This is a genomic window from Cellulomonas sp. P4_H4 (genome assembly GCF_056400865.1).
On record NZ_JBFUKL010000003.1, the window covers coordinates 621338 to 666192 of the forward strand.

At 71.9% G+C, this 44855-nt stretch carries 37 protein-coding genes and 1 pseudogene (1 of these 38 cut by a window edge); 7 read left to right on the forward strand and 31 right to left on the reverse strand.

The window, feature by feature from the left end:
- A protein-coding gene (locus AC1DPN_RS12985) for an alpha-amylase (protein ID WP_477085151.1) crosses the window boundary here: on the reverse strand, positions 1 to 487 show its beginning. 956 nt of this gene lie to the left of the window's left edge; the window shows 487 of its 1443 coding nt (coding positions 1-487); it begins with the start codon at positions 485 to 487; the stop codon falls past the left edge of the window.
- Between the two features lie 186 nt (positions 488 to 673).
- Between AC1DPN_RS12985 and AC1DPN_RS12990 the strand changes: the two genes are divergently transcribed.
- Complete coding sequence (locus tag AC1DPN_RS12990) at positions 674 to 1549, forward strand: carbohydrate kinase family protein (protein WP_477085152.1); 876 nt, start codon at positions 674 to 676, stop codon at positions 1547 to 1549.
- Between the two features lie 7 nt (positions 1550 to 1556).
- Here the strand turns inward: AC1DPN_RS12990 and dusB are convergent, their stop codons facing one another.
- The 6 genes from dusB to AC1DPN_RS13020 all read right to left on the reverse strand — a co-directional run bounded on the left by dusB (position 1557) and on the right by AC1DPN_RS13020 (position 7954).
- A complete protein-coding gene (gene dusB / locus AC1DPN_RS12995) occupies positions 1557 to 2741 on the reverse strand; it encodes a tRNA dihydrouridine synthase DusB (RefSeq protein ID WP_477085153.1) in 1185 nt (394 codons plus the stop codon).
- Between the two features lie 14 nt (positions 2742 to 2755).
- Positions 2756 to 3367 carry a response regulator transcription factor gene (locus tag AC1DPN_RS13000; protein WP_477085154.1) on the reverse strand — a complete coding sequence of 204 codons (612 nt, stop codon included), beginning with the start codon at positions 3365 to 3367 and terminating at the stop codon, positions 2756 to 2758.
- Positions 3364 to 4617: a sensor histidine kinase gene (locus tag AC1DPN_RS13005; protein WP_477085155.1), complete on the reverse strand. Its 1254-nt coding sequence runs from the start codon at positions 4615 to 4617 to the stop codon at positions 3364 to 3366. Before AC1DPN_RS13005 ends, AC1DPN_RS13000 begins: the two co-directional genes overlap by 4 nt.
- A gap of 50 nt (positions 4618 to 4667) precedes the next feature.
- Entirely contained in the window at positions 4668 to 5459 is a 792-nt protein-coding gene (locus tag AC1DPN_RS13010) for an ABC transporter permease (protein ID WP_477085156.1), read from the reverse strand.
- Complete coding sequence (locus AC1DPN_RS13015) at positions 5456 to 6409, reverse strand: ABC transporter ATP-binding protein (RefSeq protein WP_477085157.1); 954 nt, start codon at positions 6407 to 6409, stop codon at positions 5456 to 5458. The genes AC1DPN_RS13010 and AC1DPN_RS13015 overlap by 4 nt, the downstream gene beginning before the upstream one ends.
- A 162-nt stretch (positions 6410 to 6571) precedes the next feature.
- Positions 6572 to 7954 (reverse strand): glycine--tRNA ligase, encoded by a 1383-nt coding sequence (locus tag AC1DPN_RS13020; RefSeq protein ID WP_477085158.1) that lies wholly within the window; start codon positions 7952 to 7954, stop codon positions 6572 to 6574.
- Positions 7955 to 8124: 170 nt separating this feature from the next.
- Between AC1DPN_RS13020 and AC1DPN_RS13025 the strand changes: the two genes are divergently transcribed.
- Genes AC1DPN_RS13025 through AC1DPN_RS13040 form a run of 4 tightly spaced genes read left to right on the forward strand, consistent with a single transcriptional unit; the run spans position 8125 to position 11355 of the window.
- A complete protein-coding gene (locus AC1DPN_RS13025; protein WP_477085159.1) occupies positions 8125 to 9078 on the forward strand; it encodes a metal ABC transporter substrate-binding protein in 954 nt (317 codons plus the stop codon).
- Entirely contained in the window at positions 9075 to 9863 is a 789-nt protein-coding gene (locus AC1DPN_RS13030; protein ID WP_477085160.1) for a metal ABC transporter ATP-binding protein, read from the forward strand. Before AC1DPN_RS13025 ends, AC1DPN_RS13030 begins: the two co-directional genes overlap by 4 nt.
- On the forward strand, positions 9860 to 10789 hold the full coding sequence (locus AC1DPN_RS13035; RefSeq protein ID WP_477085161.1) for a metal ABC transporter permease: 930 nt from the start codon (positions 9860 to 9862) through the stop codon (positions 10787 to 10789). The genes AC1DPN_RS13030 and AC1DPN_RS13035 overlap by 4 nt, the downstream gene beginning before the upstream one ends.
- On the forward strand, positions 10786 to 11355 hold the full coding sequence (locus AC1DPN_RS13040; protein WP_477085162.1) for a DedA family protein: 570 nt from the start codon (positions 10786 to 10788) through the stop codon (positions 11353 to 11355). Before AC1DPN_RS13035 ends, AC1DPN_RS13040 begins: the two co-directional genes overlap by 4 nt.
- Before the next feature lie 23 nt (positions 11356 to 11378).
- Here the strand turns inward: AC1DPN_RS13040 and AC1DPN_RS13045 are convergent, their stop codons facing one another.
- Positions 11379 to 11723, reverse strand: a complete 345-nt coding sequence (locus AC1DPN_RS13045) for a VOC family protein (protein ID WP_477085163.1) — start codon at positions 11721 to 11723, stop codon at positions 11379 to 11381.
- Between the two features lie 40 nt (positions 11724 to 11763).
- Positions 11764 to 12549 (reverse strand): isoprenyl transferase, encoded by a 786-nt coding sequence (locus AC1DPN_RS13050; protein ID WP_477085164.1) that lies wholly within the window; start codon positions 12547 to 12549, stop codon positions 11764 to 11766.
- Positions 12550 to 12661: 112 nt separating this feature from the next.
- Here AC1DPN_RS13050 and AC1DPN_RS13055 point away from each other — a divergent pair, with 112 nt between their 5' ends.
- Complete coding sequence (locus tag AC1DPN_RS13055; RefSeq protein ID WP_477085165.1) at positions 12662 to 13156, forward strand: SRPBCC family protein; 495 nt, start codon at positions 12662 to 12664, stop codon at positions 13154 to 13156.
- A 22-nt stretch (positions 13157 to 13178) separates the two neighbouring features.
- Here AC1DPN_RS13055 and recO read toward each other — a convergent pair whose 3' ends face one another.
- From recO to hrcA, 21 genes are all read right to left on the reverse strand, one after another.
- Entirely contained in the window at positions 13179 to 13910 is a 732-nt protein-coding gene (gene recO / locus AC1DPN_RS13060; RefSeq protein WP_477085166.1) for a DNA repair protein RecO, read from the reverse strand.
- 70 nt (positions 13911 to 13980) lie between these two features.
- On the reverse strand, positions 13981 to 14805 hold the full coding sequence (locus tag AC1DPN_RS13065; RefSeq protein WP_477085167.1) for an LLM class flavin-dependent oxidoreductase: 825 nt from the start codon (positions 14803 to 14805) through the stop codon (positions 13981 to 13983).
- 55 nt (positions 14806 to 14860) lie between these two features.
- Positions 14861 to 15319 carry an NUDIX hydrolase gene (locus AC1DPN_RS13070; RefSeq protein WP_477085168.1) on the reverse strand — a complete coding sequence of 153 codons (459 nt, stop codon included), beginning with the start codon at positions 15317 to 15319 and terminating at the stop codon, positions 14861 to 14863.
- A gap of 216 nt (positions 15320 to 15535) precedes the next feature.
- Positions 15536 to 17281 (reverse strand): 2-isopropylmalate synthase, encoded by a 1746-nt coding sequence (gene leuA, locus AC1DPN_RS13075; RefSeq protein ID WP_477085169.1) that lies wholly within the window; start codon positions 17279 to 17281, stop codon positions 15536 to 15538.
- 207 nt (positions 17282 to 17488) lie between these two features.
- On the reverse strand, positions 17489 to 18970 hold the full coding sequence (locus AC1DPN_RS13080; protein WP_477085170.1) for an outer membrane protein assembly factor BamB family protein: 1482 nt from the start codon (positions 18968 to 18970) through the stop codon (positions 17489 to 17491).
- 9 nt (positions 18971 to 18979) lie between these two features.
- Positions 18980 to 20128: an RDD family protein gene (locus tag AC1DPN_RS13085; protein ID WP_477085171.1), complete on the reverse strand. Its 1149-nt coding sequence runs from the start codon at positions 20126 to 20128 to the stop codon at positions 18980 to 18982.
- 33 nt (positions 20129 to 20161) lie between these two features.
- Positions 20162 to 22474 carry a transglutaminase-like domain-containing protein gene (locus AC1DPN_RS13090; protein WP_477085172.1) on the reverse strand — a complete coding sequence of 771 codons (2313 nt, stop codon included), beginning with the start codon at positions 22472 to 22474 and terminating at the stop codon, positions 20162 to 20164.
- The gene (locus AC1DPN_RS13095; protein WP_477085173.1) at positions 22471 to 23619 is read right to left on the reverse strand and encodes a DUF58 domain-containing protein; all 1149 of its coding nucleotides are present in this window, start codon (positions 23617 to 23619) and stop codon (positions 22471 to 22473) included. Before AC1DPN_RS13095 ends, AC1DPN_RS13090 begins: the two co-directional genes overlap by 4 nt.
- 5 nt (positions 23620 to 23624) lie before the next feature.
- A complete protein-coding gene (locus AC1DPN_RS13100; protein WP_477085215.1) occupies positions 23625 to 24581 on the reverse strand; it encodes an AAA family ATPase in 957 nt (318 codons plus the stop codon).
- Positions 24582 to 24637: 56 nt separating this feature from the next.
- Positions 24638 to 30670, reverse strand: coding sequence for an Ig-like domain-containing protein (locus tag AC1DPN_RS13105; protein WP_477085174.1), 6033 nt, complete (start codon positions 30668 to 30670; stop codon positions 24638 to 24640).
- Positions 30667 to 32274, reverse strand: a complete 1608-nt coding sequence (locus tag AC1DPN_RS13110; RefSeq protein ID WP_477085175.1) for a serine/threonine-protein kinase — start codon at positions 32272 to 32274, stop codon at positions 30667 to 30669. The genes AC1DPN_RS13105 and AC1DPN_RS13110 overlap by 4 nt, the downstream gene beginning before the upstream one ends.
- Complete coding sequence (locus AC1DPN_RS13115; RefSeq protein ID WP_477085176.1) at positions 32271 to 33497, reverse strand: FHA domain-containing protein; 1227 nt, start codon at positions 33495 to 33497, stop codon at positions 32271 to 32273. The genes AC1DPN_RS13110 and AC1DPN_RS13115 overlap by 4 nt, the downstream gene beginning before the upstream one ends.
- Positions 33494 to 34369 (reverse strand): PP2C family protein-serine/threonine phosphatase, encoded by an 876-nt coding sequence (locus tag AC1DPN_RS13120; RefSeq protein WP_477085177.1) that lies wholly within the window; start codon positions 34367 to 34369, stop codon positions 33494 to 33496. The genes AC1DPN_RS13115 and AC1DPN_RS13120 overlap by 4 nt, the downstream gene beginning before the upstream one ends.
- A 141-nt stretch (positions 34370 to 34510) precedes the next feature.
- Positions 34511 to 36076 carry an alpha/beta hydrolase family protein gene (locus AC1DPN_RS13125; protein WP_477085178.1) on the reverse strand — a complete coding sequence of 522 codons (1566 nt, stop codon included), beginning with the start codon at positions 36074 to 36076 and terminating at the stop codon, positions 34511 to 34513.
- 2 nt (positions 36077 to 36078) lie between these two features.
- Positions 36079 to 36993, reverse strand: coding sequence for a GTPase Era (era, locus tag AC1DPN_RS13130; RefSeq protein WP_477085179.1), 915 nt, complete (start codon positions 36991 to 36993; stop codon positions 36079 to 36081).
- On the reverse strand, positions 36990 to 38336 hold the full coding sequence (locus tag AC1DPN_RS13135; protein ID WP_477085180.1) for a hemolysin family protein: 1347 nt from the start codon (positions 38334 to 38336) through the stop codon (positions 36990 to 36992). The genes era and AC1DPN_RS13135 overlap by 4 nt, the downstream gene beginning before the upstream one ends.
- Positions 38333 to 38785: an rRNA maturation RNase YbeY gene (gene ybeY / locus AC1DPN_RS13140; RefSeq protein WP_477085181.1), complete on the reverse strand. Its 453-nt coding sequence runs from the start codon at positions 38783 to 38785 to the stop codon at positions 38333 to 38335. The genes AC1DPN_RS13135 and ybeY overlap by 4 nt, the downstream gene beginning before the upstream one ends.
- A gap of 7 nt (positions 38786 to 38792) precedes the next feature.
- Positions 38793 to 39803, reverse strand: coding sequence for a PhoH family protein (locus AC1DPN_RS13145; RefSeq protein ID WP_477085182.1), 1011 nt, complete (start codon positions 39801 to 39803; stop codon positions 38793 to 38795).
- 121 nt (positions 39804 to 39924) lie between these two features.
- Positions 39925 to 40683 carry a 16S rRNA (uracil(1498)-N(3))-methyltransferase gene (locus AC1DPN_RS13150; RefSeq protein WP_477085183.1) on the reverse strand — a complete coding sequence of 253 codons (759 nt, stop codon included), beginning with the start codon at positions 40681 to 40683 and terminating at the stop codon, positions 39925 to 39927.
- Between the two features lie 13 nt (positions 40684 to 40696).
- Positions 40697 to 41824 (reverse strand): molecular chaperone DnaJ, encoded by a 1128-nt coding sequence (dnaJ, locus tag AC1DPN_RS13155; protein ID WP_477085184.1) that lies wholly within the window; start codon positions 41822 to 41824, stop codon positions 40697 to 40699.
- Between the two features lie 52 nt (positions 41825 to 41876).
- Positions 41877 to 42899 carry a heat-inducible transcriptional repressor HrcA gene (gene hrcA, locus AC1DPN_RS13160; protein WP_477085185.1) on the reverse strand — a complete coding sequence of 341 codons (1023 nt, stop codon included), beginning with the start codon at positions 42897 to 42899 and terminating at the stop codon, positions 41877 to 41879.
- Between the two features lie 177 nt (positions 42900 to 43076).
- On the opposite strand from hrcA, the gene AC1DPN_RS13165 reads away from it, so the two are divergent.
- Positions 43077 to 43934 carry a DUF3097 domain-containing protein gene (locus tag AC1DPN_RS13165; RefSeq protein ID WP_477085186.1) on the forward strand — a complete coding sequence of 286 codons (858 nt, stop codon included), beginning with the start codon at positions 43077 to 43079 and terminating at the stop codon, positions 43932 to 43934.
- Between the two features lie 46 nt (positions 43935 to 43980).
- Here AC1DPN_RS13165 and AC1DPN_RS13170 read toward each other — a convergent pair.
- Positions 43981 to 44855: pseudogene (locus AC1DPN_RS13170) on the reverse strand (hypothetical protein); the annotation flags it as partial.

Consider the following 44855-nt stretch of genomic DNA (forward strand, 5'->3'; position numbering starts at 1 on the left):
CGTTCAGCGAGAGCCCGCAGTGGTGGAAGTCGACGTCGGTGTAGAGCCCCGGGTAGTCGTAGTGCGAGTAGGAAGAGCCGGCCCAACCAGTGCCCGGGTCGTCCTGGCCGGTCATGTGGTTGACCACGGCGTCCGCCCACACGTCGACGCCCGCCCCGTGGCAGGTCTCGACCATGGCCGCGTACTGCTCGCGCGTGCCGAGCCGCGACTCGACCTGGTAGCTCACCGGCTGGTACGCGGTCCACCACTGCTCACCGACGATGTGCTCCTGCGGCGGGCTCGTGAGCACCCACGCGTAGCCCGCCGGGCCGAGGAAGTCGGTGCACTCCGTCGCGATGGCGTCCCACGTCCACTGGAACATCTCGATCCCGACGTCCTGACCTCCACCGTCGGGCGGCGAGGCGGACGGCTCGGGCGTGCCGCTGCACGCGGCGAGGACGCCGAGGGCCAGCGCGCCGACGAGGGAGCGGGCGGTCAGGTGCGTCATCGTCACCACCGGTGTGAGCTGCAAGTCCTTGCAGCAAGTTTCAGGACCGGCTCACCCTAGATCGTCGTCGCCGTTCCCACCAGCAGGTCCCGATCGTCGCGCCGCGCGAGCTGAGCCCACGACCGTGGACGGCGTGGCGCCGTGGCGCTCGGTCCGGGCCAGAGGGCGAGTCCCTAAGGTGGGCGCGTGCCTCACGTCCTCGTCAACGGTGCCGCATCCTGGAACACCCTCGTCCAGGTCCCTGCGCTGCCCGAACCACGCTCGCAGACGATCTTCGCGAGCGGCCACCACGACGGCCTCGGCGGCACCTCCGCGGGCAAGGCGGTGACCCTGGCCGCGCTCGGGCTCGACGTCACGCTGCGCACGGCCCTGGGCGACGACCGAGAAGGATCGTTGGTCCGCGCCGCTCTGGACCACCCGGCGATCACCCTCGTCGTGCAGGACGTCCCGCGCACCGAACGACACCTCAACCTCATGGCGGACGACGGGTCGCGCGTCTCGGTCTACCTGGAGCTCCCCGAGCCTGCCCCGGGGCCAGTCCCCTCGTTCGCGGGCATCGACGCTGCCGTCCTCGACCTCGCCGACCACAGCCGTCCCCTGCTTGCGGCAGCACGCGCCGCCGGTGTCCCTGTCTGGTGCGACGTGCACGACGACGACGGCACTGCCGACTACCCTCGCGCGTTCGTGGCGGCGGCGGACGTCCTGCTGGTGAGTGCCGCGCGCCTCCACGACCGACGCTCGTACCTGTCGGACGCGGTGGCCCGCGGATGCCGGCTCGCGGTCTGCACCGACGGTGGTTCGGGGGCGCTCGCGCTCGACGCGGACGGCTGGATCTCGGTCGGCACCGCACCCGCGACCGTGGTCGACACCAACGGCGCGGGCGACGCGTTCCTGGCCGGACTGCTGGCGGGGGTCCTCGACGGCCTGCCGACGACCGCGGCCCTGGCACGCGCCTCGGCGGTCGGCGCTCTCGCCGTCGGCACCCGCGAGCTGGGCGCACCGCACGCGACCCACGACAAGGTCGAGCGCCTGGCCGCCCAGGTCGAGGTCCGCCGGCTCTGACCGGAGGTCAGCCGCCCGAGACGCTCAGCTCGGCCTCGTGCAGCGCCGCCGCGAACTCCGGCGACAGGTCACGCGAGTCGAGCCAGCCGTACGGGAGCAGGGGGCGCTTGGGCGAGCCGGCGCGACCACGCTGGCCCTCCGCACCCGCGCCCGGGTACCCCTGGTCGAGGTCGAGCCCGGCGAGCCGGTCGTCCAGCTCGGCCATCGTCGAGACCAGCCCGAGCGCCGCCCGGGTCTCCCCGCCGACGATGTACCCCTTGAAGTACCAGGCCATGTGCTTGCGCATCTCGCGCAGCGCCTTGCCCTCGTCACCGAAGTGCTCGACCATCAGCTCGGCGTGCCGGCGCACGATGGTCGCGACGTAGCCGAGACCAGGCTTCACGCGCTCGTCGGACCCCGCGAATGCGGCCGCGAGGTCGGCGAACAGCCACGGGCGGCCCTGGCAGCCGCGGCCCACGACGACCCCGTCGCAGCCGGTCTGCGCGACCATCTCGAGCGCGTCCTCGGCAGACCAGATGTCACCGTTTCCGAGCACCGGGATGTCGGTCACCGTGGCCTTGAGCTGCGCGATCGCATCCCAGTCGGCCGTGCCGGAGTAGTAGTCGGCGGCGGTCCGGGCGTGCAGCGCGACCGCCGCGACACCGACCTCCTGCGCCACGAGCCCGGCCTCGAGGTAGGTCAGGTGGTCGTCGTCGATGCCCTTGCGCATCTTCACGGTGACCGGCACGCCGTACGGCGAGGCGGCGTCGACCGCGGCCGTGATGATCGCGCGGAACAGGTCACGCTTCCACGGCAGGACCGCTCCCCCGCCGCGGCGGGTGACCTTGGGCACCGGGCAGCCGAAGTTGAGGTCGACGTGGTCGGCGCGGTCCTCGGAGGCGATGAGCCGCACCGCGGCGGCGACCGTCGCGGGGTCGACGCCGTAGACCTGCACGGACCGCGGACGCTCGTCGGGCTCGTGCGAGATGATCCGCATCGACTCCTCGCCGCGCTCGACCAGCGCGCGCGACGTGACCATCTCGGCGACGTACAGACCAGCCCCGGACTCGCGGCAGAGTCGGCGGAAGGCAGCGTTGGTGACGCCGGCCATGGGCGCGAGGACCACGGGCGTGTCGATGGTGAGCGGGCCGATCTGCAACGGTGGCAGCACGGCACCAGGGCGCGCGGATGCCACAGGAGTCGTCACGGTCATGGCTCCATTGTCGCTCAGCCGAGCAACCAGCCGTACTCCTGGGCCAGACGGACGGCCTCGGCGCGCGTCCGGGCACCCGTCTTGCCCATCGCCGCGGACAGGTAGTTGCGGACGGTCCCCTCGGACAGGTACGTCTCGCGGGCGATGTCGGCGACGGTCCCGCCGGTCGCCGCGACCACCAGGACGTCACGCTCCCGGTCGGTCAACGGGCTGTGCCCGACCGCGAGCGACTCGACCGCGAGGTCCGGGTCGATGACGCGAAGCCCCTGGTGGACGCGTCGCACGGCGTCGGCGAGCTGGTCGGCAGGAGTGTCCTTGACGACGAAGCCGCTCGCACCGGCGTCGAGCGCGTGCCGGACGTAGCCGGGGCGCCCGAAGGTCGTGACGATGAGCGAACGGCACGCGGGGTACTGCGCCTTGAGCGCGGCAGCAGCGGCGATGCCGTCGAGGCCCGGCATCTCGACGTCGAGCAGCGCGACGTCGACCTCGCACGCTCGGGCAGCGTCGACGACCTCGTCGCCGCGGCCCACCTGCGCGACGACCGCGAGGTCGGGCTCGAGGTCGAGCAGGGCCGCGAGCGCACCTCGGACCAGGGCCTGGTCGTCGGCGAGCAGCAGGCGGATCATCGGGGACCTTTCGTGGTGACGAGCAGGCGGTAGCCGCCGAGCGGGCTGGCGGTCACGGTGACGTGCGCACGGGCGGCGCGGGCGCGTTCGGTGAGCCCGTTCAGCCCGTTTCCCGGGACGGCGTCGACGACCGCCGGGCCGTAGCCGTCGTCGTCGACCGTCAAGGTGTCGCAGGACATGGTGACGCGGACGCGGGTCGCGGCCGAGTGCCGCAGCACGTTCGTGGTGCCCTCCCGCAGCGCCCACGCGAACAGCTCGCGCAGGTTGTCCGGGACCTCGTCGATGGTGCCGGGGACGTCGGCCTCGATCCCGGCCGCGTCGAACGCCTGCCGTGCACCGGCGAGCTCGCCGGCGAGAGTCACCGCGCGCGTGGCGGTGACCATCCCCCGCACGTCCGCCAGCGCGGCCCGGGCCAGTGCCTGCACCTCGGCGATCTCGACGCGTGACCGGTCGGCGTCGACGTCGAACAGCTTGCCCGCGAGCTCCGCCTTCACGGCGATCACGGTCAACGAGTGGCCGAGGATGTCGTGCATGTCGCGGGCGATCCGCTCCCGCTCCCGCTCGACCGCGAGGACGGCGACCTCGTCCTGGGCGAGCTGGAGCTGCCGGTTACGCAGCACGAGCTGCGTGAATCCGTAGACCGCGAAAGACGCCAGGACGATCGAGATGATCAGATCGTCGATCGGCTCCCACCCAGGGATCACGCGTGGCACGACGATGACGACGACGACCGCCAGGCCCGCGACGAGCAGAGCCCGCGGGTCCCGCATCAGGAACACGGCCGAGACGCACACGAACACGATCCCGCCGAGCCCCTGCTCCTGGGTCGCCAGGGTCGAGGCCGCGACGAGCACGAGCTGCCCGAAGAGCACGACGGCGGTCACCGCGTCCGAGGGGGCGTGGCGGCGGTGCGGCCCGGCCCGGGTGAGCACCACCCACGCGAAGCTCGCGCCCAGGCCGGCGATCGCGATCAAGGAGACGGCGCGCTCGACACCGGGTGGGCTGTTCCACGCCACGGTCCACGGCTGGAGCAGGAAGATCACCCAGACGACGCCCATGAGCGGTCCGACGACGCGCATGACCTTGCGCATGCGCGGCCGCTCGAAGCCGTCCGCGTCGCTCACGAACGCGTTGCGTCCGCCCCAGCGCGGCTGGCGCTCGTCGTGGTCCTTGACCTGCCACGGCTCGGTGACGCCCGGGACGTCGCGCTCGGCCGACGGACCGCCGTCGACCTCCGCTCTGCGCCTCACGGCGTCCACGGTAGTCGGGCGGCGGTCCGACGGACCTGTTCCTGGGAGGGTCACACGCGTGCCGTGTCGCGGCGGAACCGCCAGGCCGCGCCGAACCCGAACACCGCGGCCCAGGCGACGACGTTGACGATCGCCCAGGGGCTCACGCCGTCGCCGGTCAGGGGCGCGCGGACCAGCTCGGCCAGACCGTACGTGGGCGTGAACTTGGCGAGCGTCGCGAAGACGCCCTCCCCCAGCGGCACGAACAGCCCGCCCGCGAACGCGAGGAGCGCGAGGCTCGGGCCGAGGATCTGCATGACGTTCTCCGACGGCAGCAGGTAGCCCATGAACAGGCCGAACGCGGCGAACACGATCGACCCGATCCAGGCGAGAGCCAGCGACTCGGCGAGCACGGTGCCGGTGCCGGTCGAGCCCGACGCGAGACCCACGGCCCCGACGACGACCACGGCGACGAGCCCCATGACCATCGCGACGGCGACCTTGGTGAACACGTAGGTCGACGGGCGCAGCGGGGTCAGGCGCAGCTGGCGGGTCCAGCCCTGAGCACGCTCGACCGAGACGCTCGCGCCGCCGCTCGTCGTGGCGATCATGGCGCCGTAGAGGGCCATCGAGACCATGATGTACGCGGTCACGTTGGCGTGGCCCACCGACTGGGTCTTGTAGTCCTCGGCCGTGCCGAAGAGCAGGAAGAACACCGGCGGCATCACGAGCGTGAAGATCACGGTCCGGCGGTTGCGGACCAGCCGGCGCAGCTCGATCACGAGGAACTGGCGGTTCACCAGGCCGGTGCGCGGGGCACGGTCGGTGCTGCTGGCGGTGAGGGTGGCCGTCGAGGCGCTCATGCGTCGCTCCCAGGTGTGTGGTCGCCGGTGAGGGCGAGGAACGCGTCCTCGAGCCCGCGGGCGGTGATCTCGATGTCGGTGGCGTGGGTCGTGGTGAGCAGGTGGCGGGCGACGCCGTCCGAGTCGGACGTCCGCACCAGGATCCGGTCGCCGCGCAGCTCGACGCCCTGGACGCCGGGCAGGGCCTCCAGCGCGGCCGACTCGGCGCGGGTGATGTCCGGAAGCGACGCGCTCACGAGGCGGCCCGACGCGAGGTTCTTGACCTGGGCGGCGGACCCGTCGGCGACGATCTTGCCGTGGCTGACCAGCACGATCCGGTCGGCGTAGGCGTCGGCCTCCTCGAGGTAGTGGGTCGCGAACAGGATGGTGCGGCCACGCGAGGCGTCGGCGCGCAGCGCGGTCCAGAAGTCGCGGCGTCCTTCGACGTCCATGCCCGTGGTCGGCTCGTCGAGCACGATCACGTCGGGGTCCGGCAGGAGCGCCAGCGCGAACCGGAGCCGCTGCTGCTGACCGCCCGAGCACTTGCCCACCTTGCGGTCCGCGATGTCGGCGATCCCGGCACGCGTCAGCACCTCCGTCGCGGTGCGAGCCGACCGGAAGAAGGACGCGGTCAGCTCGACCGTCTCGCCGACCGTGAGGTCCTTGAGCAGGCCGCCGCTCTGCATCACGGCGGAGACGCGGCCCTCGGCGATCGCACGGCTGGGCTCCAGCCCGAGGACGTTCACGGTGCCCGCGTCCGGCGTCGCAAGGCCGAGCAGCATGTCGATCGTGGTCGTCTTCCCGGCGCCGTTCGGGCCGAGGAACGCGACGACCTCACCCGGCGTGACCGCCAGGTCGATCCCGTCGACGGCGCGCACGGCGCCGAACGACTTGTGCAGGCGCCGCAGGTCGATCGCCAGCGGACCCGGTCCGGCGGGTGCCGGCGTGGGAAGGGTGTCGGTGAAGGTCATGGCTCGATCCTGGTGGTGGCGACCCGCGCGCTCACCCGTCGTGCGTCACCCGTTCGAGATGACGGATGTCACGACGCACCTCGCCGTGCTCAGCTCAGGGGCGAACCTGCCCGAGGCAGGAACGGGTCGGCAGCGCAGCGTCTGCCGACCCGTTCCGTCGACTCAAGCGCCGATCAGCCGGGCTGCGAGGTAGCCGGTGACCTTGTCGAGCGAGACCCGCTCCTGCGTCATGTCGTCGCGGTGCCGGATGGTCACGGCCTGGTCCTCGAGGGTGTCGAAGTCGACCGTGATGCAGAACGGCGTGCCGATCTCGTCCTGGCGGCGGTAGCGACGGCCGATCGCGCCCGCGTCGTCGAAGTCCACGTTCCAGCTCTTGCGCAGCTCGGCGGCCAGGTCGCGGGCCTTGGGCGACAGGGCCTCGTTGCGCGACAGCGGCAGGACCGCGGCCTTCACCGGGGCCAGTCGCGGGTCGAGCTTGAGCACGGTGCGGACGTCGACGCCACCCTTGGTGTTGGGCGCCTCGTCCTCGGTGTAGGACTCGACGAGGAAGGCCATGAGGCTCCGGGTCAGGCCGGCCGCCGGCTCGATGACGTACGGCACGTACCGGGTGTTCGTCGCCTGGTCGAAGTACGACAGGTCCTGGCCGGAGTGCTCGGAGTGCGTCTTGAGGTCGAAGTCGGTGCGGTTGGCGATGCCCTCGAGCTCGCCCCACTCGCTGCCCTGGAAGCCGAACCGGTACTCGATGTCGACGGTGCGCTTCGAGTAGTGCGACAGCTTCTCCTGCGGGTGCTCGAAGTGCCGCAGGTTGTCGCGCGCGATGCCCAGGTCGACGTACCAGTCGGTGCGCGTGTCGATCCAGTACTGGTGCCACTGCTCGTCGGTGCCGGGCTCGACGAAGAACTCCATCTCCATCTGCTCGAACTCGCGGGTGCGGAAGATGAAGTTGCCGGGCGTGATCTCGTTGCGGAACGACTTGCCGATCTGGCCGATCCCGAACGGCGGCTTCTTGCGGGCCGTCGTCGACACGTTGGCGAAGTTCACGAAGATGCCCTGCGCGGTCTCGGGCCGCAGGTAGTGCAGGCCGGACTCGTCCTCGACCGGGCCGAGGTAGGTCTTGAGCATCATGTTGAAGTCGCGCGGCTCGGTCCACTGACCGCGGGTGCCGCAGTTCGGGCAGGCGATGTCGCCGAGGCCGTTCTCGGGCGCGCGGCCCTTCTTCTCCTCGAACTCCTCGACGAGGTGGTCCTCACGGAACCGCTTGTGGCAGCTCAGGCACTCGGTCAGGGGGTCGGTGAAGACGCCGACGTGGCCCGAGGCGACCCAGACCTGGCGGGGCAGGATCACCGACGAGTCCAGGCCGACGATGTCGTCGCGGCCCTGGACCATCGTGCGCCACCACTGCTTCTTGATGTTCTCCTTCAGCTCGACGCCGAGGGGTCCGTAGTCCCACGCGGACCGGGTACCGCCGTAGATCTCGCCGCTGGGAAAGACGAAGCCGCGCCGCTTGGCGAGGGAGACGACAGAGTCCAGGCGGGAAGGTGCCACGTTCGATCACTCCAGTGTGGTGGCGCCCGCCGCTGGGTGCGGTGGGCGGAGCGGACCACGACCGGTTGCCGTGGCGTAAGCCTGACCAGGCTACCGGGGTGACGACACCCTCCTCGCCGATCGCCGTCGCCGTTTTGACAATGGTTCTCGACAAACTGAGAATGATCCCCATGTTCTTTCGTGCTCCCCGCCAGGCGGCAGTGCTGGTCGTCCCGGCGTTGCTGGTCGGGTCGGCGCTCGCGGGATGCTCCGCCGACGCGACGCAGGGGGTCGCCGCGGGGACGGTGGACGTGATGGCGTCGTTCTACCCGCTGCAGTTCGTGGCCGAGCAGGTCGGAGGTGACCGGGTGACGGTGCGTTCACTGACGCCGCCCGGCGCCGAGCCGCACGACGTCGAGCTCTCCCCCGCCCAGGTGTCCCGCCTCGACCGTGCGGACCTGGTCGTCTACCTGTCGGGCTTCCAGGCCGCCGTCGACGACGCCGTCGCGCTGACGAGCCCCGAGCACGTGATCGACGCCGCGCAGGACACCACGCTCCTGACGCCGGCCGAGGAGCACACGCACGAGGAGGAGAGCGGCGACCCGCTGGAGGACGAGCACGAGCACGGCGCCTTCGACCCCCACTTCTGGCTGGACCCGACCCGGATGCCGGCGCTCGTCGACGACGTCGCGCAGACCCTGAGCGAGATCGACCCGTCGGGGGCGGCGCAGTACGCCGCGAACGCCGCCGCGCTCAACCAGCGGTTCACGGACCTCGACACCGCTTACACGGCCGGCCTCGAGACCTGCCGGACGCGCACGTTCGTGACCTCGCACGAGGCCTTCGGCTACCTCGCCGACCGGTACGACCTCGAGCAGGTCGGCATCTCGGGGATCGACCCCGAGGCGGAGCCGTCGCCGGCCCGGCTCGCGGCCGTGGAGAAGCTCATCCGCGCGCAGGACGTCACGACCATCTTCTTCGAGAGCCTCGTCAGCCCCAAGGTCGCCCGGACGCTCGCCGACGACCTCGGGATCACGGCCGCCGTGCTCGACCCGATCGAGGGCCTGGCCGATCCCGACGACGACTACTTCTCGATCGCCGAGAACAACCTCGACGCCCTTCGCCTCGCACTGGAGTGCGCATGAGTGAGTCTCTGCTGGCTGCGCCCGTGATCGAGGCCGACGGCGTCGGCATCTCGATCGGCGGGCAGTCGATCCTGTCCGGCATCGACCTGGTGGTGAACGCCGGCGAGGTGCTGGCTCTGCTCGGCACCAACGGCTCCGGCAAGTCGACGCTCGTGCGCACGTTGCTCGGCGTCATGCCTGCTACCACCGGGTCGGTCCGTCTGTTCGGGGCCCCGCTCGGTCCGTCGGCGCCGTGGAAGCGCATCGGGTACGTGCCGCAGCGCATGCCTGCCGCGTCGGGCGTGCCTGCGACGGCGCTCGAGGTCGTCACGTCGGGACTCCTGCACGGGCGCACGCTGCGATCGCCACGGGGTCACAAGGCGCGCGCACTCGACGCGCTCGGCGACGTCGGCATGCGCGACCGCGCGCACCAGCGCGTCCAGGAGATGTCCGGCGGACAGCAGCAGCGCGTCCTGATCGCTCGTGCGCTCGTGCGTCGCCCCGACCTGCTGGTGCTCGACGAGCCCACGTCGGGCATCGACATCCCGACGCAGGCGACCTTCGTCGAGACGATCAGCCGCCTGCACGACGCGGGCACGACGGTCGTCGTGATCCTGCACGAGCTCGGCCCGTTCGCCCCGCTGATCGACCGCGCCGTGGTGCTGCGCCACGGGCGGGTCGCGCACGACGGTCCCCCGCCCCGCGCCCGCGGAGAGCACGCCGGCCAGTGGCACGACCACACCCACGCGCACTCCGATCCCGAGCCGCCGAACGCGTCCCCCTTGAACGTGGAGGTGCTCCCGTGACCGCGTGGGACCAGGTCGTCGAGCTGCTCAGCTCGCCGCTCATGCAGCGCGCGCTCGTCGCGGCGATCCTCGTCGGCGCAGCCGCACCCGTGGTCGGGACCTTCCTGGTGCAGCGGCGCATGGCGCTCATGGGCGACGGCATCGGGCACGTGGCGCTCACAGGCGTCGCGCTCGGCTGGCTCGTCGGCAGCTGGGCCGGGCTCGTGCCGCAGGACGCGCTCGCCGTCCCGGGCGCCGTGATCGCCGCCATCATCGGGTCGGTCGTCATCGAGCTGGTGCGCGAGCGCGGGCGGACGAGCGGCGACCTCGCACTCGCTCTGATGTTCTACGGCGGCATCGCGGGCGGCGTCCTGCTGATCAAGATGGCCGGCGGCACCAACGCGAACCTCATCAGCTACCTGTTCGGGTCGATCTCCACGGTCTCGACCAGCGACCTGTGGTGGACCGTCGCGCTCGCTGCCCTCGTGCTCGGCGTCGGGCTCGGTCTGCGGACCGCCCTGTTCGCCGTCAGCCACGACGAGGAGTTCGCCCGTGCGAGCGGGCTGCCGGTGCGGTTCCTGTCGATGCTCGTCGCCACCATCGCGGCCCTGACGGTGACCATCGCGATGCGCGTGGTGGGCCTGCTGCTGGTCAGCGCGCTGATGATCGTCCCGGTCGCCATCGCGCAGCTGTACGCGCGCTCGTTCAACCGCACCATGATCTCCGCGAGCGTCATCGGCGTCGTCGTGAGCGTCGCCGGCCTGGTCCTCACCTACTGGCAGGACATCCCGCCCGGCGCCACGATCGTCGTGCTCGCGATCGTCGTCTACGGCATCGGCGCGACGTTCCGACCTCTCATCCGTCGGCCCGTGCCGCCCCGCGACCCGCATCCGGACATGGTCGACGACGTGGAGCTCGAACAGCCCTCACGTACCATCGCCGAGTGAACGTCCGGGACGCCTACCACCTCGGCGGGGTCCCCGTCGGCATCGCGATCCTCGGGCTGTTCGTCATCGTGATGGCCCGCTCGCACGGGACCTACTGGGCGGGCCGCGGCGTCGTCCGCGGAGCACAGGGCACCCAGCACAGCGAGGCCTCCCCGGGCTGGTGGCACGCCACGATGGAGAAGCTCGAGGGCTGGACGAGCACGGACGCCGCCCAGAAGGGGCTCGGTCTCGTCCGTCGTTGGGGCGCGCCGGCCATCTCGCTCGCGTACCTGACCGTGGGCCTCCAGACTGCGATCTTCGCCTCCGCCGGGCTCGTCAAGATGCCGTACCTGCGGTTCACGATCGCCTCGATCCCCGGCGCCATCGTCTGGGCCGTCGTCTGGGCGACCGTCGGGTTCGGTGCCGTCTGGGGCGCGATCAACCTGTTCTCCGTGTCCCCGTGGGCGTTCCTGGTCGCGGTCCTGGTCCTCGCGGCCGCGATCGGCGCCGTCGTGTGGTTCCGCCTCTCCCGCCGCGCGAGCCGCGCGGTGCCCGTCGACCAGCCCGTCGAGCAGCCCGTCGACTAGCCCTGGGGTCCCGTCGACCAGCCCTAGGTGCGCGCCAGGCAGAACTGGTTGCCGTCGGGGTCCGCGAGAACGGACCAGGCGAGCGAGCCCTCCTCGTGCTCCGCGACGAGGGACGCGCCGTTGCCGAGCAGCTGCTCGATCGCGCGGGACGAGTCCTGAGACCGAAGGTCCAGGTGCACCCGGTTCTTGCCCGGCGTGGGGTCGGTGACCTTCTGGAACCCGAGAGCCGGCCCCTCGGGCAGAACCAGCACCACGAACCAGCCGTCGTTGTCGTCCCGCACCTCACCGCCCAGCTGCGCGCCCCACCACGCGGCGAGCGCGCGCGGATCGAGGGCGTCGAACGTGATCATCTCGAGGCTCAGCGACATGCCGGCGACGGTAGCCGCAGCCACCCACACGACCCGCAGCTCAGCCCTGGTGTGCTCGGTCGACGGCCCCTCCGTAGCGGCGGTCGCGGCGCGCGTACGTCTCGACCGCCTGCCACAGGTGCCGTCGGTCGACGTCCGGCCACGGCTCGTCGAGGAACACGAGCTCGGCGTACGCGGCCTGCCAGATCATGAAGTTCGAGATCCGCTGCTCGCCCGAGGACCGCAGGAACAGGTCCACGTCGGGCAGGTCGGGCTCGTCCAGGTAGCGCGCGAACAGCTTCTCGTTGACCTTCTCGGGCTTGACGCGGCCCGCGGCGACGTCGCGGGCGATCGCCTGCGCCGCGTCGGCGATCTCTGCGCGGCCGCCGTAGTTCACGCACATCGTGAGCGTGACGGTCGAGTTGTTCTTGGTGAGCTCCTCGGCCGTCTCGAGCTCGTTGATGACCGAGCGCCAGAGCTTCGGGCGCCGGCCCGCCCACCGCACGCGCACCCCCCAGGAGTTCATGAGGTCGCGCCGACGGCGCAGCACGTCACGATTGAAGCCCATGAGGAAGCGCACCTCGTCGGGCGACCGCGACCAGTTCTCGGTCGAGAACGCGTACGCCGACACGTGCTCGACGCCGATCTCGATCGCGCCGGCCACGACGTCGAGCAACGACGCCTCGCCGGCCTTGTGGCCCTCCACGCGAGGCAGGCCGCGCGCGTTGGCCCACCGGCCGTTGCCGTCCATCACCACGGCCACGTGCTTGGGGACGAACTCCTTGGGGATCTGCGGGGGGCGCGCGCCGGACGGGTGCGGGTACGGGGCTACGACGGCATTCGGCACGACGCACATTGTGCCGTGCCAGGTGATGTGAAACCGAATGGTTGCACTATCTGTCTGCTGCGGATAGCGTCACATGCAACATATCGGTTGCACTCAGAGAGGATCCGCCAGCATGAGCACCAGCCTCACCTTGACCTTCACCGTGGACCAGACCCCGGCCGAGGTCTTCGCTGCGATCAACGACGTCCGCGGGTGGTGGTCCGGGCCTCCCGCGCCGACCGAGCCGCAGATCGAAGGCCGCACGGACGTCCTCGGCGCCGAGTTCGACTACCGCGTCACGGACGTGCATTACAGCAGGTTGCGCATCACCGAGCTCGCCGAGCCCAGCCGGGTCGCTTGGCTCGTGCTCGACAGCGAGCTCACGTTCATCGAGGAGAAGGAGGAGTGGACGGGCACCACCGTCACCTTCGACGTCGCCGAGCTGGGCGGGCGCACGCAGGTCGTGTTCACGCACGTCGGCCTGATCCCCGAGCACGAGTGCTACGAGGTCTGCGACGACGCGTGGAGCTCGTACATCCTCGGCAACCTGCGGCGGCTCATCGAGACCGGCTCGAAGGATGCCGCGCCGCCCGCTCGCTTCGCGAGCGCCGTGGACGCTCTGGCCTGAGCCCGAGCCGATGGTCGGGAGGTCAGACCCTCTCGACCATCGGCAGCGAGCGCAGCTGGCGCTCGAGGTGGAACTGGCAGAACGCGGCGACCAGCCCGTTGCCCTCACCACGGTGCCGCTCGGCGCTCGCGTCCGCGACGGACCAGTCGCCCGCGAGCAGGGCGGCGAGCAGCTCGAACGTCTGCGGCGCGGGTGCCGCGGCCCCCGGCGGGCGGCACGCCCGGCAGACCGCACCGCCGGACGCGATCGCGAAGGCCGCGTGCGGTCCGGGCTCACCGCACCGGGCGCAGTCGGTGAAGCTGGGCGCCCAGCCGGCGACGGCCAGCGCCCGCAGCAGGTAGGAGTCGAGCACCAGTCCAGGGGCGTGCTCACGACCGGACAGCGCGCGCACGGCGCCGACGAGCAACCAGTACTGCTGCACGGACGGCTCACGCTCGGCCTCGACGAGGCGGTCGGCGGTCTCGAGCATCACGGTCCCTGCGGTGTACAGCGTGTAGTCCTCGCAGACGCGCCGCCCGTACGACCCCAGGGTCTCGGCCTGCGTGACGATGTCGAGGTTGCGACCCGTGCTCAGCTGCACGTCGACGTGCATGAACGGCTCGAGCCGCGAACCGAACCGCGAGGACGTCCGGCGCACGCCCTTGCCCACCGCACGGACCTTGCCGTGCGACCGGGTCAGGAGGGTCACGATGCGGTCGGCCTCCCCCAGCTTGTGGGTGCGCAGGACGATCGCCTCGTCGCGGTAGAGGCTCACCGTCCTAGTCTCCCCCGGACCACCGACACGCAGCGGACCGCCGCGCGGGGGCCGACGGCTGTGGCCACCCTCACCCGGGGACGGGACCGAGCCGGATCCGATCCATCAGACCCCGCGGCGTCACGGTCGCGAAGTCCCAGTCCGAGTGGATCCACCACGTGACGCCGGCAGCCTCGAGCTCGGCTGCGCGGTCTCGGGCCTGCGCGGGGTCGGACGGCAGCACGCCCTCGACGACGAGCTCGAAGGGTTCACCTGCCCGCTGCTCGGCCACCCACGCCCGCACCTCGCGCAGCTGGTCCGTACCGAGCGGGTCGAACCCGTCCTCCCGGCGGATGGGCAGCACGCCGTCGCGGCCGGCCGCGCGACGCATCGACCGGGGCGCGAACCAGGAGCCGATCACCCAGACGGGGATGCGCCCGTGCACGGGTCGCGGCTGGAACACCAGGTCCGTGACCCGGTGGTGCGTCCCTTCGTAGCTGAACGGCTCACCGGTCCAGGCGAGGTCGAGGATCGCCAGCGAGTCGTCGAGCAGTGCCGCCCGCTCCTTGACGTCGACGGTCTCACCGGACACGCGGCTGTACGCACCGTCGTCGACGGCTCCCAGCCCGACGGGCAGCACCAGCCGGCCGCCGGAGAGGTGGTCGACCGTCAGCGCCTGCCGGGCGACCTCCCACGGCTTGCGTCGCGGCAGCGAGAACACCATCGCGCCGAGCGTGACCCGACGGGTGCGCACCGCGGCCGCACCGAGCAGCGTCCAGGGGTCGAACGTGTCCATCGGTCCGACGCTGATGCCGTCCCAGGCGAAGAAGCCGTCCCAGCCGGCCTCCTCGGCGGCGACCGCCATCTCGATCGACTCGGCTGCCGAGCCGCACGACGCAGTGACACCGAACTTCATGACCACGACGCTACGCGCGACCTCCGACACGCGTCCGCGCGGGAGCCGGGCAGCGTCAGAACCCGAAGGTCGTGACCGGCGGCACCGATCCGCGCGCGAGGGCGTCGAGCACGACGAGCTCGTGCGGCACGACCGGGCGAGGCAGCGAGTCCAGGCGGCACCATCGCAGGTCCGCGGCCTTGTCGCGTTCCTGCAGGACGGGTGTCCCCTCCCACCGGCGGCACTGGAAGAACCAGTCCACCCGCTCGTCGATCGGCTCGCCGGTCCCGTTGGTGCGGTGCATGCCCGTCAACCCGACGAGGTCGGCCGCAGCGATAGTGACTCCCAGCTCCTCGCGAGCCTCGCGCACCGCCGCGGCGACCACCGACTCGCCACGTTCGACGTGCCCGGCCGCCGCGCACGCCCAGTGCTCGTCCATGTACCCGGTGCCGCGACGGAGCTGGAGCAGGACCTCGTCGTCACGCCGGAGCACGACGTACGCGGCGGGAACCACCTGGAACCGGTCGACAGTCACGCGAGCCACCGTAGCCACCGCGGGATCGCTAGGACCGCACGTCGCTCGCGCCGCCGACGCCTGCGGGACGCGTCCGTCGAAGGGTGGTGACGGGGTGCGTGGGCAGATGTCGGCGGCGCGAGGATGCGCACAGGCGTCGACGGGGGTCGCCGAGAAGACGCCAGGCGCGCCCGGAGCGGCAGGAGGTGAGACCGCCCCGGGACGATGCGGCTGACGTCAGCGCTCGTGCCGGTTGACGGCCGAGATGATCGCCTTCAGCGAGGCGGTCGTGATCGACGGGTCGATGCCGACGCCCCAGAGGATCTCGTCGCCGATCGCGCACTCCACGTACGCGGCCGCCGCGGCGTCGCCGCCCGCACTGAGGGCGTGCTCGGCATAGTCGAGCACCGCGACGTCGACGCCGAGGTCCTTGAGCGCCGACACGAACGCCGCGACCGGGCCGTTGCCCGAACCCTGCAGCGTGAGGGCCGTGTCGCGGTCGACGAGGTCGACCTCGAGGGTGTCCGGGCCGTCCTCGACGCTGGTCCCCCGGGTTCCGCGCAGCGAGAACCGGCCCCACGGCGCGAACGGGCTGCCCGCCTCGACCGGCAGGTACTCGTCGTTGAAGATGTGCCAGAGCTCGTCGGCCGTGACCTCGGTGCCGTGCTGGTCGGTGTGCCTCTGCACCACCTGGGAGAACTCGATCTGCAGGCGGCGCGGCAGGTCCAGGTCCTTCTCGGACTTCATCAGGTAGCTGATGCCGCCCTTGCCCGACTGGGAGTTGACCCGGATGATCGCCTCGTACGAGCGACCCACGTCCTTCGGGTCGATCGGCAGGTAGGGAACCGCCCAGACGAGGTCGTCGACGGTCACGCCCTGCGCCGCGGCCGACACCTCCATCGCCGCGAGGCCCTTCTTGATCGCGTCCTGGTGCGACCCGGAGAACGCGGTGAACACCAGGTCGCCGCCGTACGGGTGGCGCTCGGCCACCGGCAGCTGGTTGCAGCGCTCGACCGTGCGGCGGATGTGGTCGATGTCGGAGAAGTCGAGCTCCGGGTCCACCCCCTGGCTGAACAGGTTCATGCCGAGGGTGACCAGGTCGACGTTGCCCGTGCGCTCGCCGTTGCCGAACAGGCAGCCCTCGATGCGGTCGGCACCGGCCAGGTAGCCCAGCTCGGCGGCCGCGACAGCCGTGCCGCGGTCGTTGTGCGGGTGCAGCGAGAGGATCACGCTCTCGCGGTAGCGCAGGTTGCGGCTCATCCACTCGATGGAGTCCGCGTACACGTTGGGCGTCGCCATCTCGACCGTGGCGGGCAGGTTGATGATCACCTTGCGGTCCGGCGTCGGCTCCAGCACCTCGAGCACCGCGTTGCAGATCCGCAGCGCGTACTCGAGCTCGGTGCCCGTGTAGGACTCGGGCGAGTACTCGTAGAACACGTCGGTGTCCGGGATGAGCTCCTCGTACTTGCGGCAGAAGTGCGCACCCGAGACCGCGATGTCGATGATGCCGTCCTCGTCGGAACGGAACACCACCTCGCGCTGCAGCGTGGACGTCGAGTTGTACAGGTGCACGATCGCCTGCTTGGCGCCCGCGATCGCCTCGTACGTCCGCTCGATCAGGTGCTCGCGCGCCTGGGTCAGCACCTGGATCACGACGTCGTCCGGGATCAGGTCGTCCTCGATGAGCTTGCGGACGAAGTCGAAGTCCGTCAGCGAGGCCGACGGGAATCCGACCTCGATCTCCTTGAAGCCCATCTGCACCAGCAGCTCGAACATCTCGAGCTTGCGGGCGGGGTTCATCGGCTCGATCAGCGCCTGGTTGCCGTCACGCAGGTCCACGGCGCACCAGCGCGGGGCCTTCGTGACGCGCTTGTCGGGCCACTGGCGGTCGGGCAGCTCGACGCTGATCTGCTCGTGGAACGGACGGTACTTGTGCACCGGCATCGACGACGGCTTCTGTGCGCTCGTCTCCAGATAACTCATGGGGTCCTCGTCCTTCGGGGCGTTCGGCGGGGGGTCAGCCGGCACACGCGACACCGCGACGAGGTTGCGGCCTAGAGGGCCTCGTCGCGGCAACGAAGAAGGAGGGTGATCCCGAGCACGATGTCACCGTACCCCGAAGGCGGGACCCTGTCGCAACCCGTGCCGTGTGCCGAGATGCGGCCGCGCCGCGTCCGCCGGGCTGTCGCGTCACCTCAGGGCGACGAGGACGCCGTCCCCGAGCGCGTACAGCTGCGTGCCCAGCTGGACGACCCGTGACGTGCTCTCGGGCATCGGCCACACCCACTCGAGCTCCCCCGTCTGCAGGTCGAGCGCGACGAGCTCGCCGGGATCGTTCGTCCCGCCGCTGAGCACCGCAACGCTTCGACCGTCCGAGAGCGCCGGCCCGGAGACCGCCCCGAGGTCGCGCACCCAGACGGTCTCCCCGCTCCCGGCGTCGAGGGCCGCGAGCGTGCCACCGTTGCGCACGACCACGCGTCCCTCGGCGTCGACCGAGACCCGGGTCGCGGGGGCTGTCGACGTCCAGACCGGTTCGTCGACACCGACGCGATACGCGCCGACACCGTCCTCCCCCAGACCGTCGGCCGTGAGGACGAGCCCCGACGCGCCGTCGGAGACGTCCTTGTTCAGCACGGAGCCTTCGGCGGTGAGCCACGGCTCTCCCGCACCGTCGGACAGCGACGAACGCGCGACGATCGCGGAGTCGATCAGCCGGTACTGCACACGCACCAGGGTTCCGTCGGCCGTGAGCCGGGACTCGTCGACCCCCAGCGCCTCGGCCGGTCGCGGCTGCCGCTCTCCCGTGGCTGCGTCGAGGAGCAGCGTGCTGTCGTTGCCCTGCGCCATCACCAGCCCGCCCGCGACCACGAGCCGGATCCGCCCGTTGCTCGCCGAGCGTGCGGTGACGAACCGCTCCATCTGCCAGACGGGCCGGGCCGTGAGGGGGTCCAGACGGGTCACCGTGAGCAGCCCGAACGTGTAGGTCGCGACGACGAGGTCCGTGCCCGCCGCGGCCGTCGACATGACCCAACCGTCGATCGGGTGCTGCGCACGGACGGTGCCGTCCACCGGGTCGATCGCCCACAGGGTCGCGACGCCCACCGCCGTGTCCGCGTCGGACACGAGGTCACGCCGGTCGCCGGACGGCACCGGACCGACCACGCACGCGAGCAGCGCGGACGCGCTCTTGCACATCACGGCGCTGGGCACCGGGTCGCTTGCGAGCGGCAGCGTCCAGCGTGTCTCGCCCGTGACCGCATCCAGGCCCACGATCCGGCGGTCGCGCTCCACGGTCCCGGCGGCGGCGACCACGACGTCGCCCACGAGCAGCGGTGTCGTCGTACCGTCGATGTCGGCGGTCCAGTGCACCTGCGGCGGCGAGTGCAGGGACGCGACCGCACCGGCGAAGGCCGCCGGGCCGAGGACCGCCTCGCGCTCGCGTGCGGTGAGCCAGCGCGGCCCACCCACCACACCCGTCACCAGCACCGCGAGGACCGTCAGGATCGCGGCCGTCGCCCAGGCAGGTCGGCGCGACGCCCAGCCGCGGGCGTCCAGGGCGGCATCGTGCAGGCGTTCGGGCGCGGAGCGGACGGGCGACGACCCGTCCATCGCGTCGTCGTCCAGCCCCACGAGCTGCATCGCCGGCCGTTCGGCCAGGCGTCGCTCCGCCATGCCACGACTCTAGGCCGCCGGAACCGCCCCGGGCGTCCTCACGAGTCGCATCGAGCAGTCTCCGAACACGACGGTCGAACCCACCCGGAGCCGCACCTGCTGGTCGGCGCGGCACGCGATCTGGCCGCCGTCCGGCAACGTCACGACCGTCCCGTTGGTCGACCCACGGTCGGCGACCCAGACACCGCCCGGGTCCACCCCGATCTGGAGGTGCGTCTTGGACACCGAGCGGGTCGGGTCGGCGACCCGCACGAGCTGGACGTGCGCCGCCTCCGACGCCGGGTTGCGGCCGACCAGCGCGACGCGCTCGATGCTCACGCGGCGCCCGTCGGACAGCTCGAACTCCGCGACCGCGATCTCCGGCTGCGCGGGCGGCTCCGGGACGACGTCCACGCGCACGTTGACCGGGCGCGTCATCTCGAGCTCGGGCGCCAGGCCAGGGCTGAGCACCCCGCCGACGACCGGGATAGACCTCGTGTCGAGGTCAGGGCTGCTCCGGCGCGGAGTGACGGGCGCGAGAACCAGCGCAGCAGCCGGTGCCGGCCGATCGGTGGTCGTCGCGAGCGACGGCACCTGCGCCCACTCCGGCACCGTGGTGGGACCTCGCGGAGCCGGCGCAGCCTCGGTCACCGGCGGTCGGCTCCGACGCGGCGGCAGCTGAGCGGCCATCTGGACCGACTCACGCAGGTCGAGGACCTCGTCGCTCGCCGCTCGGTCGTGCCAGCCGCGGTTGCGCCGGGTCCGGTCGAAGAAGGGCGAGGCGAGCACGAGCAGGCCCCCCAGCAGAGCCACCGCGAACCCGGCCGCGACGACGACCGTGCGTACGAAGACGCGTGCGACTCCGATCGGACGACGCGACTCGACGTCCAGCGTGCGTATGCCGACCGCGAGCCGCCCGATCGTCCAGCCGTTGCGCGCGTGCAGCAGCCACTGCGTCACCACCAGCGCACCCGTGAGCGCGAGCCCGATCGTCATGATGCCCAGAGCGTCGTCGGAGGCCGTCGAGCCCGGCTCGGCACCAGCCCAGTCGACGACACCCTTCGCCACGACCCAGCCGGCGACGGCCAGCCACACCAGAGCGTCGAGGAGGACAGCCGCGGACCGGCGAGCCATCGACGCGGGCGGCGCCGTGTCGGCGTGTGCGTTCCGGGCGTTCACCGGCACTCCTTGTCTCGATCGTTGCGTTCGCATCTACGACACGACCTTGCCTCGGCGCGCCGTGCGCCGCCGTCGCCTCTCCTGGCGCAAGGACGCCGGAGAGAGCCGGGCCCGCATGCGACGTCGCCAGCCGACGCTGTGCGCCATCGCGTCGACCGCCTCCTCGACGTCCGCCCAGTAGGCCGCAACCTGCTCGGTCGACGGCGCTCCCGGGCTGAACACGGCACGGTCGGCGGACCTCGCGAGCGCTCCGACGCGCGACGCGACCACGGCACCGTCGGGCGCGTCCTCGAACGAGAGCGCCAGGGCCCGGGCCGACTCGTTGCGTGTCGCGAGGCCGCCGGTGGGCCGGCGCAGGTCCCGTGCCGCGTCGAGCACCTCGTCCCACCCGCCCGCGACTCGAGCGACCGGGTCACCCTTGCGGCGACGACGACGGCGGCGACGAACCTTGAGCAGCACGATCACCAGGAACGGCGCCGCGAGCAGGGCCAGCGGGATCGCGACGACGGTGGCGACCTTGGTCACCTGGAGCCACACCGGGGCCGCGTCGTCGTCCGGAGCGGGGTCGTCGGTCTGCGGCTGCTCGGTGTCCTCGTCCGGCGGCCTGACGGCGGCGGGCGGAGGAGGCGGAGGCTGCACGACCTGCGGGTCAGGCTCGGGCTGCTGCTCCTGGTCGTTCTCCTGGGGCGTCTGCTCGACGGGCGGCGTCGGATCGAACGGGATCCAGCCGTAGCCCTGGAAGGGGATCTCGACCCAGGCCTGGATGTCCTTGCCGGTGACGGTGATCGGCTTGCCCGAGGTCTCGAGCGGCGCCCCGTCGGCGTCCACGCCCGGCCGGAAGCCCAGCACGACGCGCGACGGCAGTCCCATGTCGCGCGCCATGAGTGCCATCGCGGCCGCGTACTGCTCGCCGTCGCCCACCATGACGTCGCCGCCCAGCAGGGAGGTGATCCGGTCCGCGCCGTGACCCGACAGCGACACGTAGTCGCCCGCGTCGACGATCCCGTGGCTGAAGAAGCCCTGCTCGTTGAGCCAGCTCGACAGCGCCGTCGCGATCTGCACGGGGCTGCCCGCGTCCCGGGCGACGTCCGCAGCGGTGATCGAGACGGTGTCCGGCACCCCCGCGGGCACCGGCTGCGCGACGTCCGAGGCGGGTGCGCGACCCACGGTCCTGTCGCTCGGTGTGGGTGGCACGATCACGTCGACCGCGTACGTCAGGCCGTCTGTCAGCCCGCCGGTCAGCACGGCGCCGCCCGTCGCGTCGTTGTAGCGAAGGCCGGTCGTCGTCGTCGTGTCCGAGACGTGGAACGCTGTCGCCTGGCCGACGGTCGGCAGCCAGACGCCGCCGAGCTCGTCGATCGTGAAGGTGATCTCCGCGGCCTCGCCCCGAGCGCTCGTCTCGATCGTGTCGCCGACCCGCCGGAACTCCCCGGACGCCTCGGCGGAGCCGTCGCCCGAGACGTTCCAGACGACGCCGTCGTAGCGGTCCATCGTCGCGAGCCGCACCCGCGCGCCGTCGGGCAGACCGCTCACCGTGAACAAGGGCGTGTCGGCGTCCTGCTTGACGAACTCACGGAACGCGGACAACGGGCTCGGGTAGTCGCGGGGGTCGAACGGCGGCACGATCTCGTCACGGACGACGAACCGTTCGGTGGACCCGACGACCACCGGCGCGCCGGCGGCACCGGCGGCGACGGCGACCGCGACGAGCACCCCCGTCGAGACCGTCCGTCGCAGCCGGAGCATCCCTGACCGCCACGAGGCCCACCCCAGCAGCACCACCGCGAGCACGCAGCCGGTGACCACCGGTGCGGGGAACGACGGCGTGCGCACGCCGAAGACGATCGCCGCGAGCACGCCGAGCAACGGGACGAGCGCCGCCGAGGTCGCGACGTTGGCGTTGCGCACGCGCAGGGCGATGGCCACGGCCACCGCGGCGCCGACGTACGCGAGGATGAGCATCGTCAGCAGCAGGACACCGCTGCCGCCGAGCGGGGGCTGCAGGGTGAGCGCACGCTTCCACGTCGAGCCGACGCCGCGCGCGACCAGGCTCACCGTGCGACCGGTCGGGAGGACGCCGCCGATGGTCGTGCGGGGAGCGCCGAGCGGGCCGGCCGCGAGGACGAACACGACCAGGAGCACGGCGACCACCGCCGGGGCCGACCACCGCCGCCAGGCGCCGACCGCGACGACCGCGGTTCCCAGCGCCAGGCCACCCACCAAGGACGGGAGTGCGACCAGGTCGCCGTAGACCTCCAGCAGCGGGACGAGCGCAAAGCCGAGCGCGCCGACGAGGCACAGCACATCGACCGCGCCCTGGGCGAGGGTGCGCGGGCGTGGCCTCATGCGATCACGCGCCGCAGCAGCCGGGGCAGGTCGTCGAGGGTGCCGAGCGTCGCGAGGCTGAGGGTGCCGTGCGAGCGCACCGAGACGTCCGCGCCACGCTCGCACCGCACCAGGACGGTTCGGGTGCCGGTCGGCACGTGGCGGGCGCCGAAGCGCAGGTCCGACTCGGACGGCACCGAGCCGGTGACGAGCACCGCGACCGAGGCCTCGGGAGCCTCCCGGACCACCCGACGGCCGAGCAGTGCCACGCCTGCGCCGGTCGAGGCGAGCACCAGTCCCGAGCAGCCGTCCAGCAGCAGCGGCGGCGTCTCGACGCGCAGCATCCCGGGGCCTGCGAGCACGGCGAGCTGACGCTCCTCGCGGATCGTCTGCACACCCACGGAGGCGACGACCGACACCGCCAGCTCGAACTCGTCGTCGCTCGCGTAGTCCCGCGGGTCCGTCGCGAGTGCGATCGCCGTCTGCGTGCGTCGTGTGTCCTCGAACTGCTTGACCATCAGGCTGCCGCGACGCGCAGTGGTGCGCCAGTGGATGTACCGGCGGTCGTCGCCCGCCACGTAGTCGCGCAACGCGTGGAAGGACAGGTCCGAGTCCGACAGGTCTCGGGTGGCCTGACCCTCGAGGTCGCGCAGGTGGCCCGAGCTCGCGCCGGCGAGCGAGACGAGCAGCGGGTGCACGAACAGCTCGACCGGCCTGGTCCAGTGCACGCTGCGTCGCGCGAGCCCGAACGGGTCGCCGCGCACGGAGCGGACAGGGCCGACGACGATCACGGCCCGCCGGGCGGTCGGGATCGCGAACAGGTCGTCGTGCTCAGCACCGGGGCTCAGGCTGGGCACCGCGAACTCGGCGACCACCTGGCCCACCGGGAGCTCGACGCGCGACGGCAGGGACCTGCGCCGGGCCGCGTTGCGGACCTCGAGCCTGCCGAGCGCCCGCTCCCCGACCTTGACGCGACGATCTGCCATGTCGAGCGAGATCACGTACCGCGCCCTGCCCACCGTCATCAGCAGGGAGACCACCAGGACCGCGCCCAGGGCACAGCCGACGGCGGCGAACTCGAGCCACCCGAGGCTTCGGCCCAGCACCAGCGAGAGGAGGGCGACGAACGCCACTCCCCAGCCGACCGGTGAGATCCGAAGACCCATCGCGCTCAGGCCGCCCGCAGGGCCGGCGGCGCGACCGTCTCGAGGATGCGTGCGAGCACCTCGATCGCCGTGACGCCGGCGAACTCGGCCTCGGTGTCCAGCACCAGGCGGTGCGAGAGGACGGGCTGCGCGAGCTCCTTGACGTCGTCGGGGATGACGTACTCACGGCCCTGCGAGGCCGCCCACACCTTCGCGGTCCGCACCAGGGCGAGCCCCCCGCGCACGCTCGCGCCGATGACGGTCTGGGCGTCGTCGCGAGTCGCTTCCGTCAGGCGTGCGACGTAGTCCAGGACGACGTCGTCGATGTGCACCGTCTGCGCGAGGTCGGCCATCGTGCCGACGGCCTCCGTCGTGATCCGGGGCTGCAGGTTGATCGTGCGGTCCTTGGCCCCGGCAAGGATCTCGATCGTCGAGGCCCGGTCCGGGTAGCCGAGGGAGGTCTTGATGAGGAAGCGGTCCAGCTGAGCCTCGGGCAGCCGGTAGGTACCCGCCTGCTCGATCGGGTTCTGCGTCGCGATGACCATGAACGGCCGGCCGGCCGGGTGGGTGACGCCGTCGACCGTGACGTTGCCCTCCTCCATCACCTCGAGCAGCGCCGCCTGCGTCTTGGGCGATGCGCGGTTGATCTCGTCCGCGAGCACGACGGACGCGAAGATCGGGCCCGGGTGGAACTGGAACTTCTGCGTGCCCTGGTCGTAGATCGTCACACCCGTGACGTCGGACGGCAGCAGGTCGGGCGTGAACTGGATGCGGTGGTGGCTGCCCTGCACGGTCGCGGCGAGCGCCTTCGCGAGCGATGTCTTGCCGGTGCCGGGCGCATCCTCGAGGAGCAGGTGCCCCTCGGCGATCATCGCGGTGAGCGCGAGACGGACCGTGCGGTCCTTGCCGAGCAGCGCGAGGCCCACGTTCGTCACGAGGGCGTCGAACGTCTCCGCGAACCAGGTGCTCTGCTCGGGGTCCATGTGTGCGTTCTCCAGATGGTGGTTCGTCGGGTCGGGCTCGGGTGCTGCGGTCCTGCTCAAGGTGTCGGCACCGGTGACGGCACACCTGAGGCCTCCACGGGCTGGCTCGGTGGGCCCCACCCCACGGAGTTGCGTGCTTCGACCGTGATCCGGACCGTGGTGCCGGCCGGGAGGTCGATCGTCGCGGTGGTCACGTCACCCTCGTCTGTCACGGTCGTGCCGTCGCTGACGTTCTCCACGGTCCAGCGGTACCGGTCGACGTTCCGGCCGTTCGGCGCGGCCTCCGACCAGGTGACCTGCGCCGTGCCGTCCGGCGCCGGGACGACCGTCACCAGGTCCGGCGCGCCCGGCCGCGACGGTGCGCCTGCAGGAGCCGCGCCGGACCCGATCTCGCTCCAGCCCTCCGAGTTGTGCACGCGGTACTCGACGGTGACGTCGCCGGACTCGTCGACGACCGCGGGCGGCGGGCCGTCGAGCCAGCCTCCCTTCCCATTCACCCGGTACTCGCGCTGGTCGATCGCCGGGCCACCGGTTCCACCCTCGACGTAGCTGACGTTCACCTGGTCGATGCCGCCCGTGTCGACGATGACCTCCGGGGTGTCGGGCCGCGTCACCGCTGTCACGGAGGGCAGCGCGAGCCACTCCCCGGCCAGGCCACGCGAGTTCCAGGCACGGACCCGGTACGCCACGGTCGTGCCGCCGACGAGGTTGTTGATCGTGGTCGTCGTCCCTGCGACGCGAGCGGCGATCCCCTCTATCTCGTACTCGACGATGGACACGCCGGCGCCACCGCTCTGGACGGGCGCGTGCCAACCGAGCGTGATCGAACCGGCGCCCCACGCCGCGCCGTTGTGCACCGCCCCGGCAGACCCTCCGGTGGGCGCTGTCGGCTCGCTCCAGGTCTCGCCCGTGTCCGTGCCCCACGGCGAGGCACCCGCCTTGTTGGTCGCACGCACGGCGATCTGGTAGCTCTGCCCGCGGACGGCCCGGAAGCTGTAGGCGGTCGTCGAGGCGTCGAACGGGATCGGCGCGGCGCTGTCGATCGTGAGCTCGTACCCGCGCACAGGGTCGCCGTGCCCGTCCGGGACGGTCCAGGTGACGTCGATCGTCGCGTCTCCCAACCAGCCGGTCGGGTTGCGCGTCGCGGTCACGACGGGCGCGTTGGGTTCGGCCGCCGGGATCATCGGCTGCGACATGTCCGACCACGGCCCCGGGTCGGGAGCCTTGTTGTGTGCGCGCACGCGCACCGAGTACGCGGTGCCGTTGGTCAGCCCGGAGAACGTGTGGCTCGTCGTCGTCGAGGTGACGCTCGCCGAGCCGGACGGGGGCGTCGGACTGATCTCGAGCGTGTAGCTGGTGACGGGCGAGCCGGTCGACACCGGCGCGGACCACGAGGCACGGACCGAGCCGGACCCGAACTCGAGCGTCGGCGTGCCTGGCTGGGCAGGAACGGCGTCGGGGCGGGCGGGCGCCGAGCTGGGGCTCGGGTCGGACCAGTCGACGTCGTTCCGCGCGGCCACCGTGAACGTGTACTCGGTGTCGTTGACCAGGTTGTCGATCGTGCATGCCGTGCTCAGGCAGGTGCGCACGATGTTCCCCGGCGAGGCGACGACCCGGTACTCGATGATCTGCGAGCCGCGGTTGTCGGGGGCGTCCCACGAGAGGACGACGGTCCCGTCCCGGACCTCCCCGATCCGGGGAGCCGTCGGCGTCGCCGGCTTGCCCCGCACGACGGTGTAGATACGTCCCTCGACCTCGCGGGCCGGGTCGCCCGTGACGTCCCTGACGCGGAACCGGGTGACCATCTGCCCGATGAAGCCCGCCGTGGGTCGCACGCTGACCGTGCTCTGCGTCGAGCTGGCGGTGCCCGCGTCCGGTGTCTCGACCGTGGCACCCACCACGGTCAGCGGCGAGCCCGGGAACGGGTTGTAGGCGTTCTGGAGCACCTCGACGGTGCTCTCCTTGCCCTCGACGCCCACCTCGTGCACGTCCACCACCTGAGCCGTGCGCCGCGTGCTCGCGAGGACCCGGAGGTCGATCGTGGCCGGCATCGAGCCGCTGCGGCCGTAGCCGATCTTCAGCGTCAGCTTGTCCGTGCGCCCCTTGGGCGTCGTCTTGTCGGCGGCGATCCGCAGCGTGCTGCCGTCGATCCCGCCCGTGAACCCCGTCGGGACGGCGGACGTCAGCTGGTAGGAGTACCGCGTCTGCGCCTGGTCCGCGTCGTCGCCCTCGGGGCCTTCCGTGAACGCGCGCAGGTCGACCGACAGCTGCGGCTCACCGGGCGCCAGGTCGATCGTCGACGGCGTGAACGTCGGCGGGTGGTCGTCGACCGCGTACACCGTGATCTGCAGCGTGATGACCGACGTCCGGGCGGACGCGTCGGTACCGTCGGTGACCGGGACCGTGATCGACGCAGGTCCCGCGTAGCCCGGTGCGGACGTGAACTGCAGGACCTTCAGGCTGCGCACGAGGTCCGTGCTGTTCGACTTGGTGGCCGTGACGCCCGTCGGGTCCGCAACCGTCGCCGTGCGGCCGGGCGCGACCTGCACCTGCTCCTCGAGCGGGATCACCAGCTGCTCGCCCGACGCGACGCGGAGCGCAGGCGCCTTCGGGCGTGGCGTCGGGGGGAAGAAGCCGAGCGCGGGGACCGTGATGAACGCGTACGAGGCTGCCGTCGGCGACCGCCGGTTGGCCAGCAGGAACGGCACCGTCTGTGCGTGGTCCACGAGCTGCACGACGACCTTGTCACCGATCACCGCGGCGACGTCCTGGACCGACTCGGGCACGGAGACCACGAGGTCGCTCAGCGGACCGCTCGGGTTCTGGGCGACCGAGAGCACAGCGACGGTCACCTCGGTCCGGCCGATCGTGTCGAGGGCGTTGACGACGATGTCGCGCGCGATGGGGGCCGCCACCTGCGCGTTCGGGTCGATCGTCACGGTCAGCACGCCGCTGTCCCGGCCGCCGCGGGCGTTGGACACCGTGTAGCCGATCTGGATCACCCCCGGCGTCTCGGGCGCCCGCACGATGATCCGACGGTCGTCCACCTCGGCGAGACCCTCGGTCCCGGAGGCAAGGTCGAGCGTCGGCTCGAGCGTGAGCTCACCGCCGCTGGAGTCGATGTCGTTGGCCAGCACGCGGACCTCGACCCGCTGGCCCGGCCCGACGGTGACCTCGTCGTCCCGCGCGGTCACGGGTGCCGTACCGGTCGGCCGGGGGCTGATGCCGACCCGGATCTTGGCGACCGCCCGCTGCCCGGTCCAGTCCTCGACGGCATACGTGAACTCGTCGGTGTCGAGCTCGTCCTGGTAGGCCTGGTACTCGAGCCAGTCCGGTCCTACTGCCGTGACGCGCCCGTGTGAGGGCGCCGACGCCTGACCCAGCAGCGTCACACCGTCGCCGTCCGGGTCGATGCCGATCAGAGGGATCTCGATGCGGACCGTGTCACCCTCGAAGACGCGGGCGGTGAGGTCACGCGGCCGCGGTGGGGCCTTCGTGCTGGCGTCGGACTCGTGCACCCGCACCGTGAGGGTCGCGGCCGTCGCGTTGCCGGTGGAGTCCTGCACGGAGAACGTCGCGCGCGCCGTGAGAGGGGTCGACGGAGCCTGGTACCGCAGCACGTCGCCGGAGACGAACAGCAGCCCCTCGCCCGGACCGAGCGGCTCGGGGAGGATCGGGCTGAGGGTGGGCCGGTCACCGTCCGGGTCGTACGCGTCGTCGAGCACGGGGATCGTGACGACCCCGCCCGTGCGGACGTTCACCTCGACGTTCTGCACGACGGGCGGCTGGGAGGACGACGACGCCGGGACGGGCTGCACGACGATCTCCCCGATCGTCGACGACTGACCGTTGGACACCGAGTACCGGAGCACGACGGGCTCGACGAGGGTGCGCTGCGCGCGGATCTGCACGAGGTGGTGGTCCAGCACGGCCACCTGGAGGCCCGACCCCTCGGGGACGTCGACCGCCTGCAGGACGAGCACCTTGCCCGCGGGGTCGGAGTCGTTGTCGAGCGGGTCGATCGTGACCTCACCGCCGGCTGGGAGGGACGCCCGGTCACGCACCGCCACGGGGGCCTGCGCGGTCTGCGGCCACTCCTTGACGTCGACGCGCGCCAGCCCGGTGGCCTGCTGCGGCGACGCGGTCACGAGGAACGGGACGTAGTAGGTCCCCGCGCGCGCGGCCGAGAAGGTGAACGTGCCGGCCTGCAGGTCGCTGGTCACGGTCGCGCCGACGACCTCGTCGACCCCGGCGAGGCGGGGCGGCTCGTTCGACAGGCTGCGCACCGACGCGAGCGGGTACAGCGTGACCGGCTGGCCCACGTACGTCACGGCGAACACCGGATCGATCTGGGGCGGCAAGGACCCGGCGGGGCGCACGTCGATGTCGACAGCGCCCTCGGTCGTCGAGGTCCCGTCGGACACCAGCAGCTGCACACGGGTCCGTCCCAGGCGGGGCCCGTCGGCCTTGAACGTCAGCGTGCCGTCCTGCCGGAAGCGCACCGAGCCGGCGGCCGGGTCGGCCGTCGCGCCGACGAGCATCAGGTCGTCGCCGTCCGGGTCGACGAAGTCTGAGAGAAGCTGGTGATCGGCCTGGCCGCCCTGCTCGACGGTGAGGGCACCGATCCTGACCTGGTACGGAGGCTCGTTGACGCCCGCCGGGCGGGCCGTCAGCCGGACGTGCGCGGTGGACGGTGTCGTCGTTCCCTTGCCGTCACTGATCGTGTAGGAGAAGTCGACGGTGCCGACAGCGGTCGCGGCAACCTCGACCTGGAGCGCCCGGCCGCCGTAGATGGCGACGACGGTACCGAACTCCGGTGGCAACGGGTCGAACTCGACGATCGCGAGGATGCCGCAGTCCGACGTCGAGTCGTTGTCGATCACCGGAAGGATGGTCGTCCGACCGGGCCGGACGCCGAACGCGTCGTCCGCGGCCGTCGGGGGCGCCGACTCGTCCGAGCACTCGGTGACCAGGTCCTGGGTCGTCTCGGTCGACTGCGACTCGTCCTCGGTCTCCTCGGGGCTCTCCTGCGGCACCACCTCGTTCCAGTTCGGGACGTGCAGGTCCGTGTCCTGCAGCGGCAGCCACAGGCGACCGCGAAGCGTGTCGTTCAGGACCACGACCTGCCGGTTCACCCGGAACTTCAGCTCGTCCGAGCTCGTCATGTCCTTGAGGTCGCGCACGACGGCGTCGGTGCCGTCGCACAGCTGCAGGTAGGAGCCGCTCCCGGCCGCCCACGCGCCGTGCGCACACGTGCCTACCCGGACCGGCTTGGCCGGTCGACCGGAGCCCTGGGTGCTGTGCTCGACCACGTCGCCGCCGTCGAGCGGCACCTCGACGAGTGCCGTCGTGCTCGCGACGAGGACGACCGACGACGCTGGACCGGGCTGCTGCAGCACCAGGCCGTCGCCGGGCACCTCGACCGTGCCGTGCAGCGTGTGCACCGTCCTGCCGGACAGTGTCACCGGCTGGTTGCCGACCGCGGTGATCTGGTCGATGTCACCGGCGCCGAGGCTCCCGACGTCCGACTGGCTCGCCGAGCCCGTGCTCACGTCGAGTCGCGTCGCGGCACCGTCCGTGGCCACACCGAGAACCGCACCCCCCTGGGCGACGACGGCATTGCCGCCCTCGCCGAGCTCGAGATCGGGAGTGACCGTCGCGATCCGCAGCCCGTCGAGCTCGGTGATGCCCCGCGCCCACACGTTGCCGTCGTCGTCCGCGACGGCGACGACACCGTCGGCCATCGAGACCACCGCGTCGGGCGTCTCGATCTGCGTGGTGGTGGTGACGGAGGCCGGGTCGACCACCGAGACCTGGCCGGGCTCGACGAGCAGGACGTCGCCCGCGTCCTGCAGGACGTCGAACTCCGTGCCCTCGGCCACCAGGCCACCGTTGAGCTCCTCGACCTTCGCGTTGTACCGCCCGAGCTGCCTCTGGCTCGTAGCCGTCAGCCAGACCGCTCCGTCGTTCAGGTCGAGGCGAGCCAGCGGGAAGCCGTGGTCGACGAGTGCGAGCACGGCGATGAGCACGGGCACCGTCACGATCGCGGCAGTCGTGGTGATCTTCGAGCGCGCCCTGACGAACCTCACGGCGCACACACCTGTGCGGGGTTGGCCGACGCGCGGCGGTCCTCGCGGACGATCGAGACCTGGATGCAGACCTCACCGGTCCCGCCGTCGGACGGGACCGTGACCGTCGGCACGTCGACCAGCTCGAGCTCGGGCTCGCCGGTCGGCTCCAGGACGCCCCACAGGTACCGGTCGCCTACCAGCGGCTCGGGGTTCTCCCAGGTGAACACCACGGAACCGTCTGCCTGCCGGGTACCCGCCAGCGAGTGCGGTGCGGGGACCACGGCGTCGATCGCGGTCGGCTTCGAGTCCGGGCTGAACTCCGTCGCGTCGCCCGGTCGGTCGGCAGGGAGGTCGTCGCCGCGCAGAGCGACCGCGCCGAGCACGACCACTGCGGCCAGGACGACCAGTCCCGAGATGATGCCGACGAGCGGGCCGGTCCGACGGCGGGCCGGCTCGACGTCGTCCGTCGTCTCCGGCTCCTCGGGCGCGATGAACGTCGGAAGGCTGGGGCGCGCCGCAGGCGTGGGTGGTGGCGTCGCCGGTTCGACGCTCGACGGCACGGTCGTGATCGACCGCACGCGCGTGGCCTCGTCGGCGCCCGGGACGAAACCGACCGCCGGTCGCGACTCGACGACCGGCACCTGCGCGTCGACGCTCACGATCGAGCGGAGCCGGGTGGCGTCGTCCTGAGGGACCTGCAGCGAACGCCCGGCAAGGTCGCGCTGGTCCCGCTGCTCGCGACCCAGCGGCTCGTCGGTGAGGTCGAGCGGCGTGACGGGGAGGCGAAGGTCCGTCTCGACCTGCTGGAGGGCACGGGCCACCGCGGCTGCCGAGCCGTAGCGCCGCGCGGGCACCTTGGCCATGGCCCTGTCGAGCACCTGGAACAGCGCCGGCGGGACGTCGTCGCGACCCGTCGGTGGCAGTGGCGAACGCTCGATCCGTGCGACGAGCTGCTGCGCGCTGTTCTGGCCCCCGGCGATCTCGAACGGCGTGCGACCGGCGAGCAGCGAGTAGATGGTGGCCGCGAGCGAGTACACGTCGGAACGCTCGTCGCCCGTCGGGTGCTCCCCGAGCAGCTCCGGTGGAGACCACGGGATCGACATGCCGACCGTCGCCCCACCGCCCTGCCCCGTGGTCGCCGCGATGCCGAAGTCGGTCAGCGCGGGCCAGCCGAAGTCGGTCGTGAGCACGTTCGCCGGCTTGATGTCGCGGTGCAGGATCCCTGCCCGGTGCGCCGTCTCGACCGCCGACGCGAGCCGGATCCCGATGCGCAGCGCCTCGGGCACGGAGATCCGCTCCTGCCGGTAGCGGTCAGCCAGACCGGGACGCGAGCAGTACTCCATGACGAGGAAGGGACGACCGTCCGACGCGATCGCGGCGTGGTAGATCGTGACGATCGACGGGTGGTGCGACAGCTGGGCCATGAGGTTGGCCTCGGTCTGGAACCGCGTCCTGACGTCGTCGTCGAGACTGCCCGCGAGAAGGACCTTCACCGCGACCTCGCGGCGCGGCAGCTGCTGCTCGTACAGGAACACGTCCGCGAAGCCACCGAGGCCGAGTACGCGGACGGGCTCGTACCCCGGCAGCTGCGGCGGCGTCGAGGCTTCGCGGCGTGCTGTCACGAACCGCGCTCCAGGGAGAACGTCACACCGTCGCCGAGGTCCACGAGCTCGTCGAGCGCGACCACGCTGGGCTCGCCCGGGTGCAGCCGTCGTGCACCCTCGCCCGGGCGGGCGACGTGCACGCCGTTGGTGGAGTCGAGGTCCGTCACCAGCACGTGGTCACCCTCGACGCGCACCTCCGCGTGCGTGCGCGAGATGTCCTGCTGCGGGCTCGGCACCGTGATCAGACGCGGCAGCTCGCGGTTGGAGACTCGGGCGACCTGCGGCGCACGCCCGAGCAGCACGGCCCGGTCGAGCGGCACGACGAGCCCCGTCGAGAGGACGAGTCGAGCCGGCGTCGGGATGCCCGCGGGCGCGCGGAACGGTCCGGGGACCTCGTCCGCGGCCCACGACGGCAGCTGGTCGCGGATGTCCGCGAGGTCGGTGGACAGGATGGTCAGACCGTCGTGGTCGTCGAGCGACGCGCCCGTCAGCGGGACGGACGGGCCACCGGTGCCGTGCTTCTCGTCGAACGCGGAGTCGGACAGGAACGCCTCGGCGGCCGCGACGACGCCGGACGTGTCGCTGTGCTCGTCGGGGTCCGCGACGACCGCGACGGGGTCGGCGTGCGGTGCGTCCGCCGCCTCCGGCTCTGCCGCCGGCTGCTCCGGGTCGGTCTCGGCGAGCACCGGCGTGTCGACGACGCGCGTCTCGGCGAAGGAGCGGTCCCCACCCTCGGACTCGGCCGACGGCTCCGTGACGACGTGCGCAGCGACGGGCTCGACGTCCTGGCGGGCGCCCGCGGTGCCCTCGGGCAGGGCGAGCGCGATCCGGATGCGCGAGGCGCGCACGACGCCATCGGCGACCGGAAGGCTGGGAGCGTCCGTGGGCGCTGCGTCGACCTGGACAGCGACCGATCCGACACCGTCGACGACGCGCTCGGTCCAGGTGCTGACCTCGCCCGACCGCAGCGTCTCGAGGCGACCGTCGACGTCCACGACGACCTCGACGTCGCCGCGCAGCGCCGCGTGCACCCGACGCTTGTCGACCGACACGAGCGCGAACGGCGGAAGACCGGCGAACCCGTCGCGCGCGAGGAGTGCCAGCGCGGCGAAGACGCCCTCCCCGGTCTCCTGCCACAGGGCACGAACCGTGGACTCGGCGGCGTCCGGACCCAGGAGCGCGACGAACCCCGGGCGCACGATCGCAGTCCAGTCGCCGGCGCTGTACTCGGGAACGCTCATGACGAGTCCTCCTCGTGTGGCCAGCTCGCGTGGTCAGGCGTCGATCCAGGGCCGTAGAACCTCGGGACGGTCCTCCCGTTGAGCATCTCGTCCCACTCGTGCGGACCGAGGTCCTGCTCGACGCGCGGCACCGTGACGTGCACGTCCTCGTGCGCACCCGTCGAGGTGGCCACGTCGACCACCACGGCGCTCACGTTGTCCCGTGCGCCGTGCTCGAGCGCGAGACGGACCAGGAGCGCCGCGGCGTCCTGCGGATCGCTCGTCGAGGTGAGCACGCCCTGCAGGGCGTCCTCGCCCAGCTCCCGGGTCAGCCCGTCCGTGCAGATCAGGAGCCTGTCGTGCAGGCCGGCCGGCAGCAGCCAGTAGTCGGGCTCCGGAGCGTCCCCGGTGCCGAGGGCCTTCGTCAGCACGTGCCGCTCAGGGTGCGTCTCGGCATCGGCCAGATCGAGCTCGCCGAGGTCGATGAGATCCTGGACGACCGAGTGGTCCACGCTGACCTGCTCGAGGACCTCGCCGTCCCAGCGGTACACCCGTGAGTCGCCGACGTTGAAGATCAGCCAGTACGAGCCGCCGTCGTGCTCGGTCACGGCGACGCCCGCGACGGTCGTCCCGCCCTGACGCCCCCCGGTGAACTCGCTGCGGATCCGCGCTGCGGTCCGGGCGAAGCAGGCGTGCACGTCGTCGGCGCTCGCGGCTGCCTGCCCGGCCAGCTGGGCGAACTCCTCGACCGCGATGCGGCTCGCGAGGTCACCGGCGTCGTGACCGCCCATGCCGTCGGCCACGAGGAACACGGGCGGGTAGGCGAGGAGGGCGTCCTCGTTGACGTCCCGCACGAGGCCGCGGTCGGTCGCCGAACCCCACGACGTACGCACCTCGGTCCCCCTAGCTCGTCCCAGCGAAAAACCAGCACCCGATCGAGTACTTCCTCAGATCATCGGCGCACATCGTCGCGTACCTGAGCCTTCAGTACACAACGAACGACCGATCTGTGGGCGCATCTCCTGACCGTACGGTCAGATCCCGAGCTGGTACACGCCCCAGTAGGCCAGAACCACCAACAAGATGCCCGAGCCAACCACACCGCCCCAGAGAACCACAGTTCTCACGACACCCGGCGCTGGACGCTCGCCTGCGGCACGGACCCGGCGATACCGGCGGACGAGAAGGACCGCCGCGAGGACGACGGCGATGCCGAGCACCCGGACGAGGATCCAGCCGCCCTGCACGACGAGGTCGTTGCGCTCGTAGTTCAGCGCGAGCCTGGCGACCGAGACGACGTACCAGACGAGCACCCCGGCAGTGAGGATCGCGCCCGCGCCGACGGCCACGAGACGCGGCAGGATGCCGTGCGCGAACCTCGGTCCCGGCCCCGCCGACCGACCGCGCACCCGGTCGGCCGCGAGCTCGACCCCACGGGCGGCGCCGACGGCGAGCGGGCCGAGGACGATGAGTGCCAGGGCGATCCCGACGAGCACGAGCACGAGGTCGCTGTTCCAGCGCGGCTGCGGGACAGGGGCGGCGACGTAGGTCTGCACCGGCTGGTCGCCGGCGATCCGTGGTTCGGACGCGGCGGTCGCGGGCAGCCCGAGGATCCACCCCGACAGGTCGCGCAGGAACACGTCGTCGATGACGCCGTCCACCCGGATCCCGTGGTTCGCGCCCTCGTAGTAGCGCACGGTGACGTCGCTGTTCTCGGCGAGCGCCGTGTCGTCGATGATCTGCTGCGCACCCTGGATCGTCGGCATCGAGATGTCTCCGGTGCCGTAGACGACGAAGACGGGTTGGTGCATCCGGCGTTGGTACGGAGTGACGTCGAAGTCGGCGTACTCGAACCCGCCGCCGGGGATCGACATGCCGACCGCGCGCGGGATCGCACGGAAGACACCGTGCGGCACGCCCGTGTTGCGCAGGTAGGAGTCGACGGCGAACGCGGCCTGCTGACGAGGCGGGACCACCGGCGAGGACACCAGGACGACGAAAGCGACGTCGGGGTGCTCCGCTGCGAGGACCGGCGCGATCCAGCCCCCCTCGCTCTCCGCGTACAGCCCGACCCGGTCCGGGTCGACCCCCGGCCATTCCTGGAGGAAGCTCACCGACGCGTCGTAGTCCTCGGCCATCGCGACGTAGTCACGGTGGCGGGTCGTGTACGTGTCGAGCCGCTTGTTCGGCACCATCGCCACCACGCCCGACGCCGCGAGCGCGTGGGCCTGCGCGAGGAACGCGATCTCGTACTCGCCGGTGCCCGCGCCGTGGATGAAGACCACCCCGGGCTTCGGGCCGTCGAGCCCGACGGGTTCGCTGATCCGCGCCTCGGTCGTCTCGCCGTCCAGCTGCACCGTGACGATCGACGTCTTCACCTCGTACTCGCCGACGGGCGCGGCGTCGCCGATCGCCGTCGACGAGGTCTGGACGACGAGCGGGTCGGTCAGCGGCATCGGGTCCCACTGCGGGCCCAGCACCGCGCCCAGGATCGCGAGGACGACGACTCCGAGCACCGTGCTCGCGACGATCCGGTACACCGACCGGCTACGACTGCCGATCGCGGGCGCCCGGGTCCCCTCGACGTCCGACTTCAACATCCTCAGAAGCCCATCTTCCCGAGCTGCTTGGGGTCGCGCTGCCAGTCCTTCGCCACCTTGACGTGCAGGTCGAGGTAGACGCGGGCACCGAGCAGGGCCTCGATGCCGCGGCGTGCCTCGCTGCCCACGTCCCGCAGCCGGGCGCCGCCCTTGCCGATGATGATGGCCTTCTGGCTGTCCCGCTCCACGAAGAGGTGGACGCGCACGTCGAGCATCGGCACCCCGTTCGCGGCGGGCTCGTCGCGCGGCACGATCTCGTCGACGACGACCGCGAGGGAGTGCGGCAGCTCGTCGCGGACGCCCTCGAGCGCCGCCTCACGGACCAGCTCGGCGACCATCACGGCCTCCGGCTCGTCGGTCAGCTCGCCCTCCGCGTACAGCGGCGCGCCTTCGGGCAAGTACCCGATGAGCACCTTCTCCAGCACGTCGACCTGGTAGCCGCCGATCGCCGAGACCGGCACGATGTCCGCCCAGTCCCCGAGTCCCTGGACCGCCATGAGGTGCTCGGCGAGCTTGCCCTTGCCGACGAGGTCGGCCTTGGTCACGATCGCGACCACCGGCGTGCCGCGGCCGTCGCGCGCGAGCTCGGTCATCTGCTCGGCGATGAACCGGTCGCCCGGGCCGACCCGCTGGTCGGCCGGCAGGCAGAACCCGACCACGTCGACCTCGGTCAGCGTGTCCTTGACGAGCGCGTTGAGGCGCTCGCCCAGCAGGGTGCGCGGCCGGTGGAGGCCGGGCGTGTCCACGAGGATCAGCTGGGCCTCGGGGCGGTGGACGATGCCACGGATCGTGTGCCGCGTCGTCTGCGGGCGGCCGGACGTGATCGCGACCTTCTGGCCGACCAGCGCGTTGGTCAACGTCGACTTGCCGGCGTTGGGGCGCCCGACGAAGCAGGCGAAGCCGGATCGGAAAGTCATCGGGGTGCTCCGTGGTTGTCGGACGCGTGCGTCCTCGAGGGTGGCGAGCTCGCGCTCTCGTGCTCATGATCGGGCTCGGGCGCAACCTGGCTCACCAGGACGGTGGCCAACCTGCGGCGCCGACCCTCGACGCGGTCCGCGACGAGGTGCAGCCCGTGGATGTCCCCCGCAGACCCGAGGAGTGGAACCTTACCGAGTGCTTTGGCCAGCAGGCCGCCGGCACTGTCCACGTCCTCGTCGTCGACCTCGAAGCCGAAGAGCTCGCCGAGCTCGTCGCGACCCAGCCGAGCGGGCACCCGGAACACGCCGTCGCCCAGGTCCTCGACGACGGGGGCGGTCGGGTCGTGCTCGTCGGTCAGCTCCCCGACGATCTCCTCGATCGCGTCCTCGATGGTCACGAGCCCCGCGATGCCGCCGTATTCGTCCACCACCATGGCCATGTGCGAGGTGCCCTCCTGGAGCTCCCTCAGCAGCTCGTCGACGGGCTTGGACTCGGGCACGAACACCGGGGGCCGGGCCAGCGAGCTGGCCGGGGCGTCGAGCATGGCCTGCTGCTCGTTGTTGTTCGACCTGCCGGTCGGCGCGATCGGCAGTCGCAGCACGACGTCCTTGAGGTAGAGGACGCCGGTCAGGTCGTCGACCGACTCGCCGGTGAGCGGCACGCGGGAGAACCCGGAGCGCATCAGCAGGGCGAGAGCCTTGCGCACGGGCGTGTCGTCGGGCGTGGTGACCATGTCGGTGCGCGGCACCATCACCTCGCGCGTGAGCGTGTCACCCAGCTCGAGGACCGACCGGAACATCTCCCGCTCCTCGTCCTCGATCACGTCGGACTCGCTGACCCGCTGCACCATCTCGCGCAGCTCGTCCTCGTCCTCCTCGGCGGAGCCCTCGGCGGGCCGGCCGACCGCACCGAGCCGTCCCGCGACGGCGGTGACGACCACGAGCGGCCCGGACAGTGCCGTCAGCGTGCGGACCGGGTGCCGACGACCGAGGGTGCGCGGGCTCGCGCGGACGAGCAGGAACGCCACCAGACCGCACAGCGCGACCGAGATCAGCAGCACCGCCCACCACGGAAGGTCCCCGGCGCTCACGGCGAGCGCGATGCACACGGTCGCCGTCATCTCCGTCAGCAGCCGCACGAACGCCGCCGCGGCCGCGACCCGGTTCGGGTGCTCCGTCAGCGCACGCACCCGCCCGGCGGCCGGGTGCCTCTCGGCGACCAGCTCGGCCACAGCCGCGCGGGAGACCCGGACCACGGCGACCTCTCCCGCCGAGAGCGCCGCTGCGGCGGCGATCCCGAGGACCGCGAGCAGGACGAGCAGTGCGACGGGGACGTCGGTCATCGGGTAGCCAGGAACGTCAGCAACAGCTGGCGCTGGAGGGCGAACATCTCCTTCTCCTCCTCCGGCTCGGCATGGTCGTAGCCGAGCAGGTGCAGCAAGCCGTGCGTGGTGAGCAGCAGGAGCTCCTCCGCGGTGGAGTGGCCCGCGGTGCGCGCCTGCTGAGCGGCCACCTCGGGGCACAGGACGACGTCACCGAGCAGACCCGCGGGCGTCTGGTCACCCTCACGGCCCGGACGCAGCTCGTCCATCGGGAACGACAGGACGTCCGTCGGGCCGGGCTCGTCCATCCAGCGCACGTGCAGGTCCGTCATCGCCTCGGTGTCGACGAGACGGATCGAGACGTCGGTCTGCGGGTGCACGTGCATGGCGTCCAGCACGTAGCGGGCCAGAGCCGCGAACTCCGCCTCGTCGACGGCGAACCCGGACTCGTTGTTCACATCGACGCTCATGCCGACCTCAGTTCCTGTCCCAGCGCGCGTACGCGTCGATGATCTCGCTGACCAGCCGGTGCCGGACGACGTCGGACGAGCCGAGGCGGCAGAACGACACGTCGTCGATGCCTGTGAGCACCTGCTCGACGATGCGCAGCCCCGACGTGGTGGACGACGGCAGGTCGACCTGGGTGACGTCCCCGGTGACCACGACCTTGGACCCGAACCCCAGGCGGGTCAGGAACATCTTCATCTGCTCGACGGTCGTGTTCTGCGCCTCGTCGAGGATGATGAACGCGTCGTTGAGGGTCCGGCCGCGCATGTAGGCCAGCGGTGCGACCTCGATCGTGCCCGCCTCCATCAGCCGCGGGATCGCCTCGGGGTCCACCATGTCGTGCAGGGCGTCGTAGAGCGGGCGCAGGTACGGGTCGATCTTGTCCGAGAGGCTGCCCGGCAGGAAGCCGAGACGCTCACCCGCCTCGACCGCGGGCCGCGTGAGCACGATGCGGTGGACCTTGCGGTCCTGGAGCGCCTGCACCGCCTTGGCCATCGCCAGGTACGTCTTGCCCGTGCCGGCCGGACCGATCCCGAACGTGACCGTGTGCCGGTCGATCGCGTCGACGTACTCCTTCTGCCCGGACGTCTTGGGCCGGATGGTGCGCCCGCGGCTGGACAGGATGTTGAACGACAGGATGTCGGCGGGCCGCACGGTCGAGGCCGCCGTCAGCATGGTCACCGACCGGGCGACGATGTCGGGCGTCAGCGGTGTCCCGCCGGCAGCCATCTCGACCAGCTCGTCGACGAGCCGGGACACCAGCGCGACGTCACCGACGGGTCCGGCCAGCGTCACCTCGTTGCCACGCACGTGGATGTCCACCGTGGTGAAGCCGGTCTCGATCGCGCGCAGGACCTCGTCCTGGAGGCCGAGCAGCTCGACCATGGAGATGTCCGAGGGCACGGTGATCCGGTGCTCGACGCGGGCCGGCGCACCGTGGGCGCGGGCTGTGCGTGCTGGGTTGGGCGTTGGTTCGGCCATGTGCTCGGCGTGCGCCGTGGGCTCCTTAGCTGGGACGGGTCTGGCGGGCTCTGGAACGGGAACAGACGGGGCGGGACCTGCGGGCATCCAGTCTACGAGCCCGGGCCGACAAGAGTCCTCGTCATACCCATCGGCCGAGGCGCTGCGCCAGGATCGCGAGGGCGACCGGGCCGGCGGTCGAGGTGCGCAGCACGTGCGGGCCCAGCCGCACCGCGCCGGCACCGGCCTCGATCAGTCGCGCGAGCTCGGTCTCGCCGATGCCCCCCTCGGGTCCGACGATCACGAGGCACTCCCCCTCGGTCGGCAGGGCGACGTCGGCGATCGGCGCGGAGGCGTCCTCGTGCAGCACCAGCGCCACGCCGCCGGCATCGACCACCGACCGGATGCGTGCGGCGAGACCGCGTCCGTCGAGCGCGAGCTCGACCTCGGGCACCCGGGCACGACGCGACTGCTTGGCCGCGGCACGCACGGTGGTGATCCAGCGGATCCTGCTCTTCGCCGCGCGGTCTCCCCGCCAGACGACGATCGAGCGCTCCGCCTGCCACGGCACGACCGCGTCGACGCCGACCTCGGTCGCCGCCTCGATGGCCATCTCGTCACGGTCGCCCTTGGCCAGGGCCTGCACCAGCACGAGCGGCACGTCGGGCAACGGCTCGAGCACGACCTCGCGGACGGCGACGACCACGCCGTCGGCGCTTACCGAGTCGACGACGCCGACGAGTCGGATCCCGGTGCCGTCGGCGACGTCCAGCCGTTCACCGGGCGCACGCCGCTGCACGACGCCCGCGTGGCGCCCTTCGGCACCGCCGAGCAGGTAGGTGCCGCCCGCGACGACGTCCCGAAGACTCCCGGGCTCGGCCAGGAAGACCGGTGCGCTCATGAAGGGCGGCCGCTCAGCGGCCGGACAGCTTGTCGCGCAGCTTGGCGAACACGCCCGTGCTCGAACCCGCGAACCGCGCCTCGGGACGCTCCTCACCACGCAGGGCCGCGAGCTTGCGCAGGAGCTCGGCCTGCTCGTCGTCCATGGCCATCGGGACCTGGACGTCGACGTGCACGTGCAGGTCGCCACGACCGCTCGCGTGCAGGTGCCCGACGCCGAGGTTCTTCAGGGTGACGATCTGCGACGGCTGCGTGCCGGGGCGCAGGTCGACCTCGCGCGGACCGTCGAGGGTGTCGAGCGTCAGCACCGTGCCGAGCGCGGCCGCCGTCATCGGCACCTCGAGCGTCGCGTGCAGGTCGTCGCCGCGCCGGACGAAGGTGTCGTGCTTGCGCTCGCGCACCTCCAGGTAGACGTCACCTGCCGGGCCGCCGGCGGGGCCGACCTCGCCCTGGCCCGTGAGCTTGATGCGCGTCCCGGTGTCCACGCCCGCGGGGACGTCGACGCTCAGCGTGCGACGCGACCGGACCCGACCCTCGCCCGAGCACTCGGTGCACGGCTCGGGGATGACGCTGCCGAAGCCGTGGCACGCCGCGCACGGCTGCGTCGTCATGACCTGGCCGAGGAACGAACGGGCCACCCGCTGGACCGAGCCGCGACCGCCGCAGACCTCGCAGGTGCGCGGCGAGGTACCCGGGCGGCAGCACGAGCCCGCGCACGTCGGGCACACGACCGCGGTGTCGACCGGGACGTCGCGGTGCACGCCGAACGTGACGTCCGCGAGGTCGAGGTCGAGGCGCACGAGCGCGTCCTGCCCGCGCCGCGCTCGAGGGATCGGCCCACGCTGCTGGGCCGCACCGGTCGCCGCGCCGAAGAACGTCTCGAAGATGTCCTGGAAGCCGAACCCGCCACCCATGCCGCCACCGGGGCTCGCCGGGTCGCCGCCCATGTCGTACGCGCGACGCTTCTCCGGGTTCCCCAGCACGTCGTACGCGCGGGACACGTCCTTGAACCGGTCCTCGGAGCCGGCATCCGTTCCCGCGACATCCGGGTGGTGCTCGCGTGCGAGCTTTCGGTAGGCCTTCTTGATCTGCTCCGGCGTCGCGTCGCGAGGCACACCGAGGATCTCGTAGTAGTCGGTCACGGGATGATCTGCTCGCTTCCAGGGGGTCTACCGGGGGTGGGTCGGTCGGCGTTCACTGGGCCAGGATCCGCGTCAGGTACCGCGCGACGGCGCGGACCGCGGACATCGTGGCTGGGTAGTCCATGCGCAACGGACCGATCGACCCGACGCGAGCCACGGAGCCGCCGCCCTCGTCGCCGTAGCCGGTGGTCACGAAGCTCGTCTCGACGAGGCCCTCGTGCTGGGTCTCGCGGCCGATCCGCACGGCGACCGCCTGCGTGTCCTCGGCCATCTCGCTCAGGAGCCTGAGCAGCACGACCTGCTCCTCGAGCGCCTCGAGCACGGGGCCGATGGAGCGCACGTCGGTGCCGCCCGCACGCGCGAGGTTCGCGGTGCCCGCGAGCACGACACGCTCCTCGCTCTCCTGCGCGAGCGTCTCCTCGAGCACCGCGACGACGCCGCGGACGAGGCCCTGGTCGGCCGGTTCAAAACCCTGCACCAGGTCGGCGAGAGCGACGGGGAGCTCGGACAGCCGACGGCCCGCGGCGCTGACGTTGAGCCGCGCGCGAAGCCGTGCGACGACTGCATCGTCGAGCTCACCATCGAGCTCGAGCGTGCGCTGCTCGACGCGACCCGTGTCCGTGATCAGCACGACGAGCAGGTGCCGCATGCCGACCGGGACGAGCTCGACGTGCCGCAGGGCAGAACGCCGCAGGGACGGGTACTGCACGATGGCGACCTGCTGCGTCAGCTGCGCGATGAGGCGCACGGCCCGGTCGACGACGTCGTCGAGGTCCTGGGCGTTCTCCAGGAACGTGCCGATGGCACGACGCTCGGGGCTGGACAGCGGCTTGACGCTCGAGAGCTGGTCGACGAACAGGCGGTAGCCCTTGTCCGTCGGCACCCGGCCGGCCGACGTGTGCGGCTGGGCGATGTAGCCGCCCTCCTCGAGGAACGCCATGTCGTTGCGGATCGTGGCCGGCGAGACGCCGAGCGAGTGACGTTCGACCAGGGCACGTGAGCCGACCGGCTCCCGGGTGGCGACGTAGTCCTCGACGATCGCCCGAAGGACGTCAAGACGTCGGTCGTCGCTCATCTCGCCTCCCTTCGTCTGCACACGGGCTGTTGCCTGCGCACGGGTGGCACTCCCCTGACAGGAGTGCCAATGCTACGCCGCGCGGCCCACACGACCGCCGTACGCACGAGCCCTGCGCCCACAGCGCAACCGGCGTGCCCCGCGGACGCCGTCCCACGGTCCCTCTACGCTGCCCGGGTGAACCAGGACCGCTACGGCTCCGACGTGCTCGGGGGGCCCGCCTCGACCCACCACCGACCGGCCCGGACGAGCCGCCCGCAGCCCGCCGAGACGGGTCTCGTGGTCGAGGAGGTCACCACCGGCTGGGTCGGCGCGGTGGTGCGCGTCGAGAAGTCCGGCGGCATCCACGTCGTCGTGCTCGAGGACCGCCGAGGGCGAACGCGCACCTTCCCGCTCGGCCGAGGGTTCTGGGTGGACGGCGAACCCGTCGCCCTGACCGCCCCGGTGCGCGCGTCGGCACCCGCGAGACCCACCCGGACGGCGTCCGGCTCCGTCGCGGTGCACGACGCCAAGGCGCGGGTCGCCCGTGGGAGCCGGATCTGGGTCGAGGGCAAGCACGACGCCGAGCTGGTCGAGAAGGTCTGGGGCGACGACCTGCGCCTCGAGGGCGTCGTGGTCGAGCTCCTCGACGGCGTCGACAACCTGCCCGACGCGGTCCGCGACTTCGCCCCAGGTCCCGGCCGTCGCGTCGGCGTCCTCGTCGACCACCTCGTGGCCGGAGCCAAGGAGAGCCGGATCGCCGCGGAGGCGGTCAAGGCCGCCCCCGCCGGATCGGTCCTCGTCCTCGGCCACCCCTACGTGGACGTGTGGCAGGCCGTGCGCCCCGAGCGGATCAGGCTGACGGCGTGGCCGACGATCGAGCGTGGCACCGAGTGGAAGTACGGCATCCTGCGTGAGCTCGGCTGGCCCGCCCAGGACCAGGCCGACGTCGCCCGCGCCTGGCAGCGGATCCTGCGGTCGGTCCGCAGCTACGCGGACCTCGAGCCCAGCCTGCTGGGCCGCGTCGAGGAGCTCATCGACTTCGTGACGACGTGACGATGCCCGGCCACCGGAGCCGGTGGCCGGGCATCGCGTCGGGAGGTCAGACGGGCGGGGCGATCGGGTCGTCGAGCAGACGCTTGAACAGGAACGCGGTCGCGACGAGCACGACCGGGACGGCGACGAGCAGTCCGACGCCGCACAGCAGCGCTCCGGCGAACAGGATCGCCAGGGCGAGCAGGTAGAACAGGATCGTCGTCGACAGGTTCTTGGTGATGAGCTCGTAGCTCGCCTTGATCGCGTCGACCGGCGCGAGCTGCTTGCCGATCACGAACCAGAACGTGAAGAACAGCAGGAAGTTCACCACGAGCCCGATCAGCCAGCCGACGAGCGGCACCAGGCCGACGACGAACGAGATGGCCGTGAGCAGCAGTGCCGTGATCACCACCGGGCCGGCATCCACGAACCTGAAGAAGTTGCCGAACGCGAGCCGCCGCCCCTCCGTGAGGTCCAGCGCGGCCCGGATGAAGATCGCCTGGACGAGGTAGGTCACCAGGTAGCCGATCAGGGAGAACACGATGAATCCGAGCGAGAACCCGATCCGGCCCCCCGACGTCGTCCGGAACACCTCCCCGATCCCGCCGAAGATCAGTCCGACGATCGAGAACGCGACGATCAGGATGACGAACCACACGAGGCCGGCGCCGATGAACAGACCACCGTTGCGTGTGAACTGCTGCCAGCCGTACGAGAACGGCTCACCGATCAGCGACGGCGGCGGCGCACCGTAGCCGCCGGCGGGCGGCGGGTAGGACCCGGGCGGGTAGTTGCCGGGCGCCTGCTGGCCGTAGCCCGCGGGCGGCGGGTAGGCCCCGGGAGCCGGCTGGCCGTACTGCGGTGCCGGCGGCGGGTAGGCGCCCGGCGCGGGCTGGCCGTACTGCGGCGCAGGGGGCGCGACGGGCGGGACCGGCGGCGCGA

Bases quoted from the DNA above. Each gene is read 5' to 3' on its own strand.
- AC1DPN_RS13055 (WP_477085165.1), top strand. From the start codon at position 12,662: ATGAGCACCAGCCTCACCTTGACCTTCACCGTGGACCAGACCCCGGCC.
- AC1DPN_RS13030 (WP_477085160.1), top strand. From the start codon at position 9,075: ATGAGTGAGTCTCTGCTGGCTGCGCCCGTGATCGAGGCCGACGGCGTC.
- AC1DPN_RS13100 (WP_477085215.1), bottom strand. From the start codon at position 24,581: ATGGACCCCGAGCAGAGCACCTGGTTCGCGGAGACGTTCGACGCCCTC.
- AC1DPN_RS13135 (WP_477085180.1), bottom strand. From the start codon at position 38,336: ATGACCGACGTCCCCGTCGCACTGCTCGTCCTGCTCGCGGTCCTCGGG.
- hrcA (WP_477085185.1), bottom strand. From the start codon at position 42,899: ATGAGCGACGACCGACGTCTTGACGTCCTTCGGGCGATCGTCGAGGAC.
- AC1DPN_RS13080 (WP_477085170.1), bottom strand. From the start codon at position 18,970: ATGGCGGAGCGACGCCTGGCCGAACGGCCGGCGATGCAGCTCGTGGGG.
- AC1DPN_RS13015 (WP_477085157.1), bottom strand. From the start codon at position 6,409: ATGACCTTCACCGACACCCTTCCCACGCCGGCACCCGCCGGACCGGGT.
- ybeY (WP_477085181.1), bottom strand. From the start codon at position 38,785: ATGAGCGTCGATGTGAACAACGAGTCCGGGTTCGCCGTCGACGAGGCG.
- AC1DPN_RS13045 (WP_477085163.1), bottom strand. From the start codon at position 11,723: ATGTCGCTGAGCCTCGAGATGATCACGTTCGACGCCCTCGATCCGCGC.
- dusB (WP_477085153.1), bottom strand. From the start codon at position 2,741: ATGACCGTGACGACTCCTGTGGCATCCGCGCGCCCTGGTGCCGTGCTG.
- AC1DPN_RS13115 (WP_477085176.1), bottom strand. From the start codon at position 33,497: ATGAGCGTTCCCGAGTACAGCGCCGGCGACTGGACTGCGATCGTGCGC.
- AC1DPN_RS13000 (WP_477085154.1), bottom strand. From the start codon at position 3,367: ATGATCCGCCTGCTGCTCGCCGACGACCAGGCCCTGGTCCGAGGTGCG.
- AC1DPN_RS13125 (WP_477085178.1), bottom strand. From the start codon at position 36,076: ATGTTGAAGTCGGACGTCGAGGGGACCCGGGCGCCCGCGATCGGCAGT.
- AC1DPN_RS13150 (WP_477085183.1), bottom strand. From the start codon at position 40,683: ATGAGCGCACCGGTCTTCCTGGCCGAGCCCGGGAGTCTTCGGGACGTC.
- AC1DPN_RS13145 (WP_477085182.1), bottom strand. From the start codon at position 39,803: ATGGCCGAACCAACGCCCAACCCAGCACGCACAGCCCGCGCCCACGGT.
- AC1DPN_RS13010 (WP_477085156.1), bottom strand. From the start codon at position 5,459: ATGAGCGCCTCGACGGCCACCCTCACCGCCAGCAGCACCGACCGTGCC.
- AC1DPN_RS13065 (WP_477085167.1), bottom strand. From the start codon at position 14,805: ATGAAGTTCGGTGTCACTGCGTCGTGCGGCTCGGCAGCCGAGTCGATC.
- era (WP_477085179.1), bottom strand. From the start codon at position 36,993: ATGACTTTCCGATCCGGCTTCGCCTGCTTCGTCGGGCGCCCCAACGCC.
- AC1DPN_RS13090 (WP_477085172.1), bottom strand. From the start codon at position 22,474: ATGAGGCCACGCCCGCGCACCCTCGCCCAGGGCGCGGTCGATGTGCTG.
- leuA (WP_477085169.1), bottom strand. From the start codon at position 17,281: ATGAGTTATCTGGAGACGAGCGCACAGAAGCCGTCGTCGATGCCGGTG.
- AC1DPN_RS13095 (WP_477085173.1), bottom strand. From the start codon at position 23,619: ATGGGTCTTCGGATCTCACCGGTCGGCTGGGGAGTGGCGTTCGTCGCC.
- AC1DPN_RS13025 (WP_477085159.1), top strand. From the start codon at position 8,125: ATGTTCTTTCGTGCTCCCCGCCAGGCGGCAGTGCTGGTCGTCCCGGCG.